Genomic DNA, 54,998 nt, shown 5'->3' with positions numbered 1-54,998 from the left:
AAACTAAGCTGACCCATTGCCATATAGAACTTGGCTGGCTAGCAACTACTGGTTGGTTAGTTTCGTTCGTGCTGCTTTCTGTTTGGCTAGGGCGACTAGTCGATGCTGTTATAGTGATGTTACGGCTCGGTAAGGTCGCGTATTCGAGCTGGTCGGTTTCTATGTTCCACCAAGGTATGCTTACTTTTGGTAGGGTTAGAGTAGGGCCAGCGTTAGTTTTAGCCGATAAGGCGGTTATATCTTTTCGTGTGCCTTCATTTTCAACGTTTTTGAAAATTGGGTTGTCACGATAAAGTTGAAAAGTAGCGTTGTTTTCAATAGCAGCTAGTGGGTCGGGTAATAGGTTGGCGCTTAAACCAGTGACGGTTTGAGTAATACTCCAGCTGAGGTGTTCGTTTTCTTCCAACGAAATTTTTTGACTTAAGTTATCTTCAACTTCTAAATTCTCAGCCGGCAACCAGTAAGCGCCTGCAGGGTATTCTGCGGGAATCGGTTTTACAGTTATTTTAGGTGGCTTTGCATTTAGATTAATACGCTGTGCAGGCCGAGCGCTGGATACTTGATATTGCCCCAAAAACGCAATGTCAGGTAAGCTAAATTCACCAGCTTGCCTCGGCGTGAGCGTGATGGTTCTTTTATAAACGTTGTAGCTTTTTCCTTGGCGAGTCTCAACAGATTGTTGCTCGGTGTCGGTGCCTTTTTCAAAGCCAGGGAAGCTGTAGTTTGAGAACTGGCCAGTCAAGGCAATGCGATAGGCAATTTCGATCGTTAGGCTAATAGTCTGATCAACGTAGGGGCTTTTATTACTAACGTCGATGCTGTATCGAATGGCATCTGGGTCTAAATTATTGGTACGACTCTTTGAATCTTTTACATTGATAAAAAAGGCATCGCTTTGTTCGTTGTTTACTGTAAATACGGGTAAGCCGAGCAAGCCAAATTCTTTAGGTGCGAGCCTAAATTGATATTCTGTAACGGAAGTACGTTGACCATTCACGGATGAAGATTGTGATGATTGACCGCGTGAGATAATCGTAAAAATACTTTCCAGTGCGGAAATGTCGGCACGACTTAATTGAGTTGAAGGTGAAACCGAGACGGTAAGTATGAAGGTTTCGTCATCGTAAATTTCAAGCCGGTCCGCGCGCGCCGTTACTTGGGCAAAACCTAATGAAGCCGTAAATATGAGCAGTATCAATAAAAGCGCTTGTTTACCCATTACCATAATGTGCCTTCTTCTTGCGTTGGGTTTTGTTGGAACTGATATTTAAATTTGTGCTGGGTTACATAACCCGGTGTTGACTCTAATTGATTCAATAGAGATTCAATTTGTTGCTGTTGACGTAATTCTTCAGGGCTCAGTGCTGATTCGTTTGTTTCCTGGCCTTGGTTTGCGTTTTGTTGGTCGCTTTCTTCAGGCTCTTCGTTCGACTCTTCGCTAGCTTCTGCCTCCGACTGTTGTTCTGACTCGGTTGGTTCAGCGGCCTCTGAAGGAGAATTTTGACTCTGTTCAGGTTCGCCTTGCTCTGACTGATTAGATTCTGACTCGGAAGACTGAGGATCACCGGCTTCTTTGTTGTCTGGTTGCTGCTCCGTAGATGAATCTTGTGATTGCTGTTGCTCTTGTTGCTTTAAGAACGCTTCAATGGCTAGTTTGTTGTTGCGAGCATTCGTATGATCCGCCAAGGTTAGAGCTTGATCATAGGCGCTAATAGCTTCTGGGAGCTTGCCTTGTTGTGCCAAGCTATTGCCATAGTTATAAAAGCCTGTCGCCGTGTTTAAGTTTTCAAACTCATCAGCCGCTAGTTCATAATCACCCAAACCAAAAGCCGCATGGCCTTTTAACTCAGCTGACTTAGCAGTTTCTAGTGCCTGTTGATATTCTTGCTGATCAAGAAATTGTTTCGCTTTTTGATCGGCGTTTAAAAATAAGTCACTGATCTCGTTTGCGTAACTGTCGCTCGGATAAGAAACAAACGCAATGACCGCAACGGTAAACAACAAATGCGCTTGGCTTCTCATCAATAAAATAAAGAGCGCAATAATCGGGATAACCAACCAATAACCCACTTCTTGGCTATTGGGTACCAATGTCTTCTGGTTGATGTTTTTACTGAGCAGGTCAGGTGTCGGTTGGTCACCTAAATTGATCGAGTTAAAGCCAATTTTTTGCCCGATATTATGAAGCTGCGAACGATCTACTTTAACAATGACCATGTTATCGCCATCGGTTAAAAAACCGTTGTCGTTAGGTAAGGGGATCGCGCTGCCTTGCTCGGTGCCTATTATAGCTAAGTATTTATTGGCTTTTTCAGGAAGCATGCGTTCAATTTTATCCGCTTGCTTAAGCGTAATGTCATCCGTTAACCAAAGTATATTTAACTGTGATTCAGGTAAGGTATTTAGACGTTCATTGAGCAATGCAAAAGCATACTCAGGATGACTGCCAAGTGCAGGCATTATAAATGGGTCAATAGGGGCAAGCTGAACATCTAAGGTTTTAGCATCTCCGGTAAAGGGTGTTAACCAGTGCGCAGAGCCAGAATAAACGATGACGGCAGATTGTGAGAATAGCCCGTTTTGCGTCCAATCCGTGATCATGCGCTTTGCCCGCGTAATTCTATTCGGCGTTACATCGGTAGCTTCCATTGATAAGCTGTTATCCAAAATCACTACAAGGTTCCCCTGCGTGGCTGTTTGCACATTACCAAGCTTGAGTGCGGGCCCAGCGATAGCAATGATAGCGAGCGCGAACATAAGCGGTAACAACCAGCTTTGTTTGCGATGCGATTGTTTAAGGTTTCCGGCAATGGCTTGGTATAAGTCAGCTTCTATAACCTGCTGCCAATTTGTTTTAGGTTGGGCATGCTTTAACCACAGATACGTGATGGGAATTAAAACAATAAAGAGCCATAACCACTCGGGTCTAACAAATGTCATTGTATTGTTTGCCTCCTAAACCAAAGGTGCGAAGTTGTTAGGAGCATGGTTAACAGCATGGCAAGAGACAGCGGCCAATAAAACCATTCACTAACCACTCGATATTCCTGCCCAGCGTCTTCGCTCGGTTCTAAGGTATCGATCGCAGCAAAAACACTTTGTAATTCGGCACTACTGGTGGCACGGAAAAACTGGCCGCCGGTTAAGTTAGCAATTTCACTGAGTGTTTTTGCATCAACAGCGTCGCCAAAAAAAGCAGACCCTTTGCGACCAAAGCCAATGGTGTGTACTCGAATATCACTTTGTTTTGCAATCTCGGCGGCATCTAATGGCGTTATACTGCCAGCATGGTTTTCACCATCAGACAACAAAATAATTACTTTCTCAGGTGTATCAATTTCACGTAGGCGTTGCACGGCCAAAGCTAACCCGTCACCAATGGCGGTACTGTCACCGGCCATGCCGGGCAGTAAATCAATTAGAATGTTTTTTACTGCATCAACATCGGGAGTCAAGGGGGCTTGAATGTCTGCAAATGAGCCAAAGACCACCAAGCCTAAAAAATCACCACGGCGCTCTATGGCAAAATCACCGACTATCGCTTGCACCGCCTGATAACGAGCCACTCGCTGATTGTTCCAAACCATATCGGTTTCACCCATGCTGCCAGAAATATCAACACTGAGCATTACACTGCGACCAATATTAGGTTGTGCGGTGGGCTCGCCGAGCCATTGCGGACGAGCAAGCGCGACAATGAGAAGAGACCAAGTTAACCAGACTAAGAAAAAGCGGCCAGAGACCCACTTTCTTTTTTGTGATTTTTGCGACTGAGATCCTATGGTCGCTAAATATGGGTGTGCAATTGCTTCTTGGCTATAAGTGCTCATCGGTTTTTTTATCAGTAGCCCAAGTGGGGCTAGGATGAGTAACAGCAACCAAGGCCAGGCGAAGGTCATTGCGGTGCCTCCTTAGTCCAGAGCTTAACAAGTTGTTTGATTTCCGACCAAGGTAGTGTTGGTTGCTGGTTATCGCGATAGTGAGCGTTTACCCAAGCAGGCAATTCAGTCGTTTGCAGCGTTGATAATATGTACTGAGAAAATTGTTTGTCATTACAGCTGGCCAACGTAACAGAGTGATTCTGTAATACTTTGCGCAGCAAAAGGTGTACATCACTGCACTGCGTGAGTGACTTAGATCGACGAATTGTTTTAAGTTGTTTTAAGTAAGTACGTAATTTTTGAGTTCTGCGCCAATAAAAAATAAACGCGGTAAATAATGCCAAAGCTATAATTAAGACAATCCAATAACCGATGGCCAATGGCCAGGGGCTAACAACCGTTATTGGATCATTCGGTGCTAGTTGCTCTAACAGCTCCGGCGGTACCGATATTTGGTTTGCTAGAAATATCAGACTGGCCATTTAGATACATCCTGCCAATCAAAGGACTGATTCGAAGCGCTTATAAGCAAGCCACCAAAGTAGTGCGCAAGTTGCGCTAAAGACTGCTGCTTTAACAGGAACTGGTCAGCATGTTCGGTTCGGGCTGAGTGACGCTCAGTATCAATGACGGTTTGGGTCGAGCGATGTTTGACGGGTAAGCGGCCAGAGCGCGGCAGTTCCTGCTCGAAGTGATCTACAACCTGTAGTAAGGTAATCTTATTGATTCGAGAAACAGGAATGGCTTGTCTTATCATACTTAAATTAGTTTGTTGAAAATCGGACAGTAACCACAAGTTGGGTTTGCCTCGCCAATGACTCGGCCAGTTAATGTCAGTTGAGTCGGGAATTGTTTGATACGTATTGGCTAAATTTTCATGGCTTGCTGCTAATGCATGACATGCTTGGGCCGCTTGTTGTTTGTTGCTGATTTTAAACTCATCAAACTTATCGCCTACTTGTATCATGAGGCGAAGAGGATGTTTTAAATGTAAAAAACGCCAAACAAGAAATGCCGCCCAATGCACTAACATGACTGACTTTAAACAGCGTGACGTGCCAAAGTAGCAACTCGGCGTTAAGTTTATCCAAATGGCTTGTTCAGCATGGCGGTCTTCTTCCATCACACGTACAAAAGGTAATTGTTTTCGTGCGGTTATTTTCCAGTCAATACGACGAATGTCATCACCGTTTTGGTAATGCTTCATTTCAATAAACTCTCGACCTTGCCCTCTAAAAAACGAGCGTTGATCGCCCGCTTTACGTGACTTGGTTCGGTCATTCTTTAAGCGGCTGGTGTCTTGCGCAAGCAACTGAGTATTGAGTAATGCCTCGATACTGACCGTTGCCCCCTTTATGGCAAATGGATCGTATGCAGATAGCGCGTTCATTAGGCAATAGCGACCGATTGTAATAATTCGTAGATAATCGCGTAGGCATCTCTACCTGAGGCTTGGGCATTGAGTGAAATAACAATGCGATGTGCGAGTACCCGAGACGCAACCCGTTGTACATGATCAGGGGTTACAAACTCGGAACCTTCTAACCAGGCTAAACCACGCGCAAGGCGCTCTAAGGCAATCGTCGCACGAGGCGAAGCACCATAATCAATTGTGCTTGCAAGGGCAGGGCTATAAAGCTCAGGCTCTCTAGTGGCGTGAACCAAATGCAAAATGTATTGCTCTACCGCATCACTGACGTGTATGTCATTTAATGCTTCTCTGGCCTGCAATAGTAAATCTAAGTCTAAAGAGGTCAGTTCAGGTAATTGATGGGCTTGCTCGGCGCGAGCTAAACGTAATATTTTTTGTTCATTTTCAATGCTGGGGTAATCTAAATTTACCTTCATAATGAAGCGATCGAGCTGAGCTTCGGGTAGCGGATAAGTACCTTCGTTTTCTACCGGGTTTTGAGTCGCCATGACTAAAAACGGGTTTGGCAAAGGATGTGTCGTACCGTTAACCGAAACTTGCTTCTCAGACATGGCTTCTAAGAGTGCTGACTGAACTTTAGCCGGTGCCCGGTTGATTTCATCGGCTAAAACGAGGTTGGCGAAAATAGGCCCAGCTTGGAATTCAAAGCGATGCTCTTCAACGCGATAAATATCTGAGCCGGTAACATCAGATGGCATTAAGTCAGGTGTGAACTGGATGCGCTGGAAATCACCATGAATGGAGTCGGCTAGCGTCTTAATCGCGGTTGTTTTTGCTAAACCGGGCGCACCTTCGACGAGTAGATGCCCATCGGCCAGCAAACATAGGATCAGAGACTCAACCAATTCTTCTTGACCAATAATGCGGGTGACGAGGGATTGTTTTAACTGATTAATCGCGTTTTGGGCGTCCATAAATGTAATCTTAAAATAAATTGACCAAATGAAACCCTAAGTTATGAGCGTTAGACGCGGGTTTCAAGCTTGTTTACTGGTTAATTTCATTTTATTTATAAAATTGATGATTTCAACCAATTAAGGGTGGTCTTGGTGCAGTATTTAGAATACACCTATTCTATATAGGTGCTGCGGCTTTGCGGTTTTCAATGATAAGATCTTTCTTTTGGCAATTGTTCCAACACTCACTAATCTAGGACTTACTTTGTGATACGCGGTTATATAGATGTACTTCGTGCTTATTGGCCGATGCTGATATTCGGCTTGTTAACAGTTTTTTTCGGTAATTTTGGACAGTCGTTCTTTATTAGCTGGTTTGCAGCGCCTATTCAGGCTGAACTTGCACTGTCTTCTTCTTCCTATGGTTTGGCCTACTCTGTGGCGACACTGTGCAGTGGATTGATTATCATGGTGGTTGGCGGATCTATTGATAAAGTGCCATTGAGTCTTTTTGTTTCGGTTATTTCACTTGGACTATTTTCTGCCAGCTTGGTTATGTGGCAAATGGACTCAGTGGTCAGCTTGGTGATAGCCTTATTTATGCTGCGGTTTTTTGGTCAAGGGCTATTACCTCATACCGCAATGACCTCGATGGGACGATACTTTTCAGCTAGTCGAGGAAGAAGTATTAGTGTTGCTGGTAGTGGAGTGCCTATTGGGGAAATGCTATTACCTTCACTTCTGGTGTTAGTGATCGCTCTTGTAGGTTGGCAGAACAGTTGGTTAATCGTCGCGTTGTCGATAATCTGTATTTACTTGCCGGTCACTCATTGGTTACTGCATAAAGCAGGACCAAGTGAAGTAGACCAGCTAGGCATCGTGACGAAACAACAGGCTCATAATGTCCCCGATGGTTCGCGAAGAACAGTACTGCGCGATAAACGTTTTTGGTTGGCACTACCATTGATACTAGCGCCTGGATTTATTGTGACCGGTATTTTTGTTCAGCAACCGTATTTTCTGAGTGAAAAAGGCTGGAGTACTGCTCTGTTTGCGACCAGTTTTGTCATTTACGGGGGTGTTCATTGGTTAACCTCTCTTGTCACCGGTACGCTAGTTGATCGTTATTCTGCCGCGAGTCTGTTAATTTTTTTAGGCGCACCACTTTTCTTAGGGCTCGCTACAGCCGCGACTTTTAATGGCGTCTGGGTTGTCTTTGTGATGATGGCAATGCTTGCGGGAGGTATTGGCATGGCGGGCACTATTACCAATGCACTATGGGCCGAGGTTTATGGCACCACCCATCTAGGCTCGATTAGGTCATTGAATACGGCGCTAGGTGTTATGAGCACGGCAGCATCACCGTTTTTGTTAGGGATAATGATCGATGCGGGCGTCAGTGTCTCGGCGATACTCTGGTCAATGGCCGTTTTTGTATTAGTTAGTTTAGTATTGGCTCGCCAATCATTTCGGGTTTGAGCTAATATTAAGGTTATCAGACCTCGCCATGAGGCCTGATTCCGCAGTCAGACAACCCTTTTCAATCCTAAAGGTCTAATTTTGAGTCCACTAACAAAAAATTATGTTTATTTTTGTGCCGCAACATAGGTGAGTATTTTTCATCTGTATGCCGATAGTGTGTCGATTAAAATTGACTCAATTGCTTGAAAGAGTGCGCTGAGCTGCAATATTCCAGTTTATAGTTGAGTTTAATTTGACCAATCCAAGCAAGGCTAAAGGGTGGAGCTAGGTAGGGGCTATACCTCGGTCATTTTCATACTTCACCTTTAACTCTGACTGCGTATGATTCTCTTCAACATCAGTTTTGCCATGATCTATAACTTATAGATTATGTTCACTTCACAACCATACGGGTGGTATTCCTATGCCGAGTAAAAAGTCAGTGGCACCAAAGCCAGCACTTACCGCAAAGCAATTTAAAGAATCTGTCGTCAAGCATTTGCGATCTACATTAGGTACATATGAAGAGAAGGCTTCTAACCAAGCCTGGGGCCAAGCGGTTGCCGCTGCGGTCAATGAGTTCGTATACGATGGTGTCAGTCGTACACGTAAGACGCACGCCGGTAAAAATGCTCGAGCAGTGCATTACCTATCGTTAGAGTTTTTGATGGGTCGCTTGATGTCTAACAACCTACAAAACTTGGGGTTGTATGAAGTTGCTGAACAAGCATTAAAAGATTTGAACCTTGAAATTGCCGACATTTTAGAAGAAGAGCCCGATATGGCTCTTGGCAACGGTGGTTTAGGCCGCCTAGCCGCATGCTTTATTGATTCAATGGCAACCTTAAATATTCCTGCTGTTGGTTATGGTATTCACTATGAACATGGTTTGTTTCGCCAAGAGTTTCATAAAGGTCGTCAGGTAGAGCGTCCGGATCAGTGGCGTGAATTTGGAAGTCCATGGGAGATTTGCCGCCCAGAATCACAGCAAATCGTCAAACTATACGGTTATGTAGAAACCGTTTATGACCAAGGGAAAATCAGCAAAGTTTGGCATCCAGCTCGTACTTTAAGAGCCATACCTTGGGATATTCCAATTGTCGGTTACGGTGGTCAAAACGTTAACGTTTTACGTTTATGGGAGTCGCGAGCTGACAAATTCTTTGATTGGGATGTGTTTAATTCTGGCGGTTACGTTGATGCTTATGCTGAATCTGTGCAAGCAGAGACCGTATCAAAAGTTTTATACCCAAATGATGAAACGGAGGCGGGCAAAGAGCTTCGTTTAATTCAGCAATACTTCTTCAGTGCCGCCTCTATTGCCGATGTTATGCGTCGATATAAAGCTGCGCATGGCGATGACTTAGGCAACTTTGCTAAGTTAAACGCGATGCAGTTAAACGATACACACCCTGCTATTGCGATTCCTGAATTAATGCGCGTATTGGTCGATGAAGAAGATTTTGCTTGGAATGATGCTTGGGCAATGACTCGCGAAACTTTTTCTTACACCAACCACACTCTATTGCCAGAGGCATTAGAAAAATGGCCACTTAAGTTGATCGAAAAAGTACTTCCGCGTCACATGGAAATTATTTTAGAAATCAACAGCCGTTTTCTGACACAAGAAGTAGAACCAAAATGGCCTGGCAACGATGACATAAAGCGTAAACTTTCTATCGTTGAAGAAGGCGAAGCCCAGATGATTCGTATGGGTCACCTATCTGCAGTTGGTTCACACACGGTCAACGGTGTGGCGCAAATTCACTCTGAATTAGTTAAGAAAGATTTGTTCCCAGAACTTGATGCATTGTGGCCAGAAAAGTTTGTCAACGTGACCAATGGCATTACGCCACGGCGCTGGATGAAAGCATGTAACCCGCGCTTATCAACGCTTATAGAAAAGCATGTCGATACAGATTGGCCGCGTTATTTGGAAAAACTAGAAGGTCTAAAGCAATTTGCTGATGACACTGATTTCCAAAAAGAATACATGGCTGTTAAGCGTGCAAACAAAGAAGACTTTGTTAAAGTCATTAAAGAGCTGACTGATGTAGATGTCAGTGCAGACGCTATTTTTGATGTGCAAATTAAACGCTTACACGAATATAAACGTCAGCATCTAAACTTGTTGCATATTATGGCGCTGTACCGTCGAATCTTGATCGACCCAAGTTACGACATGCACCCACGTGTGTTTATATTTGGCGCTAAGGCGGCACCGGGCTATAAGTTGGCAAAAGATATTATTTTTGCGATCAATAAAGTGGCAGAGAAAATCAATAGCGATACTCGTATAAACGATAAGATCAAAGTTGTATTCTTACCTAACTACCGTGTGTCTTTAGCTGAAAAATTGATTCCAGCATCTGACGTATCAGAGCAAATCTCTTTAGCCGGTAAAGAAGCTTCTGGTACTGGTAACATGAAGTTGGCGTTAAATGGTGCCATTACTATTGGCACGATGGATGGCGCAAACATTGAAATTGCCGAAGAAGCAGGCAAAGACAATGTAGTTATTTTTGGAATGGAAGTAGACGATGTTGTTGCCTTGCAAAACAAAGGTTACAACCCGGCAGAATACTACAGAAATAACGAAGAGCTTAAAGCGGTTCTTGACTGGTTAGAAGGTGACTTCTTTACTCCGGGCGAACCCGGCTTGTTAGCCTCGGTTAAGCATAACTTAGTTGAAAGCGATCCATTTATGGTCTTACCAGACTATGAAGCTTACTCTGAAGCGCATAAAAAGATTGATGCTTTGTATCGCAACCCTAAAGCATGGGCACGCGCTGCTATCATCAATACAGCGAGTTTAGCGAAGTTCAACTCAGACCGTTCGATCCAAGATTATGCCGATTACATTTGGCATATCGATGGCGTACCAGCGGCTAAGAAATAAGCTGTAGTTGGGTAAACACAAAGGCGCTTCGGCGCCTTTTTTGTTTTCTGAAGGTGGCAGTCTGTAGCGGAGGTCGGCGTTGAGGTACTGTAAAAACAGGAACGCCGTAAACCCGTCCATGGGGGCTCGTCATTGGCATCCATGCCAATGAACGTCCTGTTTTTACAGTACCCCAACGCCTTAAAGTGTGGGGTTAGATAGATTTTATGGTTAGCTTTTTGAAAGTGATTAGCTTTAATGTTAATGCGGTGCCGAGCAGTGTGACTACCATGCCGGCTAATAATCTTAGGCTGAGCGATTCATCCAAGAGAAAGACACCCCAACTCACCGCGAACAGCGGTACTAACAAGGTTACATTCGAAGCCATAAAGGCACCTGCTTCTTTCATGATTTTGAAATAGATAATAAAAGCGATGCCCGTAGAAGCTACGGCGAGTAACAGCGCGCTAACCCATGCTTGCGAACTTGGATTTGCCTCAGGCCAAAAATAGATTCCTGGAATTATTAATATAAGGGTCGAGGCAAGCATACTGCCGACGGTTATTTCAATGGCGCTTAGGTGGTTTAACGCATGTTTGGTGTAGTTACCTGCGAAACCGTAGGATGTTGCTGCCAATAACCCAGCCGCGATCGCCCAGCCAGTGCCTAAACTGCCAAAGTTCATTTTGTCAGACGATAAAATAGCCACACCAATAACCGCAACCACTAAGCCCGCACTCTGACTTGGCTTGATCGTTGACGCAAAGAAAAGTGCCGCGATTAGGGCGGTAAAAATGGGTGTTGTTGAGTTTATCAGTGAAGTAAAGCCTGAATCTAATGACAAAGCGGCATAAGAAAGGGCGGTAAAAGGTATAACGTGATTTATTAACCCCAGTAACAGCAGTGGCTTTGCATTGTTTTTAACCGTGTTGAGCAATTTACGGCTGGCGAAAAAAGGTAATATAGCAATAACTCCTACGCTCATGCGGATAAATATTAGGCTTACAGGCCCAAACTCTGGTGCGCCAATGCGCATGAAAAGAAAAGAGGCTCCCCATAAGGCCGATAATACAATCAATAAACTAAAAGACTTGGCAGACATTAAATTGGTTCCATTGGGGCGTAAGGGATTCACGCAGAATGCATGGCTATGCTAGGCTAAGTGCAATGCAAAAAGACTAGGATAAACGAGAAATGAAACAATCGCTATTTGATATTCGTTGCGAGTGGGGCGAACAGGGCATAGTTAACCTACGTGACGCTTGCGACGTCATCATTGTGGTCGACATCTTGTCTTTCTCGACCTGTACAAGTCTCGCAGCAGATCGTGGCGCCATTGTTTATCCCACCACAATAGATCCACAAAAGGCGATTGACTATGCCGATGAGCTTCAAGCTCAATGCGCTTCTAAGCGCGGTGAGAGCAATGAAACCGATACAATCAGCCTATCCCCTGCTAGCTTTCTAGATATGAGTCTTGGACAGCGAATCGTATTGCCTTCTCCGAATGGCGCAACATTAAGTTTAATGGGTGGTGATACGCCAATTTTGTCGGGTAGTTTGAGAAATGCGCGAGCAACGGCTACTGCCGCGATGCAACTCGGTGCAACCATAGGTATTGTACCCGCAGGTGAGCGCTGGCAAGACAACTCATTGCGCCCAGCATGGGAAGACCTCATTGGCGCCGGTGCCATTATAAACGAGCTTGATGGTCATCGCTCACCAGAAGCAGCCGTCGCTGAAATGGCCTATTTAAGCGTCACAGGAGAGCTTGAAGAGCGAATGGCTTCAGCGGTCTCCGGTCGAGCCTTAATTGAACTTGGCTACGAACAAGATGTAGCGCTGGCTTGTGAAGAAAATGCCGATGCCTACGCTGCACGGCTAGTCAATGGAGCTTTTGTTCAGTTCTAATTCCGTGTGGGACTAGTTTACTTGCATAACAAATTGACGATACGCTTTGACGGCGATCAGTACTAAGGGTGCGGTATGCCAAAGTAAGTCGAATATGTCGAGTGGCTTAACCAGGGTGCCTTGACTGAGCATTCTCAGTTTTTCAACTAAATGGGGTTCAGGTTGAATCGGGGAGACGGCTAAAAATGCACCCGCAATTAACAGCATTGGCCAAGCCAAAGAATCAAGCCATGTCATATCGATATTTACCTTTGATGTGAATGGCTTGTATATTAGCAATTACTAAATTAAAAGCAATGTTTTATTTTGGAGTCATCTCAGTTAAAAAGCTCGTGCCGTAATCCATAGCTTCCAAGCCAAAGTAGTCGGCGAGTGTCTGGCCAATATCGGCAAAGGTTTCGCGTTTGCCAAGGTTAACTGGCTCGCGATTTTTGCAATAGACGATAACCGGGATGTGCTCACGGGTATGATCAGAGCCTGGCCAAGTTGGATCACAACCGTGGTCCGCTGTAAAGATCACTAAATCGCCATCGGCAACGGTTTCTAATAATTCAGGGATGCGAGTATCAAAGTATTCTAGTGCGGCTGCGTAACCGGCAACATCTCGACGATGTCCATAACTAGAGTCAAAATCAACAAAGTTAGTAAACACGATGCTGTTGTCTTTTGCGGTTGTAATTTTATCTAAGGTCTTATCGAACAAATCAGCCAAACCCGTTGCTTTGTGAGTTTCACTAATGCCGGTATGAGCATATATATCAGCAATTTTACCAATAGATATGACAGTGCCATTGGCGTCTGTGAGTTTTTCTAAAACTGTTTTTGATGGCGGTTGTACAGCAAGATCTTTACGGTTGCCTGTACGCTCAAAGCTGCCTGCATCGGCACCAACAAACGGTCTTGCGATGACACGACCAATATTATATTCGTTCACTAATTCACGAGCGATCGCGCATAGCTCATATAAACGCTCTAAGCCGAAAGTTTCTTCATGGCAAGCAATTTGAAAAACACTGTCTGCACTGGTGTAAACAATTGGCTTACCAGTGGCCATGTGCTCTTCACCGAGTTGCTTTAAGATTTCAGTGCCTGAGGAGTGACAATTACCTAAGATACCCGGAACCTTAGCGCGCTTAATAAACTCTTCAAGTAAGGACTCAGGGAATGAATTTTCTTTTTCAGAGAAATAACCCCATTCAAATAAAACAGGTACACCGGCTATTTCCCAATGGCCACTTGGGGTGTCTTTACCACTGGACATTTCTGCAGCATAGCCATAGCTGGCAATAGGCCCAGACGATAGCTCTAAGCCGGCAGGCACTTCACCTTTACTGCTTTCAGTCGCTGCGTTCACTAAACCCAGCTGAGTTAAATTCGGAAGTTTGAGCGGACCTTCTCGGTTAACATCGGCACGACCTTCAGCGCATTCTTGAGCAATATGACCGAACGTATTTGCGCCAACATCGCCAAATGTGTCTGCATCGTCTGTTTCGCCTAAGCCGAAGCTATCTAATACTAAAATATGTGCTCGTTTCATAATAATTACCTCTTTTAAATGCTGAGAAGGTGTACCGTTCTCGAGTGCGCTACTATCCTACGTAGGTGTCTGCGCTGAGGTACTGTAAAACTAGGGACGCCGTAAACCCATCCATGGGGGCTTGTCATTGGCATCCATGCCAATGAACACCCTATTTTTACAGCACCTCAGCTATAAGTGTCGAATAGCCTGGGCGCTTCCTTTATTAACACTAGCCCGTCACAGTTTCATAAACTGATTTAATCGCTTCAGGCTTTTGCTCTGAGAACGAAAATGATGACAAGACTGCGTCTTTTACGCTGTCATACTGAGCCTGATCTCTTACGTGAATCTCAAGCAAAGGTTCACCTTTTTCAAGGTACTCGCCTGGTTTAACGATTTTGTCTAAACCAACAGCGTGGTCGACTTTTTGATCTGCTCGCGAACGCCCACCACCTAGTTGTACAACGGCTAAGCCAAGGTCTCGCGTTTTAACCGAAGCAATGTAGCCTGCTTGAGGTGCATTGAGTGTCAACTTTAATGGTGCTTGTGGCAAATAGCTTTCCATTTTCTCGACAAAGTCGTTCGGGCCGCCTAATGCACCGACCATTTTTGAGAAAACTTCGAGTGCTTTTCCGTTATCTAGAACGGCCTGTAGCTTTTCATGGGCTTGTTCTAAGTTAGCGGCAAGTTTTGCACTGACTAGCATTTCGGCACATAGGGCCATAGTGACTTCATGTACCGCGGCATCGCGATACTCACCTGATAAATACTTAACCGCTTCACGCATTTCAACGGCATTACCCGCAGAACGCGCTAAGACTTGATTCATATCGGTCAGCAATGCAGTGGTTTTAGTGCCAGCACCGTTTGCAACGTTTACGATACTCTGCGCTAGCGCTTTACTGGCTTCGTAGTTTGGCATGAAAGCACCATGGCCAACCTTTACGTCCATCACTAAAGCGTCCAAGCCTGCAGCGAGCTTTTTAGACAAAATAGATGCCGTGATTAGGTCAATGCTTTCGACCGTTGCCGTAACGTCACGAATACCATAAAAACGCTTGTCGGCAGGGGCTAAATCACCTGTTTGACCGATAATTGCAACACCCACATCCTTAACGATTCTGCGGAAGTTATCATTATTTGGGAAAGGGTCGTAACCTGGAATACTTTCGAATTTATCCAGCGTACCGCCAGTATGGCCTAAGCCACGACCGGAGATCATGGGAACATAGCCACCACAGGCAGCGACCATAGGGCCAAGCATTAGGCTGACGACATCACCTACGCCGCCTGTGCTGTGCTTATCAACAATCGGACCATTTAGATCTGACCAGTCTAAGATGCGCCCAGAATCACGCATAGCAAGGGTTAGTGCTATGCGTTCGTCGATAGTCATGCCTTTAAAATAAACGGCCATTGCAAAAGCGCCAATTTGACCTTCGGTGACACTTTCATCATAAATGCCACGGACAAACCACTGTATTTCTTCAGTGGTTAAAATTTCATTGTTACGCTTTCTACGAATAATCTCTTGTGGTAAATACATACTGTGCCTCATTTTCTAATTGTTAATAGCCGCTTTTAGTTGAATTCGCTTGATGCCCAAGTGTCGTTAACAAACTGCCTAGTAGACTGCTAGCGCCGAACCGGAAGGTTGAGGCTGAGACCCAGTCTGGTCCCATGATTTGAGCCGCTAATTCTAGGTATTCAGAAGCATCATCGGCGCTACGTACGCCACCTGCCGCTTTAAAACCAACAGGTTTTTGGCTGCTTTTTATCGCTTCAATCATAATTTTAGCGGCGGCTAAAGTGGCGTTCACCTCTACTTTACCTGTACTGGTTTTAATAAAGTCAGCACCGGCATCAATTGAAACTTCAGAGGCAGATTTAATCAGCGCTTCAGATTCTAAAACACCAGACTCAATAATCACTTTTAACTGCACAGTGTCGCCACAGGCAGCTTTACATTGTTTGACTAAGTTGAAGCCTGTTTGAGAGTCGCCGGCCATGAGCGTTCGATAAGGAAAAACTACGTCGACCTCATCTGCGCCGTCAGCAACGGCTTGCTTTGTTTCCGATACGGCTCTTTCAATATCCGGGCTGCCATCTGGGAAGTTAGTCACTGTGGCTATTTTTACAGACTCCAAACCCAATTTTGAAAGGGCTGAGCGTGCGGTTTTAATGAATTGAGGATAAACACAGACGGCTGCTGGGCTGCCTTCGGGTGTTTTAGCCTGCTGGCACAGCGATTCAATAATCGCATCGGTGTCATTTTCGTTTAACGAGGTGAGGTCCATTAAAGAGAGGGCTTTGCGAGCTGAGTCTTGAAGCTGTGTCATAATTGTTGTCCGTATGGTCAAATTGTGTTTATTCTAGGTGGAAATGAACACGAACTCAACGATTCAGACAGACTTCAATGTAAATTTCACCCATTTCATAACGGAAAGGGAGTAAGACCACTGGTTGGTTGTCTAAATGATTTAATTCATGACCATCACCTTTAATGACATCGGGTGTTGCGAGGTCAAAATCAAGGCCTTGTTCACTGAATCTTCTTTTAGCACCACCGCAGACCATGTTTGTCAGTTCGCCGACTAGGTCGTAAGCTGAATCATCAAGTTGTTTTAAAGGCTCACCTAGCATTCGTTCGTAAATAGCTAATAAGGCCGCTTCTGAGAAGCTTATTGAAAGCGAACCATTGGTGTTTGGACTATGAAGGCGAATATAACCACTCACAATACCATGCGACTTATTACCGACCTTTAATTGCGCTTTACCAATGTGCCCTGACAGTTGGGCCATAGTTTCTGTCACTTCAAGGAGTGACTCTACAAAAGGGTTGATTAATTTGACGTCCATAAAGCCTTCGTTTTACGTAACTACTGCTAAAGTTAGTAGATATCTGGCAGAATGCAGCTTTCTATCAACGATTGAATTGATTTTGGTCTACTTTTTACACGTTATTGGAGATTTATCGAGTGAGTAAAGCATCTCGTTTACGACAGTACTTAGTTTTATCGTTTGTAACATGGTTATCCCTCGGTTTATTGATGTTTTGGATGTTATTTAACCAAATCGAATTGTGGAAATTAGCCCTATTGCTGGTGGTTAATGTACTCGCTGTTATATTTAGTTTGTCGACAGTCAATCACTCACAGGACGAGCTAGCATCAGCAAATAAGGCCCACAGTGGCACTAAACGACAAGTCCAAGAAGCGCAGCTGAAGATTGACCGCTACGAATATGATGCCAAAAAAGCTGGTGAATTACGGCGTATAGTCTTGAATTCCACGCAAGAGAAAGACCACGCTTTACAGAATATGGCGAATGCACTAGATCATGCAATGGATGAATTGATTGAGGTAACGGCGCAAACTGAAAGCGATTTAAGCCAGCAAGTTCAGTTTCGCGCTAAAAGCATGAAACAATATGCCTACGATTTAAAATCGCTAGCGAAATTGGAATTGAAATCTGAGATACCACAACTTCAAGAGATGAACTTTGTTGACCAGATAGGTCCGCTAGTCGATGACTGGGCTGAGTTTGGCAAAGGACATAACGTAACGGTTAAGTTAGATAATCCTGAAGACCATATGCCTATCATGGCAGATGATCAGTGGTTAGAGAGCCTGCTCTCACGAATAGCACGTGCATTAATTCGAATGAATACTGACACGAAATTGCATGTTCATTTAATTGGTTATTTAGACGCCGACATTGGCGATGCTTTGCGCATAACGTTTAATATAAATGGGCGAGTTTTGACTGAAGAGCAGCTCAAACGAGTGCTAACAGAATATATAGGTATTGTAGAAGATGGCCAAGATATTGGACCAGGCTTAACGTTTGTTGTTTCTAGGCGTATGGCTCAATTGCTCAATGGGCTCTTGGAGGTGAACGCGACCGATAAGGGAACAGAAGTATTGTTGGTTATCCCAAGAAACCCGTTTGAACAAAAACTAGAATTGTAATATCGGATGTTCTTGCATAGGAACTGTGACAACTAGAGAATCCTATGCAAGATTAACTTCTAAGAAGCCAGCGGCGCAAAACACCGCGGCTATTACTAGTTATTATTGAATGTTGGAGATACCCATTCAATATCATTTGGCCATTGCTTAGGCGAATCTAAAGGGTACAGCCCGACAATACTTTCCATGTGATCTTTATAATCCGATTTCATATTTTTACCAATCTGATGTAGCGAAAGGCTACGTACATTGTCGGCTAAAACTCGATTCTCATAAAAACGACGAAAGCCATCTAAGCTAATTAAATCAACCTCATGTGCTATACGGGTTAAGCTGTTAAAGTTTTTATTGCCAACTTGAATATCGCCCCAGTAACGTCCACTCAATTGATAGAGATTTTTATCTTCCTCTAATAAATTAGTTTTAAGACCCTGTTTAAAGTCATCAAAATTAGCATCAGAAAGCACCTGTAAACGTTGACGATACTGACTCAGGAAACGATCAGAGTAGAGCTGTAAAAGCGCCGGATCGGTAGAAGGAGATTGAATATAAAGTATTAAACCAGGTAGATCATCAATGGGATAAGGTCGGGCCATGACAATATAGCCAAGCTGCTCTTTAGTTCTTAGTTCAGTAAAGTATGGCGCACTTAACATATCAGCCAGAAGCGCGTATAAAGCGCGTTCACGTAGTGAGCTAGATTCGCCTTGATAATATTGCAAAAATGCCGAATCAGAATGATCAATGTAAATTGAATTTAGAAAGGTACGAGTCGGAATTTTAGCAACTGTACGATTTATCTTCGGTGCACCTTCTTGCGGGATTATTGCATCAATTCTAGTTGCCCATTCTAATGCTTGTACTTGCGTTAAGTTGCCGTGAATAAAGGTAGTTAAGTGGTTTGCAGTTAGCCAGGTCTCACGAGCTTCAATTAAGTCTTCTAAAGTTAATTGAGTTACGGCTTCCATTTGTTCGTCAACCGAAACACTATTGCTTACCAACCATTCATTCGCTCGTCGAAGAACCTGTCGAATAACTGGCTCTTCATCACTATTGCGTAAGTTGCGCATATACTCTTCGCGTTTAATTGCAAAGCGATCGGCGTCTATTGAGTGATCGGCTAGTTCAATGGTCAGAGTATCTAGTAGCAGTTGTAACTTATCTTGATAACCATACAAACGAATTAAAATGCCGTTATCGGCTAAGCTAATGCCATAACCTGACCCAGCTAGGCTGGCTTCATAGCGAACTTCGTTCAAGGCGTCATTCACAAGCGTCAAGTAAAGCGAAGTTGCTGCTCGATTCGCAGCTGATTGATTTGCAAAATCAGTCTCTAGCAGTAAATGAATATCAACCTTTGGTGTTTGGAACTGATCGTCTTGCTCAAACCATACCGTCGTAGTTTCACTTGTTGCAATACGTTGAGGGTTAGCAAAGAACAATGCTGATGCTTCATTCACCAAAGGTAATACATCTAGTTGAGATGGAATAAAGGGGTTTTCGGTCGGCAATGCCAAAGTCACACTTGGTTTAGGATTACGCCAAGTGGCTAACAAGTTTCCGGATAAGTCACCAACAGAATAGGGAGTTTGATAGTATTTGCTGCTCAGGTTGGTTTCCGCATTAGGGTGAGTAAGAATTACTAATGCGTTATCTGGCTGGAGTTGCTTGAGTACCTGGTTTATTTGCTCAGGTGAATAGCCTTCCATTCGGTAAGGGCCCGAAAGAATTTGCTCTGCTGGATAAAAGCGTAAACGCTCAGCGAGAACAACAGCTGTTTGACTAGCGGAGACTTTTTCTGCGAACTGGAAGCCAATTTCATTAATTCTTTGTTGCTCGTCGAATATCCATTGTTGAACACCTTGTTCAGAGATTAATTGAATTTGAGCAAACAATAGAGCACCGACTTCTTGCCAGTTTTGAACGCCTTCTGGCGTAAGCTCAATGGTGACATTAAAGGTGGTCATTGATTCCGTGAGACCACCAGAGCCAGCATATAAGCTCTCAGCCCAGCCTTTTTCTTTAAGAATTGAAAGTAAAGAACCCGTAGATTCGTGTCCCAATAAGTGAGCGACGTAGTTTTCTGGCCGATTGGTAATATTGGCCACCGTATTAGTTGTTGGGAATCGGAAGCTTAGTTGTCTTAATTCACTACGAGGTTCCACTTCAACCAGCAAGGGTAGTCGTTCAGCGGCAATGATGGGTTCTCCATAGATAGGCGCTGCAGATTCAATATTTCTAATCCCCTTGAAGTACTCTTCGACCAGCTTTTCGAGTTGATCAATAGGCTGTGGGCCATATACGGTTAACGCCATGCGAGTCGAGACATAGTGAGCTTTGTAAAACTGGTTAAGTGTCTCACTCATGTTATCCGAAGCTAAGGTTTCTAAATTGCCAACAGCAAGTTTTGATGCAGGGTGAGTTTTATCGACAATCTCTCGGATAGCATCTTCAATGCGGCGACCATCATTTTGTAAGCTAGCACTGTATTCGGAGTGAACGGCATTACGTTCGCGATCGGAATAAATAGGGTCAAATAGGGGTGCGATGAAAAACTGTGCAAATCGGTCAAGGGCTTCAGGTAGCGCGGGAGCATTGATATCGAAGTGATATAGAGTGTTTTCTGAACTAGTGTAAGCATTGTCGCGGCCACCGTTTCTTTCTATAAACTGCTGGTAACCATCCGCTTCTGGGTATTTTTCGGTCCCTAAAAATAGCATATGCTCCAAAAAGTGAGCCAAACCTTGCAGATTTGTTGGGTTTTCCCATGAGCCGACAAAAACATTCATAGCCGCGGCTGCTTTGTCAGAGCCAGGATCGGATACCAAAGCGACTTTCAGGCCGTTCTTCAACGTTAATGTTTTAAAATGGCGTGATTCAGTGTCACTCACGACAATATTTGATGGGTTGAGGCCCGCTGCCGTGTTTTGGGGCAATAAGTAAATACCTACTACTGCAACAACAGCAACAAGACAAACCCCAATGGCGATTCCGACGCCTTTTTTCATTTGATACCCCTTTGAGTGGCTAAGCCTGACAAATCAGATTGATCTGGCATTTTAACGGGGCTAAGGAGCGAGTGCTAGTGAGAATGATTGGAGATTTTCGTTATTGGCTTCATAATGGCATTTTTTGAACTAATTAAGGGCACAGCCGTATGCAAGTTAACGTTGTCGACGTCACGGAAGAGAACTTTCAGCAGATAATGTTTGAAGAGTCTAAACAAAGACTGGTCTTAATCGACTTTTGGGCTCCAACGTGTGCGCCTTGCAAAATGTTAGGTCCAATTTTAGAGAAATTAGCGAACGAATATGCAGGTCAATTGCTTTTAGCTAAAGTAAATGCCGATGAACAGCAGACGATAGCCGCTAATTTTGGTGTGCAAAGCTTGCCAACCGTGGCATTTGTGAAAGATGGCCAACCAATTGATGCATTTCAAGGTGCAGAGCCAGAAAGCGTTATTCGTGAGAAGTTAAACCAATATTTGCCGAGCGCATGGCAACTAATGGCTCAAGATGCGCAAGCTCTCATGGTTGATAAAAATTATCAAGAAGCCTTGCCGCTTCTTACCGAGGCTTATCAACTCAGTGATAAAAATTTTGAGGTTGGCTTGTTAATGGCGGATTGCTATTTAAGCACGAAGCGCATCAGCGATGCCGAAGGCTTGTTAGCCAAAGCTACCATGGAACAGCAATTGCACCCTTTATATGCCCAGTTAACGGCGCGGATGGAATTAATGCAAGAAGCGGCCGAAACGCCAGAGCTAAAGGAACTACAACGCAAATTAGCAAATGACCCGAATAATCTCGGTCTAAAATACGAATTAGGTATACAATTTAGTCAGGCTGATCGATTTGAAGAGTCATTGGAATTGTTATTATCGGTACTAAAAGCCGATATCCACTACCTTGATGGGGGTGTTAAAAAGGCATTCCTAGATGTCTTGAGTGGCTTGCCGGCAGGCGACCCTTTAGCTGCAAGGTATCAGCGAAAGTTATTCACGTTGATGTATTAAATGCTCAAACTAAACGTTAGATTTTACAGAAGGAAGTGAGGTTTGGTTCAATGAAGCACCTGCAATATTATGATGTTCCTATTTCAGTAGGTGATTTGGAAATAGGTATGAACGTTGTTAGTCTGGATCGTCCGTGGGAAGAGACTAATTTTTTAATGCAGGGTTTCATCATTAAATCTCAAGATGAAATTTATCAGTTGCAAGCACAATGCGAGCAAGTGTTTGTGCAAGTTAAAATTGAAGACATAGATGCGTTTAAACGCAAACTAGAAGCGAAACCTAAGAAACCTGACGGTAAAACACATCGCCCCGGTGTTGATGGACCAGTTACTGAAACGCCTGTTCACTATACCGATACTATAGTTTTTGAAGATGCGGTTGAGGCTTCACGGGTTACTTTTGATGACGCGCGGTCTATGGCAAATAACGTCCTCGATGGCTTGCGTTTTAGCCGTAATATTAAGATGGATGACTGTCGTGGCGCGGTTGAAGAAATTGTCGACAGTGTTTTAGCCAATAAAGATGCGCTTCGTTTCTTGAGCCAAATAAAAAATAAAGACAATTATACTGCTGAACACAGTATGAATGTATGTATTCTCAGTGCAACCTTTGCACGGCATTTGGGGTTGTTAGATTTTGAAATAAAAACTATCGCGCTTTGTGGTTTATTGCATGATGTCGGCAAAGCCAATATTCCCTTAGATATTTTAAACAAGCCCGGCAGATTCAACTCCGGAGAAGCTCGAATGATGGCACAACACACCACCTTTGGTCGCAATATCCTCATGTCGATGGAAGGCAGTCACCGGCATGCCGTTGATGTTGCGCATTCGCATCACGAGCGTATCGACGGCAAAGGATACCCTAGAGCCTTGAGTGAAGATGCGATTCCGTATTATGCCAAACTGGTGTCTGTCGTTGATGCTTACGATGCTATGACCAGTGACCGCGTTTATGGAACGCCTAAATCATCTGAGTTTGCGCTAGACATTTTACTGAAAAACGCCGGTACACAGTTCGATGAAGCATTGGTCAAAGAGTTTGTTAAGTGCATTGGTGTGTATCCAGTCGGTTGCTTAGTCGAGCTGAAGTCAGGTGAAATTGCCGTCGTCGTTGGGTCAAATGATCTTGACCCTGCAAGTAGTAAAATTTTAATTGTCAGTGATGATAAGAAGCAACCAAACCCGTTTGAACGAATAGTAAACTTAGCAACCGAAAATGTAGAAGGCAAGAGCATTGTCAAAGAGTTAGCCAATGGCTCATTCGGGTTTGATGTTAAAAAGTACATCCAAAAGGATTTGAGTCTGTATCAATCGTAGGCATCCTTGCCTACGATAATTTAGGCTTTATCTAGTAACGGTTTTAAGTATTTACCAGTAGCCGACTTTTTATCTTTAGCAACATGCTCAGGTGTTCCCGCGGTGACAATGTTACCACCTTTAACACCGCCCTCTGGTCCAAGATCAATAACCCAATCAGCAGTCTTTACGACATCAAGATTATGCTCAATAACCACAACGGTGTTACCGTTATCACGTAATCGGTGTAGTACATCGAGTAATAATTTAATATCTTGGAAATGCAAACCTGTAGTGGGTTCATCTAAAATATAAAGCGTACTGCCGGTATCTCGTTTTGACAGCTCACGAGCTAATTTGACACGCTGCGCTTCACCTCCTGAAAGCGTCGTCGCACTTTGACCTAACTTTACGTAAGACAAGCCCACATCCATAAGTGTTTGCAGCTTGCGAGACAGTGCCGGAATGGCCTCGAAAAACTCAGCCGCATCTTCAATGGTCATATCGAGTACTTCGTGAATATTTTTGCCTTTGTAGCGAACTTCTAGAGTCTCTCGGTTGTAGCGTTTGCTTTGGCAAACATCACAAGCCACATATATATCGGCCAAGAAGTGCATTTCAACTTTGATCAGACCATCACCTTGGCAGGCCTCACAACGGCCACCTTTAACGTTAAAGCTGAAACGTCCCGGCGCATAACCTCGCGAGCGAGCTTCTTGTGTTGCCGCAAACAAATCACGCACAGCGGTAAAAATACCTGTGTAAGTCGCTGGGTTTGATCTGGGTGTACGTCCAATTGGGCTTTGATCGATATCAACTACTTTGTCAAAGTGCTCTAAGCCTTCAATTATCTTATAAGGTGCGGCCGTTAAGGTGGTGGCATTGTTTAGAGCGGTTGCTGCAAGCGGGTAAAGCGTTCGGTTAATTAATGTTGACTTACCCGAACCCGAAACACCCGTGATACAAGTGAATAAGCCAACTGGAACTTCAAGCGTGACATTGTTTAGGTTGTTGCCTGTGGCCCCTTTAATGACTAATTGCTTATCTTTATCAATAGGCAGTCGCTTTGACGGTATTTCAATTTTTTTCTTACCGCTAAGGTACTGGCCCGTGATTGAGTTTTTATTCTTCATGATTTGAGCCGGAGTACCCTTGGCAATTATTTCACCGCCATGAACACCCGCCCCTGGGCCAATATCTAAAACATAATCGGCACTTAAAATCGCTTCTTCATCATGCTCGACGACGATGACAGTGTTGCCCATGTCGCGCAAGTCGGTCAGGGTTTTAAGTAATCGGTCGTTATCACGCTGATGTAAGCCAATTGAAGGTTCATCTAAAATGTACATGACGCCAACAAGACCCGCACCAATTTGGCTGGCCAAACGAATACGCTGTGTCTCACCACCAGATAATGTATCGGCACTGCGATCAAGCGATAAGTATTCAAGGCCGACGTTTTCTAAAAACTCCAAGCGTTGAATAATTTCTCGTAAAATTTTGTCAGCAATTTTTGCTCTTGAACCGGATAGCTTTAACTTGTTGTAATAACGCACGGCATCGGCAATCGACATGTGGGTTATTTCAGGTAAGGTGACACCATCAATAAAGACATTGCGTGAACTTTCTTTTAGTCGACTTCCATGACAGCTCGGACATGATTGCTCTGCCATTAGCTTTAAAAACTCTTCTCGAACTGAGTTACTGTCGGTTTCACGAAAGCGTCTTTCGATATTGGGAATAATGCCTTCAAATGCATGGCTGCGATTGTAAACAGAGCCACGGCTGTTAACGTAGTTGAATTCAATTTCAATATCGCCGCTACCTTCAAGCACTGCTTTTTGAAATTTCTTAGGCAGTTTGCCAAATGGTTTCTCAATATCGACTTTATAGTGTTCAGCTAAAGACGTTAACTGACTAAAATAATAAACAGAGCGTCGATCCCAACCGGTAATGGCTCCTTCAGCTAGGGTTAGCTTAGGATCACGGACAACTTTGTCGAGATCAAAAAATTGCTTAAGCCCTAAACCATCGCATTCGCCACAAGCTCCAGCAGGGTTATTAAACGAGAACATTCGTGGTTCTAATTCGGTAATAGCATAGCCACATTGAGGGCAGGCAAATTTACTGGAAAATAGGAGGTCTTCGCCATCGCCGTCCATCCACGCTACTTGAGATATGCCGCCGGTTAGCGCTAAACAAGTCTCGAAAGATTCAGCAAGGCGAAGGTTTAAGTCATCACGTACTTTAAAGCGGTCTACGACGGCCTCAATGGTGTGTTTTTTGCGTTTATCGAGTTCAGGCACTTCGTCTAAGTCCATCACGGTGCCATCAACACGGACACGGACAAACCCTTGTGCTTTTAGCTCATTGAAGACATGTAAGTGCTCACCTTTGCGATCACGAATTAAAGGGGCAAGCATCATTAGCTTACTACCTTCAGGTAGCGCGACAACTTGGTCAACCATTTGGCTAACAGTTTGGGCTTCTAAGGGCTCACCATGTTCTGGGCAACGTGGCTCACCGACACGGGCAAAGAGTAATCTTAAGTAATCATAAATTTCGGTTGTTGTGCCCACGGTTGAGCGTGGGTTATGGCTGGTGGTTTTTTGCTCAATTGAAATGGCGGGAGATAAACCTTCGATGTGATCGACATCGGGCTTTTCCATCATCGATAAAAATTGCCGCGCGTAAGTTGACAATGACTCTACATAGCGTCGCTGACCCTCGGCGTATAAGGTGTCGAAGGCGAGTGAGGACTTACCAGAGCCCGATAAACCGGTAATAACGACAAGCTTGTCGCGTGGAATATCAACCGTAATGTCTTTTAAGTTGTGTGTACGTGCGCCTTGGACGGAAATATAGTCCATTAAAACCTCGATAATGATTAATGCAAGGGAGCAAAGAAAACATAAATTTCAAAGAAGATCCAGCGGAGGTTTCACCCTCCGCATCAGAATGAGTCTATACGGCTGGGGAGGCGTATTGGATTCATCTGCTGGATCTGCATTTCGAGTGCGTGTTATTCGAAAAGCGTCACAAATATACTGTACAAACAACCAGTTTTCTAGTGTTTTTATTACATTATTGTCAGTCTCTGTTAGAATCCGCGACCGAAATGAATTGCTTTTATGGTGTGATCAAAATTATATGGCACTGAATCGTTTAGAGCGTAAAGCCTTATCTGGGCTGACTTTGTTGTATGCCTCGCGAATGTTGGGGTTGTTCATGGTGTTACCGGTGCTTACTTTGTACGGTCAAGACCTAACATCGGCGACGCCCATGCTACTGGGTTTGGCTCTGGGTATTTATGGAATTTCACAAGCACTATTGCAAATACCCTTTGGTGCCTTGTCTGATCGATACGGTCGCAAGCCACTGATCTATTTTGGTTTGGTCTTATTTTTAGCTGGAAGTGTCTTATGTGCGCTCAGTGATAATGTGTATTTATTGATCGTCGGTCGAGCGTTGCAAGGCTCGGGTGCTATTTCGAGTGTTGTGTTGGCTTTGTTAGCCGATTACACCCGTGAAGAGGAGCGAGCCAAGTCAATGGCGATAGTGGGTATCGTTATCGGCTCATCGTTCGTCATCGCCGTCATTATTGGACCCATAATCGTTGGGTTTTCAGGGCTCTCAGGTCTGTTTTGGTTTACAGCAGGCTTGGCGCTTTTAAGTATGCTTATAGTGGCCACTTTGCCCCCGGTGCCCGATTTACGTATTCATGCCGAGCGGCAAGTAAGGCGAGATTTATTGGCGCCAGTGCTTAAAAACCCATTTGTTGCTGTTTTGAGTGTTGGGATATTTTTACTGCACGTTACGATGACGTCAATATTTGTCGGCTTGCCGTTAATATTAGTCGAACGAGGCTTGATGTCTGAACAGCTTGGCTGGGTTTATGGCCCCGTCATGGTGCTCGCCTTTCTAGGTATGGCTCCGATGATGATGTTTGCTGAAAAGCGCCAAGCACAAATCCCTTATTTAAAACTCTCAGCAGCCTTTATGGTCGTGGCACTCGGATCCCTGGCCAGTTTTGATTGGCTATGGCTCAGTGCATTGGCATTATGGTTGTTTTTTGTCGGCTTTAATTTTGTTGAAGCGACATTACCTTCATTGCTCAGTCGCAGAGTTGACGCCTCAGTCCGTGGTACAGCGATGGGCGTGTTTGCAACAGCTCAATTTTTAGGCGCGGCTTTAGGCGGCGTTGCAGGCGGTTATGTTTTCACACAGGCAGGTTTTTTGGGCATCGCGATCCTCGGTGTAGTAGCGAATATCTTATGGAGTGTTATGCTAATGACCCTTAAGAGTTCGCCCGTTACGAAATCGGCTTAACACTCATTATATTGCAAAGACAGACATCGATAGGAATCCGTTATGGCGAAAGGTACCGTAAATAAAGTCATTATTCTTGGCCGTTTAGGACAAGACCCAGAAGTACGCTCAACTGCATCAGGCACGCAAATTGTTAACTTGAACGTTGCCACCAATGAAATTGGTCGTGCCGATGACCAAGGTAATCGTACCGACGTAACCGAATGGCACCGCATTGTGTTATTTGGCCGTACAGCAGAAATAGCAGCGCAGTATTTAAATAAAGGCTCTCAAGTTTATATTGAAGGACGCTTACAAACCCGTAAATGGCAAGACCAGAACGGTCAAGATCGTTATTCAACTGAAATTGTGGGTAATGAAATGCAGTTCATTGGTGGTCGAAGTGACAACCAGCAGCAAGGTGGCGGCTTTGGTCAGGCAGCACCACAGCAAGGCGGCTATCAGCAACCACAGCAGCAGGGCGGCTATAACCAGTCTAAGCCACAAGCGGCGCCTCAACAGCAGCAAGGCGGATTTTCACAGCCAGCACCACAGCAAGGCGGCTACCAGCAGCCACAACAGGCTCCAGCATCGGCACCGTCTCAACCAGCGCCACCAGCAGGTGGTTTTGACGATTTTGATGATGACATACCCTTCTAGCGTTAGGTTTTTAGTCATCAACTAGAATGTATTTAGCGTAATGATTGTAATAAGCCCCATTTTTATGGGGTTTTTTAGTTGTACTATTGTAGAGGTGTTTGATGCTTGATCCTAATAACGCGAAAACAGAATATATTTCAGAAACTTTCATTGATCAGCAGCTCGCTGACGAGCGTTTAGAGTATATCGAATTTGATAGTTGTGTTTTCAAAGAGTGCGATTTTAGTGGTACCTTGTTTGACCATTGTAAGTTCATAGAATGTGAATTTATACGCTGTAATTTAAGTGTTATGCGCTTAAATGCGAGTCGCTTTATGGATGTAGAGTTTCGTGAGAGTAAAGTTATTGGGGTTGATTGGACGGTGGCCGCATGGTCAAACTTGAAGCTGTCTGCGCCAGTTTCGTTTCATCAGTGTGTCTTGAATGATTCCTCATTTTTCGGTCTATATATGACGGAAATGAATCTCGAAGAATGCAAAGCCAATGATGTTGATTTCCGAGAAGGTGATTTTAGCGATGCCAATTTTAATGGTGCAGACTTAGCGAACAGCCTGTTTGACGGTGCAAACCTAAATGGCGCCAATTTCGAAAATGCAGAAAACTACTATATTGATGTAAATAACACGACCATTAAGAAAGCGACTTTTAGTCGGCTAGAAGCGGTAAGTTTGCTAGAAAGCCTCGATATTGTTTTAGTTGATTAAATCAAAAAGGAAAGACGATGTATATAATGATTAAAAATCTGCACATGTTATCTGCTGTGCTGAGTATTTGTTTTTTTATGCTCCGTGCCTTTTGGTCGGTTCGCGAATCTGTGTTACTACAGCAAAAATGGGTAAAAATTAGTCCGCATGTAATTGATACGGTTCTTTTAGCGTGCGCGATATATTTGGCAAGCTATTGGCCGCTCAGTTCCATGTGGATATGGGCGAAAGTGGTTGCGTTAATGGCTTACATTGTACTTGGAACTATAGCGATAAAACGCGGTAAAACGGCGACGATTCGTGCGTTGTTTGCGATATTATCGATACTGGTGTTTGGTTACATTTTAGGTGTCGCGATTGCGCATAACCCTATGTCTTGGCTGGCGATAGGTTAATTATGAGGAGTCGCGCGTGATAAAGCATTCACCGAGTTTGTGCTTTTGTGTTTTAGGTTCCAACACTCAAATAGGTCACGCATTATGTGATTATTTACTTGAGCGCGAGATTCCTTTTACGGCTTTAGATCTTGATGATCAAGGTGATGTCGCTCTGTGCAGTGAGCAGATTAAAGAAGCATATATCGTCAACACGTTGCCAGAAGAGCTCCCTTCAGGGTTGGTGATGAACGAAGATCAGCTGCTCAAAGTGACAGAAAAATTGGCGGCTTTTTGCCAAAGCAACGAAAAAGTCTTATTTCAAATATCGAGCGCCAGTGTCTTTGATGGGCAGAAAAAGACCTCCTACAAAGAAGCAGACGCCACCCATCCAATAACCGAAAGTGGCCAGCTATTGCTTAAATGTGAGCATAAGGCGCAGCAACGGTGCGTTTCAACGGTAATTTTACGCACCAGTTGGTTGTTTAGTGATGAAGGTGATAATTATTTAACTCGTTTATGTAATGCTGCGGTTAGTGAGCAGCAAATGCGTTTTTCAGGGTCGATGAAAGCCTGTCCTACCAATACGTTGAGTATTGCGAAAGCCTTTGTTGCTATGGCTGAGCAAATAGATTGTCGTACCGAGCCTGCGTTATGGGGTGTTTATCACTATGTCGACAGTGATGCTTGTTCAATGTTTACTTTTGCTAAAACGGCGATCACGGTTATTAAATCGATGGCAGACGTAAAGATTGAGACCATTGAAGAACTGACCGCTGAAGAAGGCGGTATTAATGAGTCTTATGAGTTGAGTTGTCGTAAAATTTTATCCGCTTTTGGTATTAAACGGCATCCTTGGCGTCGAGGTTTGCACGATACCCTCAAGCAAAAGTACGCTTCTTCAGGCTCTGTCGAAGTGAATGAAATGGACAAAGACTAAAGAAATTTGCATTCAGACCGATCTATAGAGTAGAAACCACCGTTTTAAAATGGGAAATCCGACTGAATGCCGATCCATGATTTATCGAAACTGCGCTTAACCGCTGGTTTAAGTATCAATATAGAGCTGCCGGAGGCAGGCGCAAAGCGCTACCAGGGTACGCTTATCGGCTTTGTGCCCAATCGTTCGGTTTTAGTGACAACGCCTATGCTTGGTGAAAACAGGCCGTTGTTGCTACGCAAAGAACAAACTATTATCTGTCGTTTTTTTTCGCATAAAGTAGCGTGTGCATTCAGTGCGCAAGTGGTTCACCTCTGCACAACACCCATCCATTATTTCCACTTAGGGTGGCCTAGGCAAGTCGAAGTGGGTACTGTGCGTAAGTCGGAGCGAGTGGTTGCTAACTTAAAAGTATCGGTAGTGAATCAAACCGATTCATCTTGGCAGCGTGGTTCAGGGGCGGTCGTTGATTTGTCCACAACCGGCGCGCGTCTAGAGTGCATGGAGCCTATTGGTGCTATTGGTGATATTATTTTGATCAGTGGCAAGGTCGTGGTTGGGCATGTGACTCGTTTGATATCCATCGAGGCCAGTATTCGAGCAGAGCTGAACCGCTTTGAAGTCGCAAATTCAACAGCGGCTTACGGCATTGAGTTTAAATATGTGTCTGATATTGATTTTTTAGCCCTACAAGCCTTCGTGAATGGCCAAGTGGCCAAAGGTGCAGGGCGTTAAGAAGGGCTTGCTAAGAATCTCGCTGTACAGATAGGCCTGCCAATGCCGCCATGGCTTCTTTGAAAACTGAATCAGGAAAAATATTGAGCGCCTGCTGGGCTTTCTTAGCGTGGGCTTCTGCTTGGGCAATGGTGTACTCGAGTGAGCCGTAACTGTTCATAATTTGAATAACGTCATCAAGCTGATCGAGACTGCCTTTGCGAATGCATGAGCGAATGAGTTTGCGTTCAGCTTCATTGCAATTCTCCATGGCATGGATAATAGGTAATGTAGGTTTACCTTCAGCAAGATCGTCACCGACATTTTTACCCAGCTTCTCAGCTTCGCCAGAATAATCAAGCACATCATCAATGAGTTGGAATGCCAAGCCTAGATGTAAGCCATAATCAGCTAACGCATTACATTGCTCGACAGAAGTACCAGCAATTAACCCCGCACATTCGCCACAGGCTTGGAACAAAATTGCAGTTTTGCCCATGATGACTTCTAGGTACTTTTCTTCACTGGTATCAGGGTTGCGAACATTGGTCAACTGTAATACTTCACCTTCAGCAATTTTGCGAGTAGTTGCAGCAAGCGCATCCATTACCCCCAAATGACCAATTTTGACTAATAACTCGAAGGATCGGGCATATAAGAAATCGCCCACCAAGACACTGGCCGCGTTGCCCCATTGAGCGTTAGCAGTAGGTTTGCCGCGTCTTAGTTCAGACGTATCGACAACATCGTCGTGCAATAGCGTCGCAGTATGTAAAAACTCAATAACCGTGGCTAATTGATGCTGTTTTTCATGCTGGCTATTGGTTAGCCCTGCCGCTAAAAGCACGATAGTTGGGCGTAAGCGCTTACCACCACTGGTTATAATATGTTCTGCAATTTTCTCGACCATGGGGACATTAGAAACAAGCTGCTGATGTATGGTGTCGTTTACTGCACTGAAATCGTCCGCTATAACCGCGTGAATTGCTTTATGATCCATGTGAATTTAAAGTCTATTAACTGTTAATTAGGCGCGATGCTAGGGAGGCGAGCGGCCCCTGTCAAGTCTACTAAAAAACGGCTTGCAACTAGCGCTATATCTCCGTACTATACGCCGCCCGATCAGTTTGACTCATTCCCTGCCATAGGGTGCCCAACAGCGTGGCGTCGCCTTTAGAAACAGGTAGTAATGACAGAGTAAGATCAGGGGCTTAAACGAAAATCTTTGGAGAATAAAGATGTACGCTGTAATAATATCTGGCGGTAAGCAATACCGCGTAGCAGAAGGCCAAACGGTCAAGCTAGAAAAAATTGAAGCGGAAACGGGCTCAACGTTCGATTTCGAAAAAGTGCTATTGGTTGTTGATGGCGACAAGGTGAGCTTAGGCCAACCTGTTGTTAAAGGCGCTAAAGTGACTGCTGAAATTATCGCTCAAGGTCGTCACAAGAAAGTGAAGATCATGAAGTTCAAGCGTCGTAAGCACCACATGAAGCAAATGGGCCACCGTCAGTGGTTCACTGAAGTTAAAATTACTGGTATCAAGGCATAACGGAGATTTCTCATGGCTCATAAGAAAGCTGGTGGTAGTACTAGAAACGGTCGTGACTCGGTCAGTAAACGACTTGGTGTCAAGGCCTTCGGTGGCGAAACTGTAAGCGCTGGTTCTATCATAGTTCGTCAACGTGGCACTCGTTTCCACGCTGGTGATAACGTTGGTCTTGGAAAAGATCATACGTTGTTTGCGAAAGCAGACGGTAAGGTAGAATTTGTTGTTAAAGGTGCAGGCAACCGTAAGTTTGTAAACATCGTCGCTTAATTAGCGAAACAACGATCAAAGCCTCGCCGCGTGCGGGGCTTTTTGCGTTTTAACCCTGGTTTTTTCTGTGGTTAAAGACAAAGCACAATAACTTATAAATATAGAGGCGCCGTGAACCCATCCATGGGGGCTCAACTGCTTCATCCATGCAGCAGATGCTCTATATTTATAAGTTATCGTGCTTTTCATACGGTAGTCTCAACTAAACTGTATAGAAAGCACTGATGTATTAAGAGTGCTGTGTGATTCATTGTTAAGGTGTATGCGACATGGATGTCGCATCCAAGCCCCCATGGATGGGTTTACGGCGTCCTTAACAATGAATTACACAGGGCTCGAGTCAGCCGCAAAACGCTGTCAAACCAAACCGTAAAAGAGATATAGATCATGAAATTTGTAGATGAAGCCACCATTGCAGTCGAAGCCGGTCACGGTGGTAAAGGCTGTGTTAGTTTCCGTCGCGAAAAGTTTATCGCGAAAGGTGGCCCCGATGGCGGTGATGGTGGATTTGGTGGTAACGTTTGGGTGCGAGCCGATGAAAACGTTAACACATTAATCGACTATCGTTTTGTGCGTCGCTACCAAGCCGAAAAGGGTCAGCAGGGCATGGGTTCGGATATGACGGGCCGTAAAGGCGAAGATGTCACCTTAGTAGTCCCTGTTGGCACAACTGTCATTGATGTTGATACTGATGAAGTCTTAGTCGACCTGAAAAAAGCCGGTGAAAAATTCATGGTCGCCGAAGGCGGCGCTCGTGGCATTGGTAATACCCGATTCAAGTCGAGCACCAACCGAGCGCCGCGCCAATCTACGCCGGGCAAAGAAGGTGAAAGCCGTAACATTAAGTTCGAACTTAAAGTGTTAGCCGATGTTGGTTTGTTGGGGTTACCGAACGCAGGTAAATCAACTCTTATACGCAGCGTGAGTTCAGCTAAACCTAAGGTTGCCGATTATCCGTTTACTACCATGATTCCTAATTTAGGTGTTGTTCGAGTGGATGCCATGCGTTCGTTCGTTATGGCCGACATTCCAGGGCTAATTGAAGGTGCCTCTGAAGGAGCCGGTTTAGGTATCCGCTTCCTAAAGCACTTGGTTCGAACGCGCGTGTTATTGCATGTTGTTGATATGTACCCATTCGATGAATCTACACCCGCGAATAACGCCCTAGCCATTGCTAATGAACTTGCCGTGTTTAGTCCTACACTGGCCATGCGTGAACGTTGGTTAGTGTTGAATAAAATGGATATGGTGCCCAAAGATGAACAGCAAGCACGCGTAGACTCAGTTGTTGAAGCCCTAGGCTGGGAAGGCCCGGTTTATCAAATCTCTGCAATTTCAGGTGAAGGCACGAAACAACTTGCCAGTGATTTAATGGTTTGGTTAGAAGAGCGCCGTGATCGTTTAGCAGAAGATCCTGAGCTTGCCGAAGAAGACGACGAATTACGTGCGCAGGTGGAAGAAGAAGCGCGTGAACGCATCGAAATGTTATCTAACAAACGTCGTAAAGATCGTTTAGGTAAAACTGACGAAGACGATGATGATGAAGATGACGACGACCATGATGTTGAGTTAGTCTACTCCCCTTAAATATTCAAAAGGAACTACAGTGGTGGTGGCAAATTCTAAAGCCAGACTGACCGCAGGTAAGCGCTGGGTGGTAAAAATTGGCTCCGCGCTGTTAACCAATGACGGTAAAGGGCTCGATCTTGCCCGAATCCAGCAATGGACAGAACAGATCGCTGCATTAAAGCAACAGGGTGTTGAAATTGTATTGGTTTCATCTGGCGCTGTAGCCGCTGGTATGTCGCGTTTAGGTTGGCAAGAACGACCTAACTCAATGGAGCTATTACAAGCCGCTGCCGCTGTTGGTCAAACCAAGTTGGTGCAAACGTATGAAAACTCATTTGCACGTCATGACATACATACCGCGCAAATATTATTAACGCATGAAGATTTATCAGATCGTAAACGTTACTTAAACGCACGAAACACGTTAAGCGCATTGCTCGAATTACCCGTTATTCCTATTGTTAACGAAAACGACACCGTTGCCACCGATGAAATTCGCTTTGGTGATAACGATACATTAGGCGCATTAGTTACCAACCTGGTCGAAGCAGATGCTTTGATATTGTTGACCGATCAAGATGGGTTGTACGATGCAGACCCACGTAGTAATCCAGATGCTGAATTGATAACCCAAGCCATCGCCACTGACCCAGAATTAGTCGCCGTCGCAGGTGATGGTGGAAAACTAGGTCGAGGCGGAATGGCCACCAAAGTTCGTGCGGCACAATTGGCAGCACGCTCTGGCGCCATTACTGTTATTGTCGGTGGACGTATCGACAATGTATTAGGTAGGTTGCGCGCTGGCGAACAAGTAGGCACTCACTTATCACCAGAGCTCGAACCCATTGCTGCGCGTAAACAGTGGTTAGCAGGCCAACTGCAAACCAAAGGTGAAATTACTCTCGATGACGGTGCCGTCAACGCTTTAGTGAAGCAAGGCAAAAGCTTGCTGGCGGTCGGTGTAAAAAATATAGCTGGGCGATTCCAGCGTGGCGAATGTGTCGCGGTATTAGATCAGCAAGGTAAAATATTAGCTCGAGGGCTAGTGAATTACGATGTCGACGATGCGTTTAAAATTATGGGTAAGCCCACGGCTGAAATCGATACAATTTTAGGTTACTTGAATGAGCCAGAACTTATTCATCGAGATAATTTAGTACTAATTTAAGGATAAACTATGAAACGGTGTGACTGGTGTGGAGAAGACGAACAGTATCAGCATTACCATGACACCGTTTGGGGGCGCCCTGAATATAATAACCAGCAATTATTTGAAAAGCTTTGCTTAGATGGTCAGCAAGCCGGGCTAAGCTGGATTACCATCTTACGCAAACAAAGAAACTATCAAGAAGCCTTCTTTGATTTCGATCCAGTTAAAATGGCCGCGATGACCGACAATGACTGTCTTAAACAGATGGAAAATACCGGAATTGTTCGAAATAAACTTAAAATTGAATCACTGCGCCGAAACGCGCGCGCCTATATTGCGCTGGAGGAATCCGGTCAAAGCTTTAGTGATTTTATTTGGAGTTTTACTGACGGTAAAACGATCGTGAATCAATGCGCTACAATGGCTGATATTCCTACTGAAACTGAAAATAGCCGTGCAATGTCGAAAGCCTTAAAAAAATTAGGCTTTAATTTTGTCGGACCAACAATTTGTTATGCTTTTATGCAAGCTGTCGGGATCATTAATGATCATCTAGTTGGCTGTCATGTATATGAAGAAACGAAAGCCTTGGCGAATAAGCGTTGAGAGCTAAGTTTCACTATACCGTGCCACATAAATTTTCAGGTATCACTGTTCAGCAAAGTATTCTTGCCTGTTTCCCTTTTCGAGAGCCTGAGAGTCTTTTAGCATTGCTTGATCCGTCAACCTTATTGGTCAATGCTCAAAACGTCTCCTTAAAAAGTATACTTAATGCGGGTGATGAACTTCAATACAGTTTAAATAACTACCATGAGCCAGAGGTGAATACTCAATGGCATCTACTTTGGCAGAATGACGAAATTATAGCGGTGCATAAACCTGCAAACTTACCTGTTAGTCGTACTACTCGGAATATTTACAATACCTTAGTGCAGCTTGTACGGCGAGAAAGTCAATGGCCGGATGCGCACCTTTTACATCGGCTTGATCTAGAAACCTCAGGGATTGTATTGCTTGCTAAGAATAAACAGTTGGCCTCTAAATGGCAGCCTAAGATTAGTCAGTTAATGCAACGGAAAATATATCACGCGGTGGTTTATGGCGTGCCGACTTGGCAAACTAAGTCCCTCGAATGCACATTGGCTCAAATACCAGAAAGTCCAATACGATGCCAGATGCATATAGCGGAACCTGGTGTGCCCGGTAAACACAGTCATACTCAATTTAAGGTATTGAGAAAAATGGCAAGCTACTCAGTGATTGAGTGTGAGCTCTTTACTGGGCGTAAGCATCAGATACGAGCGCATCTATCACATTTAGGCCATCCTATTGTGGGCGATAAAGTATATGCACATGAAGGCAGCTACTTTTTGAAGCGAATTAATAATGTTTTAACCTTAGAAGACGAAGAGATGATTGCGACCACGCATCATTTGCTTTGTGCTTATCAACTAACCTTACAACTGGATGCCAATAGTGGTACTGAAATTGTTGTCGATAACAACTATCCAGATGCGTGGCAGAATTTTATCAATCTTCACCGTTAAGAGGCTCGGTGAGCCTATATAGTTTGACGAATCTAAACGTTTCTTTGTTTGACTATAATGTGATTTTTTAACAGAGAGTTTCAAATGTATCCATACAGTGAAAAAACAAAAAGTTTTATTAATCAAATAGGCAGCGGTGATGTGGGCTACATCGCTCAAGCCATTAGCTGCGCTATTAAAGCATTAGATGACATTGCAGCTAATGAGAGCCTTCCAGAGGACGTTCGAAGCAACGCAGCCTTTGCTGCAGCAAACTTGGTGCTCAGTGATCATAAAGATGAATAGCCACTACCCATTATGTTATAGCGGGCCAGCAAAGAAACGTAACATTTAATAACGTCGATAGTAAACCGCTAGTTAACAATAGATACACCTAAGCGATACAAGACTATGACGATACTGATTTTTTAGAGGTATGACTAATGAACGCTGTTTCCTTTTTATCGAAACCGATTTACCCCAGCAAAATTGTTTGTATCGGTCGAAATTACGTTGAGCACATTCAGGAGCTAGGTAACGAAATTCCAGATGAGATGGTGGTTTTCGTAAAGCCGAACTCTGCGATTGGCGATCAGCCTAAAACACAAAAAAAATCGATTCACTACGAGGCTGAATTGAGTTTTTTAGTCAAAAATGGGCGGTTTGTCGGTGTGGGTATTGGTTTAGATTTAACCAAACGAGACTTGCAAACTAAGTTACGCAATAAAGGCCTACCATGGGAGCGCGCTAAAAGCTTTGATGACTCGGCTGTTTTCAGTAGCTTTGTTGCATTACCAGAACAGATTGGAGCTTTGAGTTTCGAGCTCACTATCAATGGTGGGTCAATTCAGCAAGGTGATATTAGCTTAATGATGTATAAGCCTGATGTAATCTTGCATGAAGTTCAGCAGTTCATGACCCTAACCGATGGAGACATCGTGATGACAGGAACACCCAAGGGCGTTGGTGAGTTAAAGCGTGGAGATCTTTATCAAGCTGAAGTTCGCTACCAAGGGCAGGTTATCGTGAGCAAAGAGTGGCAGGTTGCATAAAATCTAAGGCCGTAGAAGATGAAACTAATTCCCTTCGAACCAAAAGATGCCGCTGGCTTAAATAATTGGTTTAAAACTAAGGATGAGTCTCTAACATGGGGTGGTCGCATATTTGGTTGGCCTTTGAGCCTCAAGGCCATTATTAGTCGCTCGAATTGTTCGGAAGCTGAGTTTTATGTTTTAACCGACCAAAATCAAATGGTTGGCTTTTTCGAGATCCAACAGATTTCTAAAACAGAGCAAAGACTCTGTCGCGTGGTCATTGCGCCATATGCTCAGGGCAGAGGGTTCGGCAAACGCCTTATTGAGCTAGCAATTGCGCAAGCTAAAGAAAAATCAAACGCACAATCGATCTCGCTGGCTGTGTTTCAAGCAAACCAAGTCGCATTTAATTGCTATCAGTCACTTGGCTTTCGCGTTGTAGAGCGTGAACCTGCTTTTAAGGTATTTGAAGGCGTTCAATGGCCATTGTATCAAATGGAGCTAACTCTCATTTGAAGTTAAAGGCCATACTTTAAGCATCATTACTTAATATTCCACCACGGGTTTTCTAGCTTTGTTTGTATCTCATTGCGACCGACGCCCATATCTTTGAGCATATAATCAGGAAGTTGAGCCATATTTTGATAAGCACGTTTATCTTCTAAATTTTTCTTTAGCAGACTCAGTGTGCGCTTAAATGACGCAAAGAAACTCAAATCCAAGGATATAGGTTCGCTTTTGGTGTTAGTAAATCTAACTTGATCTTGAGTGGTCATGATTTTCTCCTTGCAGAATTTGTTTATGTCCTGATAATCTAAGGGTTCTAGGCTATTTTGACAAACGATATAAAATGCCACTCAGTTAAGAGAAACTTAAGTGAACCATTTACCCTTGCAAGGTTTATTCTATTTTTATGTGGCGGCGGAAGCAGGCAGCTTTAAGCTGGCTGCAGAACGCTTGTTTATTACGCCTGCGGCTATGAGCCAGCAAATAAGGCAGCTCGAAGAAAAACTCGACATTAAGCTCTTTGAACGCCATCACCGTGAGGTACGGCTTACAGAAGCCGGGCGACAGCTTTTACCTTATGTTCAAACCAGTTTTAATGCGTTGCAAGACGGGGTTAACTTGCTTGGACAAGACCCAGACCCAACTAAGTTGGCGATTTCGACTCTGCCGTCATTTGCACAGCAGTGGTTGGTGCCTAGGCTCGGTAACTTTTCTAAAGTGGCTCCTGATTTAACAATATTAACCATGCCATTAGATCGCTTAGTTGATTTTCGAGTTGATCCAATCGACCTTTGTATTCGCTTTGGGCTTGGCAACTACCAAGGGCTGCAAAGTGAACTGTTGATGAAAGATCGCCTTTACCCTGTGTGTCACCCCTTGTATTTAGAGTCACACCCAATTAGTACACTAAGCGATGTTACTCAATATGATTTGATCGAAGACGCACGGCCCGATATGAACTGGCATTACTGGCTAGATTTGGCGGGCGTTAAAAAAAGCGCAATCAAACCTTCGTTATCATACACAGGAGTTCATTTAGTTCTGGAAGGCGCATTAGCGGTGCAAGGTATTGCCTTGGTACGTCATAGTGTCGCGGCAAAATACATTAAACAAGGGCTGTTAGTGCAGATAGGGAATGTAGAAGTAGAATCAACTTTTCACTATTTTTTATGCGCCCCAGAACCATTTTACAAGCGCGATAAAGTGCAACGCTTTGTACGGTGGATTAAAGCAGAAGCCGAACAGTTTCTAAATGATCATCCAATGCCAGAAGGTAACCGGCTGGTTTATTCAGAAATCAAGCCGACTAAAGGCTGTTAGGCACTCGTTGATCCTAAGTGCTAAAGACATCAAATTGTTTTACGATACAGGTTCCATTTTGTAAACCGTGATAGCGGTTGCTTTGATAATAATAAATAAATTCGGGAGTATTGCCATGATGGAATTAATAGGTTGGATGGAAAGCACCTTTGGTGCCCATATCGACTGGAAGCAGGTTATTCTTATTGGCTTATCGCCTATTTTTGCGCTCTCTTTTCTGCTTGAGTGGCAATATATGCGTCGTCGTAAGTCGGGTGATTATATGAAACGACAATTCGCTTGGATGGATACCTTTACCAACTTGTCATTAGGCGGTGCCTACCAAGTATTTGAACTCATTGTTCATGTCTTGTTTGTGGGTACTGCGATATTTTGGTTTTGGGATCAACGTTTTTTTACCATTCCAATTAACCTTTGGACAATTTTACCGATCTTTATCGCTGTAGAGTTTTGCTACTACTGGTTTCACCGAACCAGTCACCGAGTTCGTTGGTTCTGGACGGCTCATGTCGTGCACCACACCGGTGAGCAGATGAACATGTCGACCGCCTTTCGTCAGTCTATGTTGTACCCCATCACTGGCTGGTGGTTGTTCTTTATGCCGTTAGTTTTATTGGGCGTTCACCCGGGTGTTGTATTTATTTTATATGCTGTAGATTTGGGCTATCAATTTTTCATCCACACGGAGTCGGTTGGTAAGTTACACCCTTGGCTAGAGTATATTTTTGATACACCAAGTAACCACCGGGCACATCATGGTCGCAACCCGCAATACATTGATAAAAATTATGGCGGCGTGATTATTGTCTTCGATCGTTGGTTTGGCACCTATGAAGAAGAGCAGGAGCAAGTAGATTACGGCATTGCCACCCGACAAATTAAATCACATAACCCGATTAAACTGAACTTTCAAGAATTTGTCGATATGTGGAAAGACGTACTTCGACCTGGTCCTCTAGGTCAGCGGTTAAAACATTTATGGGCTCCACCAGAGTATGTTCGGCCAACCATTGAGGCTGAAGAGGTAGAGCTGCCAAATAAATCTACTTAATTAGTGGATTAAGGTTGTTCCTTGCCTTTTGAGATCTCAATATTCTTAATTTGATTCAAAAGCCATGACTTTCGACGCCTGTATCTGGGCGTTTTATCCATTATTATGTTGTTAATTCACTTTTTGTCGAGCTGTTATGTCTGCCAAGCCACCTATTTTGCCTCCAAGCATTGGCATGTTAGCGATGCTAGCCGTGTTTGTACTGCACTTTGTCAAACCCGTTACACTGTTGTTCCCTTATCCGCTAAATTATATCGGTTTAGCATTTATTGCTTTGGGTGCGATTATTAACATTATTTCAGAGCGAGATTTACAACGATTTGGTGCGCCATTTGATGCTAATGGCCAGCCTTCTCGCATTGTTGATAAAGGGCTTTATAAATTCAGTAGAAACCCCGGTTATTTAGGTATTATATTTATTGCTGCTGGCATAACTATTTGGGTAGGTAGTTTGTCACCTTGGTTGGTGGTTGCAGTATTGCCAATAATCCTTGGTAGGCTTTATGTTTGCCATGAAGAGGATGCGCTTATGACTCGATTTGGTATAGATTACCAGCAGTATTGTCAAAAAGTACCCCGCTGGATAAGGATTTCTAAAGCCGAGTCTTAAAAATCAGTTACACTGTTAGACTTAGTTAAATGCAAATAAGGGTCTTCAGGGATGTTTCAACGAGCTCAGGCTTACTATGAACGGCTGGTGCAAGAAAAGTCGCATTGGCTTCTGTTTTGGGTATTTATTGGTCTTACATTTTTGGCTGTTCAGGCTAGGCATTTTACCTTAGATGCCTCCGCCGAAAGCTTACTGCTTGAAGATGATCAGTCACTTGAGTATTTCAGGGAAATATCAGAGCGCTATGGAGCTGGTGAGTTCCTAGTATTAACTTTTACGCCCGAAGTACCTCTATTTAGCGCATCGTCTTTAGAAATATTAACGCAATTACGTGATGAAATACGCTTGATTGGTCGTGTTGAGTCTGTTGTCAGTGTGATGGATGTCCCTCTGCTGTCAAATCCACCTGTACCCATGTCCCAGTTAGTTTCCAACATAAAAACCTTGGAGGACCCAACTGCCGATTTAGAACAAGCACAATACGAGCTCGCCAATAGCCCACTTTACGTTAACTTACTGCTTAACTTAGAAGAAAACACCACCGCACTGCAAATTAACTTCCCTTTTGATGAAACCAAGAACAATTTACTTAACATGCGCAAAAATCTGCGCGAGCAATATCAAGTTGCCCCGACTAGTCTTGATAAGCAGCAATTGAACTTAGTTGATGAACTTATTTATGAGCATAACTCTAAACAAGGTAAGTTGCTGCACAATGATATTGAAGCCATACGAGAGATAATTGAAGGGTATGAACAATACGGTGAAATCCACTTAGGCGGCGTACCAATGATCGCCGATGATATTATCCGCTTTGTAAAAAATGATTTAACCACCTTTGGTGTCGGTGTTTTCCTACTCATTATCATTACTTTAATCGTTATATTTCGCCAACCACGCTGGGTGATACTGCCGTTAGTCTGTGCCAGTGCGGTTGTCTTAGCGATGATTGGCTTACTTGGCTGGTGGCGTTGGCCGATCACAGTGATATCCAGCAATTTCATTTCGCTTCTGCTTATTTTAACTCTATCGATGAATATTCATTTGGTGGTGCGCTATCGAGAGTTATTACGTAAACATTTAGATTGGGATCAGCGCGACTTAGTAGTTATGACAATTCGCCGCATTGCGATTCCTTGTGTTTATATGGCACTGACAACCGGCGTTGCATTCGTTTCATTGATATCCAGTGGTATTCGGCCGGTGATAAATTTTGGTTGGATGATGACCGTGGGAATTACCGTCGCGTTTTTGATGACCTTTATTTTATTTCCCGCCATGCTCATGTTGATAGGCAAAGATAAAACGACAGGGGAGGGTAAGCAAAGTAATGCCTTAACTCGAACCATCGCGAAAATAACCTTGCGCAGAGGCCGACTCATCATCACCGGCACTGTGATACTGATTGCCTTTACGATTGTCGGAGCTTCTCGGCTTATTGTGGAAAATAGTTTTATTGATTATTTCGGAAAAGGAACTGAAATTTATCAAGGCATGACGGTTATTGATCAGCGCTTAGGTGGTACAACGCCTTTAGATATAATAATTGATTTTAATGGTGATCAACCGCAAGTAACTATTGAATCTGTAGCTCAGATTCCCGAATCAGCGGTAATCGATGAAACTGATGATCCGTTTTTAGACGATTTATCCGAGGACTTTCTAGACGAAGGTACTAGTGATTTTATTGACGAAGATTTTTTCTCAATGGGCAGTGAAGATATTGGCTCCTTTGAAGATGATTTTGTTGGCGATGATGATCCAGATAAATATTGGTTTACCTCAGATAAAATGAGCGCGATCAAAAAAATCCATGAATACTTAGATGCGCGTCCTGAAACAGGAAAGGTACTCAGCTTAGCCACCATGATGGATATTGCCGAAGACTTTAACGACGGTAAGCCGCTTTCGAATATCCAGTTAGCACTGCTATACGGGGTTATTCCTGAAGAGTTTCGCGCCATTGTGGTATCGCCTTATGTGTCGGTCGCGAATAATCAAGCACGTATAAACGTGCGTATTGTTGATTCGTTAGAAGGGCTAAAGCGTGACATCTTACTCAAAGAAATAGAGCGGGATATAGTTGAAGAGCTTGGCTTTAGACCAGGGCAAGTAACTTTAACAGGCATGATGGTACTGTATAACAATATGCTGCAGAGTTTGTTTTCTTCGCAAATAATGACCTTAAGTGCGGTGTTTGCCGGCATTATGCTGATGTTTCTAATTTTATTCCGAAACCTGAAATTGTCGCTCATTGCAATGGTGCCAAATTTAATTGCGGCAACAATGGTGCTAGGTGTCATGGGTTGGCTAGGCATTCCACTTGATATGATGACCATTACCATTGCCAGTATCACCATTGGTATTGCTGTTGATAACACCATTCATTACATCGTTCGATATAAACGAGAACTTTCTCGTGATGGCAGTTACGTGAATGCCTTACGCCGCAGTCATCAATCAATTGGTAAAGCAATTTTCTATACGTCCATCACAATCATAATGGGCTTTTCGATTTTAGTACTATCGAATTTCAAACCAACGATATACTTTGGCTTACTCACTGCTTTGGCCATGGCGGTTGCTTTATTAGGTTCTTTGACATTACTACCAAGGCTTATATTAATGGTGCGACCGTTTGATGTTGAAAAGCTCAAATTGGAAAGAGCCAATGAAAGCTCTGGGTCAGAGGATTAACGTAAATGCCAGAAAAGGATCTTGGGTTTGAGTATCAAATAACTAAAGAGGGTTGTGTTTTTTTTACGCACAATGGTCGAAAAGCAGGTTCAATAAGCGGAAAGGCCGGAGCGAAATTTATTGTCAAATTAGAATCGAGTGGTTTTGTTGAGCAGCAGCTGATGATGGCAAAAGCAACAGGGCATTATAAACACGGCAATGAACGGTAAGCTAAACGGTTAGAGTAATAAAAAAGGCGAGTAATTCTCGCCTTTTTTATTCGCAGAGGCTCCGAATTAATCGGATGATTCGGTTTTGATCTCGAATGCTTTCACCCGACGGTTGTCTGCCGTAGTGACGCGAATTTTTAAGTCATCTAGTTCAATGGTGTCATCACGTTTTGGAACACAACCAAAGTTATGCATAATGACGCCACCGATGGTGTCAAATTCTTCATCGCTGAATGAGGTATCGAAGTGGTCATTGAAGTCATCGATTGGCGTTAATGCTTGAACAATGTAGCCGCCATTTCCATCTTGCTCGATGTTCGCTATCGCTTCATCATCATGTTCGTCTTCGATTTCCCCGACAATCTCTTCTAGTACATCTTCGATGGTGACTAGGCCAGAAATACCACGGTATTCATCGACAACAATCGCCATATGGCTGCGATTTCGTCGGAAGTCCCTTAAGAGAACATTGACGCGTTTTGCTTCTGGAACAAAGGTTACACTACGAACGATAGATTTGAGCGCTTTTTGCATTTCCTCTTCATTGAAGTCGGCATTGAGGCCAAGGGAAAGCAAATCTTTTGCGAGCAATACGCCAATCACTTCATCATTGCTTTCCCCTAGCACAGGGAAGCGTGAGTGTCCTGAACTGACTACTTTTGCCGTCCATTCTTTAATAGTTTCATCATGCTCTAAGCTGACCATTTGGGAACGAGGAATCATGATATCTCGCACATGCAAATCAGAAACATTCATTGCACCTTGCATAATACGGAGTGAATCATCATCGAGAATCTCGTTTTGATGCGCCTCCTGTACGATGGCGAGTAGTTCTTCTCGATCTTTCGGTTCCCCGGTAAAGGCACCGCCTAAGCGTTCTAAGAACGATTTCTTTCCGGGGTTTCGACTCGTGGGTCGGTCGTCACTCATGACTTTGTTAATCCTCTTGAAGTATCTAAGTAAGGATCGGGCACACCCAATGTTGCGAGTATGTCGCGTTCCATTTGTTCCATTGTTTCGGCTTCTTCATCCTTAATATGGTCAAAACCTAAAAGATGCAAGGTGCCGTGGACCAACAAATGACACCAATGGTGCCTAATTTCTTTATTTTGTGTCTGCGCTTCTTCAATGACGATGGGTGCGCATACCACTAAATCACCTAACATATAGTCGAACGCCTCTTCAGGGACGCCCGGAGGGGCATCAAAAGGAAAGGACAGTACATTGGTTGGTTTGTCTTTGCCGCGATAGTCTCGGTTAAGCTGTTGGCTTTCAGTGCTGTCGACTATGCGAATAGAGACCGTTGCTTGGTCTTTATGGCCAGCAAGTGCCGACTGCACCCAAGTTAAGCAGTCTTGCTCATTCGGTGCGTCGAAATTTGAAGCATTTTCGAAATCAATTTCGATGGGCATTAAGATTCATCCGCCTCATAAGCATCAACTATTCGCTGCACCAAAGGGTGCCGCACAACATCGCCAGAAGCAAAGTGCGTAAAACTAATACCAGGAACGCCAGCTAGAACATCAATGGCGTGTTTAAGGCCTGATTTTTGACCTTTTTGTAAGTCAATTTGCGTTGGGTCACCGGTAATTACTGCAGTAGAACCAAAACCAATGCGCGTAAGGAACATTTTCATCTGCTCGCGCGTGGTATTTTGGCTTTCATCGAGAATAATAAAGGAGTGGCTCAAAGTACGGCCGCGCATGTAAGCCAATGGAGCTACTTCAATAATATTGCGCTCTATAAGCCGATCAACTTTTTCAAAGCCAAGCATGTCATAGAGAGCGTCATAAAGCGGACGTAAGTAAGGGTCTACTTTTTGGCTTAAATCGCCCGGTAAAAATCCAAGCTTCTCTCCGGCTTCAACAGCAGGGCGGACTAACAAAATTCGTCGCACTTCGTCTTTTAGCAGAGCTTGGACCGCGCAGGCGACGGCGATATAGGTTTTACCCGTACCCGCAGGACCGACACCAAAATTGATATCGTGATTAAGTACTGAATGCACATAGCGTTTTTGGTTGCCGCCGCGAGGGCGAACAACGAGCTTGGGCGTATGCACCACATAGAGCTTTTCTTCGTGCAAACTGCCTTCGGCTTGTTTTTGCGCCAGTAGGGCAACTTCATTAGGCTGCAAAAATAAATGAATGGTATCGGGCTCTAAGTCTTTACCGCCTTTTGTTTCGCGGTATAGGCGACGCAAAATATCAATAGAGGTCGTGAGCCGAGTTTCTTCCCCGGTGAGTTCGAATAGGTTACCACGATTGCGAATACGGACATCTAAACGGTCTTCAATTTGTTTTAAATTGTCATTCGCTAGGCCGCATAGCGACGCAAGGCGCTGTGGATTGTCTGGTTCGAGTGTAATTTGGCGTGTGATAACGCTATCGCTAGATAGCTCTTCTGTCGAAGTACTCAAAGTAGGGTGATTCCTCAAAATGGTCGAATTATTTAAGAATACCCAGCTAGGTTGTTTTGTCAAAAAGACTTTGTTGTAACCGGCTGGGCTCTAAGACGATTTGGTTATAGTCGCGCTTAAATTTCTCTTAATAGGCAGATTCAGGATTGACCAACTCGCCTTTTAGGCTGCTGGTGAAGGCTTCAGTGATTTTGACTTGGACGAACTTACCAATCAATGATATATCATCACATTTAAAGAAGGTGTTGCGGTTGTTTTCACTGCGACCATAAAGCTCGCTGCTATCTCGATCTGAAACCCCGGTCACTAGAATAACTTGCGTAGTGCCGACCATACGGCGGCCAATTTGCACGGCTTGCGAAGTAATTCGGTCTTGTAGAATTTTTAGCCGCTGTTTTTTAACGAGTTCTTCCGTGGTGTCTATTAAGTCTGCCGCAGGGGTACCTGGACGAGAGCTATAAACAAAACTAAATGAATGATCAAACCCAATGGTTTGGATTAAATTCATGGTATCTAAGAAGTTTTCTTCTGTTTCACCTGGGAAACCAATGATGAAATCAGATGAGAAGCTGATATCTGGACGGTTGGCGCGAATACGTTCCATCTTTTCAACGTATTCTGCCGCCGTATGGCCGCGTTTCATGGCGGATAATATTGGGTCAGAACCGCTTTGAACCGGCAGGTGCAAATGGCTGACTAATTCAGGGACGTCATTAAAGACATCAATGAGGCTGTCTGTGAACTCAACAGGGTGGCTGGTGGTAAACCGAATTCGATCTATGCCTTCAACTTGAGCTGTTAAAGTGATCAGTTCCGCTAAATCTGCTTCGCCGCCATCATGGCGTGGGCCACGGTAAGCATTAACGTTTTGCCCCAAAAAGTTGATTTCACGTACGCCTTGGTCTGCTAAGTGAGCAACTTCGGCAATGACGTCATCGTATGGGCGGCTCACTTCTTCGCCGCGCGTATAGGGCACGACGCAGAATGTACAGTATTTAGAGCAGCCTTCCATAATAGATACAAACGCACTCACACCGTCACTTTTAGGGGCGGGTAAATGGTCGAACTTCTCAATTTCAGGGAAAGTGATGTCGACCATAGCAATATGGTTACCGTCGGGCTTTTTCGCTGCCGCGTCGGTTGCGTCTATCATTGCCGGTAAGCGGTGTAAGGTTTGCGGACCAAAAATCATATCCACATGCGGCGCACGTTTGGCTATATTGTCGCCTTCTTGAGAAGCTACGCAGCCACCCACTCCAATTTTTAAATCAGGGTTAGCTTCTTTTAGGTGTTTCCAACGACCAAGCTGATGAAATACACGTTCTTGCGCTTTTTCACGAATCGAACAGGTGTTAAGCAAAATAACGTCTGCTTGGGTTTCGTCGTTGGTCAGCGTATAGCCGTGGCTCTCGCCCAATAGATCTACCATACGATCAGAATCGTATTCGTTCATTTGGCAGCCATGGGTTTTAATAAACAGTTTTTTGGTCATTTGCTCTTATCAGGTATTGAAAATTCAAGGCGGCGAATTATACCTGTGGTAAAGACAAATCCCAACAAGAGTCTATAAAAAACTGGTGTAAAGTGTAGACTTGCCGGTTTTTCAAAGTGAAATAAGGTTTATGAGCATTCAGAAGTCAATTTATCGAGTGGTATTCCTTAATCAAGATAAGGTTTATGAAGTTTACTGCGAATCTGTCTATCAAAGTGAGATGTATGGCTTTATTGAAATAGAAGAGCTGATCTTCGGTGAGCGCAGCCAATTGTTGGTTGACCCTAGTGAAGAAAAGCTACAGAACGAGTTTGCCGGCGTAAAACGCAGTTTCGTTCCCATGCACGCCATTATTCGCATAGACGAAGTCGAAAAAGGTGGAGTGCCGAAGATAAGCGACTCAAAAGTTAGCTCAATTACCTCGTTTCCAATGTCTCCACCTAAGAAGTCTTAAGAAAAGAAAGTGCCTAGGTTATGCCCTTAGCTTTGACAGCTCACTGCTTAGAAGGTTGCAATTGTTGAATGCGCCCTAATATTAAATTGAGTAGCATTTTAGTTTTTAATGTTAAAAATGCACTGACACGGCCGAAATCTCTCGCTGATTGAAGAACTAGTAAAGAGACTGGTGATTTAATTCCCCTAGGCTATACTGAAGTTACAAGTTATCAAGTGACAGGAGAGGTAATATGGCAGCTCTGTTAATGTTTGTAGTGTTAGCGGCCTGGATGATTGCACAATCTAAGTCAAAAGATGCATCGTTGATTCCTATTCGTATTGAAAAAGACGAAGATCAACGCCCGCGCTAAAATGGTTGATTATTGATCAATCAGCTTTATAATCCTGCGCCTAACATCAATGAGGTGCGGGTTTGTTCACTAGATTCTATGTAGTACATCTTTTAGGCCTTGCAGGCCTACTCAGTTCCTTATCTTATGCGGAAGACTCTAACTCTAGCTCTGAGTCTTTCTCGGGCCTGCCCAATATGGCAGCTATTCAAGACGTCCGTGAAAAAAAATCTACCTTTTTTAATTATCTCGAACCTATGGTCGCGCAAGTTAATCAGCGTATTGAGGGGGAGCGTGCTTGGTTGCATGTGGTCGCTCGCCAGATAGATCTTGGTTTTACACTAGAATATTGGCAAAACGCATACCTTGAAGAGCTCGGTAGTTACTACAAGGTTGATGAAGATATCGGCTCTCAAGCTTATTTCTATCAGATGTTTCAACGTGTCGATGTATTGCCTGCTTCTTTGGTGTTAGCGCAAGCCGCGAACGAAAGCGCGTGGGGAACGAGTCGTTTTGCAGTTGAAGGGCAAAATTTGTTTGGCCAATGGTGCTTTACCAAGGGCTGTGGGCTTATTCCGCAAGGCAGGGATGATTCAGAACGTCACGAAGTTAGAGTGTTTGATACTGTTTTTGACTCAATTAATGCCTATTTCCGCAATATTAATACACATCGACAGTATGTAGATTTACGAGCAATTCGCGAAGAATTACGGCATCTTAATTTAAATCTCGACAGCCAATATTTAGCTTGGGGCCTAGAGGGCTATAGTATTCGTGGTGTTCATTATATTCGTGAGTTAATCGATATGATGCAATACAACAATCTTGCTGCTTTTGATCAGTCTGCCTTTTATGCGCAATTAAATATCCGTGTGAACGATGATGCTTTAAAATAGCTTTTTTAGGTGTATTCGGCATAACATTGTCATCAATGAACCACAATTGCCGAATACGAAATAACGGAGCCCTTGATGTTTTCTGGAATAGTTCAAAATAAGACGCCACTATGCGTCGAACAAGAAAAAACTCTGCTTAAAACCTTTTCTATAGAATTAACCCCAAAGCAAGAAGACGGCTTAGTGATTGGCGCGAGTATCGCGCTTAACGGTGTGTGTCTGACTGTCACGAAAGTCGTGCAGAATCGCGCTTACTTTGATGTCATGATGGAAACGCTTCGTGCGACCAACTTAGGTCAAATAGCCTCTGGTGATTTTGTGAATACTGAGCGCGCGGCTAAGTTTGGTGATGATATCGGTGGCCATGCTATGTCGGGACATGTCGCAGCCGCGGTTGAAATAGTCGAAATAGAACAGCCTGAAAATAATTGCATTATTTGGCTCAAATTAAAGCCAGAGCAACGTAAGTATATTTTCACTAAAGGCTTTGTCGGTTTGAATGGCTGTAGTTTAACCATTGGAGAGGTACTGGAAGATCGTTTTAATGTGTATTTGATACCAGAAACACTAGCTGTTACTAATTTTGGCGAAGCCAAGGTAGGTGACTTGGTCAATATTGAATACGACGCACAAACCCAAACCATTGTTGAAACACTCGAGCGCATGCGCGACGCAGGCCAGTTATGATTGAATTTCATGCCCCAAGCCAAGACATTATTTGGCAATGCGTACCGTTCTCAGTCTTGTCAGCACAAACAGTCTATGACTTACTCGCTTTACGTATAAAAATATTCAGCGTTGAACAAAACTGCCCCTACCAAGACCCTGATGGCAAAGATAACCAGTGCTGGCATGTACTAGCGCACTTTAACGGCGAACTTGTCGCCACCGCACGAATATTGCCACCAGAGCTGTCGTATTCTGATGCTTGTTCTATTGGACGAGTAGCCTGTAGTGACACCATGCGTGGCCAAAAAGTAGGCCAACAGCTAATGCAGCGTGCAGTCGATGCCTGCGTAGAATATTTTCCAAACTACCCCATTCGAATCGGTGCCCAGCGATACTTAGAGCGCTTTTACGGTCAATTTGGCTTCGAAACACAAGGTAAACCCTACCTAGAAGACGGCATAGTCCATGTCACCATGGAAAAACCTGCTATCTCTGGCAGTTAAAGTTTCAAGTAGCCAAAGAACTAGATTTAGACAGGGGATGGTAATATTGGACATCGAAGACATGGATGTCTTCGCTGAGCTTACATGGATGTACTCGCAGCGGCCAATATTACCATCCCCTGTCTAAATCGTAGGTATGCCGTAAACGTTAGGTTGGTAAGTCATCAACCCTTTAGCGGGTTTTTTCCTGAGCATTCTCGTTAAGAATTCGGTCAACAAAATCCATGTGTTCTTGGGCAATTTGTCGCGCTTTTTCAGGTTTGTGATTGTAGATAGCTTCGAATAATGCCGTGTGTTGGCGCATGAGTCGTAAGCGGGTTTCGGGGCGTTTTTCCATGGTACCAATATTTGCGGCAACGTTCGCACGTAATAATGAAAAAAGGCTTTGCAGGCTGTGCGCTAAAATGCGGTTACCGCTGGCCTCGGCTATGGCAAGGTGAAAGCGCGCGTCGGCCAAGCCCTCCGCGGTTAAATCTTTGCGTTGATGAGCTATGCGTAATCGCTGATGCGCCTTTTCAAGAGTTCTAAGTTGTTCTTTTGTGGCTCGACTCGCCGCTAAAAATGCACTTTGTGCCTCTATGGCATAGCGGTATTCACGTAAGTCTTGATGCGCGATATCAGATTGTGCATCAAACAACATAGGCACCCTTATTGGCTCCTGTTGTTGATTGACGCAATGGCCGCTGCCTTGTTTACTGCGAATTATATTTTGAGATTTAAGCGTAGAAAGCGCTTCACGTACAGTTGCGCGGCTCACGTTTAGTTGCTCACTCAGTTGACGTTCAGACGGCAAAGCCGCATCGGCTGACCACTTATCCGTGTCGATTTGCAGTAGAATGTAATCGAGTACATACTGAGTTTTAGTCATAATTGGTCAGGCCAGTTACATAAAGTAGTCTAGTTAACGTGCTGTAGAGTGAGACTGCAAGCGGACATCGCAAAAATGACACTAAAGTATGAAGTGTAAGGCACGAAAATTTATTTCAATTTGCCGTTACACTGTTAACAACTAAAAAATAAGAGCGTTGCATGTCAATTTCTAAGTTTATCGCCGATCTCAAAAAACAGTTGCCAAGTGAGCGCTTGGTAACCGATCCAATGCGTTTATTTGCACTCGGAACTGACGCGAGCTTTTACCGATTGGTCCCCGAGCTGATCGTATACGCGAATGATGAAAAAGACATTAAAACCTTGCTGCGACTTTCTGCACAACATAAGGTTCCATTAACCTTTCGAGCGGCGGGAACTTCCTTGTCTGGGCAAGCGGTTACCGATTCAGTATTGGTCATGCTGACCGATGCTTGGGTATCTCATCGGGTAGAACCGTTAGGCGATGTTGTCCATATTCAACCCGGTGTTATTGGCGCGAACGCGAACCGTGCACTCAAACCTTATGGGCGTAAAATTGGACCAGACCCTGCTTCTATCAATGCTTGTAAAATAGGTGGCATTGTTGCGAATAATGCCAGCGGAATGTGTTGCGGAACCGCACATAACTCTTACCATACCTTGCACGGATTACGTTTGATTTTAGCCGATGGCACCTTGTTAGATACGCGTGAAGATACCAATATAGAGCGTTTTAGAATCAAGCAAAAAAAGCTGTTGTCACAGCTATCGCAACTCAGGCAGCAATTATTAAATCAACCTAAATTGGCTGAAAAAGTTCGCCATAAGTACAGATTAAAAAACACCACAGGTTATGGGCTAAATGCCTTGCTCGACTTTGAAGACCCCGTTGATATTCTGACGCACTTAATGGTGGGCTCGGAAGGTACACTCGGCTTTATCTCGGAGGTTGCTTTTAAAACCGTACCCGATTTAAAACACCGAGCTTCAACCATGATAGGCTTTGATGATTTAGGTTTGTGTGCACAAACAGTAGCGGAACTAAAAAAACTCTCCGTCGATGCTGTCGAACTGCTCGATACGCGCGCCATTCAATCAGTTAAACACATGCCAGGGTTGCCGTCTTTTACTTTGCAACTGCCTGCCGAGGGCGGTGTATTGCTGGTGGATGTGCGCGGCGAAGACGCCACAGATTTGGCCAATAATATAAGTGCGGTAGATGCGTTACTTGCATCGATACCGACTATAAAAACCACTGGGTTTACCGAAAGCGTCCATGAGATTGATCAATACTGGAAGATACGCAAAGGGACATTCCCCGCGGTAGGTGCAATGCGAGAAGTAGGTACTACCGTAATCATTGAAGACGTAGCCTTCCCTATTGAATATTTAGCGGAAGGTGTGAGCCGGTTACAAAGTTTATTCGATAAATATAATTATGACGAAGCCATTATTTTTGGTCACGCTTTAGAAGGTAATTTACATTTTGTGTTTACTCAATCATTTAAATCGCAAAGTGAAGTAGATCGCTACGACCAATTTATGAATGAAGTTGCACAAATGGTTGCCATGGAATTTGGTGGCTCATTAAAAGCTGAGCATGGTACTGGTCGCAATATGGCGCCCTTTGTTGCTTTAGAGTGGGGTGATGATGCCTACGGGTTGATGAAAAAAATTAAGACAATACTCGACCCTAATAATTTGCTTAACCCCGGCGTGATTATTAACGATGACAAAGCCGTTCACCTAAAAAATCTTAAGGCTATGCCCGCAGCTGATGAAACGGTAGATAAATGCATTGAGTGTGGTTTTTGTGAGCCTATTTGCCCAAGTAAAAATTTCACCTTAACACCGAGGCAGCGCATTACCGCTTACCGTGAACTTAAACGCATGCAAGCGAATCAAGAGCCAATATCAGCTCAGTGGCGGAAGTCATTTGATCTTCAAGCGATCGACAGTTGCGCCGCGACAGGCTTATGCGCGACCAGTTGTCCTGTTGATATCAACACCGGTGAATTGGTTTTAAAACTACGAGCGCATAACAATCATAAGTATGGCGCCTTAGCGACCACCTTATCTCGACATTATGCGGCAATCGCCAGTTTAGTTCGTGGTGGTTTATGGCTACAAAGCATTGCTCAGAGACTCGTAGGGGCACAAAGATTAGAAAGCTGGACCTCTACTCTACGCAAGTGGACTAAGCAGCGTACACCGCTTTGGTTATCGACTACGCCGAAACGAGCAGCGCCTATTTATGCGCGCAACATTGCTGCAGAACCAACCGATTTAAATACAGTGGTCTATTGGGCATCTTGTGTAACTCAATCGATGGCAGGCTCGGTAATGGACGACCGCGGAGCAATACCCGATGCCGTTAAAAGTGTCTTAGCAAAAGCTGATTTAAAAGTAGTATACCCACAACCAACTAGGGGTTTATGTTGCGGTCAGCCGTTCTTCTCAAAAGGGCATAACCAGCAAGGCAACCAAATGATGAACGAAGTGCTCGATGCACTGTGGGATGTCTCAAGTGGCGGCCGCTATCCTGTGTTGTCTGACACCAGTCCATGTTCATTGCAGTTGAAAGATGAAGCTCAAAAAAGAGGCATTCAACTGTACGACAGCACCGCTTTTATTGACCGCTTCCTTTTAAACCGCCTAAAGCTCACACCAGAAACTAAAGCCGTTGCCGTACATCTAACCTGTAGTGCGCAAAAACAAGGGCTAGAACAAAGCTTCAAACGAGTCCTGGATGCACTCGCTCCTAATTGGCTGCAACCTGAAGACATTGCATGTTGTGGCTTCGCAGGTGATAAAGGTTTTCAACTGCCAGAGCTCAATGCTTCAGCGTTAAAAACCTTAGGGGTTCAAACAAGGTCGTGCACATATGGCGTATCAACCAGCCGCACTTGTGAGATTGGTTTAAGTAAGCACAGTGG

Annotated in this window: 52 protein-coding genes; 31 read left to right on the top strand and 21 right to left on the bottom strand. The window is 44.1% G+C overall.

From position 1 onward, the window contains the following. The 6 genes from ACI882_RS14785 to ACI882_RS14760 form a co-directional block, all read right to left on the bottom strand. Window positions 1–1,219: BatD family protein (locus ACI882_RS14785; protein ID WP_411748521.1), on the bottom strand; the 1,219-nt coding region annotated here is incomplete at its 3' end. Beyond that, window positions 1,219–2,940, bottom strand: coding sequence for a VWA domain-containing protein (locus ACI882_RS14780; RefSeq protein WP_411743500.1), 1,722 nt, complete (start codon window positions 2,938–2,940; stop codon window positions 1,219–1,221). The genes ACI882_RS14785 and ACI882_RS14780, both read right to left, overlap by 1 nt. Beyond that, window positions 2,937–3,899, bottom strand: coding sequence for a VWA domain-containing protein (locus ACI882_RS14775; RefSeq protein WP_411743499.1), 963 nt, complete (start codon window positions 3,897–3,899; stop codon window positions 2,937–2,939). Before ACI882_RS14775 ends, ACI882_RS14780 begins: the two co-directional genes overlap by 4 nt. Further along, entirely contained in the window at window positions 3,896–4,363 is a 468-nt protein-coding gene (locus ACI882_RS14770; RefSeq protein ID WP_411743498.1) for a DUF4381 domain-containing protein, read from the bottom strand. Before ACI882_RS14770 ends, ACI882_RS14775 begins: the two co-directional genes overlap by 4 nt. Further along, the gene (locus tag ACI882_RS14765) at window positions 4,351–5,271 is read right to left on the bottom strand and encodes a DUF58 domain-containing protein (protein ID WP_411743497.1); all 921 of its coding nucleotides are present in this window, start codon (window positions 5,269–5,271) and stop codon (window positions 4,351–4,353) included. Before ACI882_RS14765 ends, ACI882_RS14770 begins: the two co-directional genes overlap by 13 nt. Beyond that, window positions 5,271–6,227, bottom strand: a complete 957-nt coding sequence (locus ACI882_RS14760; protein ID WP_411743496.1) for an AAA family ATPase — start codon at window positions 6,225–6,227, stop codon at window positions 5,271–5,273. The genes ACI882_RS14765 and ACI882_RS14760 overlap by 1 nt, the downstream gene beginning before the upstream one ends. Window positions 6,228–6,476: 249 nt before the next feature. Between ACI882_RS14760 and ACI882_RS14755 the strand changes: the two genes are divergently transcribed. Both ACI882_RS14755 and ACI882_RS14750 read left to right on the top strand, forming a co-directional pair. Continuing rightward, a complete protein-coding gene (locus ACI882_RS14755; protein ID WP_411743495.1) occupies window positions 6,477–7,688 on the top strand; it encodes an MFS transporter in 1,212 nt (403 codons plus the stop codon). Between the two features lie 406 nt (window positions 7,689–8,094). After that, window positions 8,095–10,569 carry a glycogen/starch/alpha-glucan phosphorylase gene (locus tag ACI882_RS14750; RefSeq protein ID WP_411743494.1) on the top strand — a complete coding sequence of 825 codons (2,475 nt, stop codon included), beginning with the start codon at window positions 8,095–8,097 and terminating at the stop codon, window positions 10,567–10,569. Window positions 10,570–10,762: 193 nt separating this feature from the next. On the opposite strand, the gene ACI882_RS14745 is transcribed toward ACI882_RS14750, so the two are convergent. Further along, window positions 10,763–11,650, bottom strand: a complete 888-nt coding sequence (locus ACI882_RS14745) for a DMT family transporter (protein ID WP_411743493.1) — start codon at window positions 11,648–11,650, stop codon at window positions 10,763–10,765. Window positions 11,651–11,742: 92 nt separating this feature from the next. On the opposite strand from ACI882_RS14745, the gene ACI882_RS14740 reads away from it, so the two are divergent. Then, complete coding sequence (locus ACI882_RS14740; RefSeq protein WP_411743492.1) at window positions 11,743–12,459, top strand: 2-phosphosulfolactate phosphatase; 717 nt, start codon at window positions 11,743–11,745, stop codon at window positions 12,457–12,459. A gap of 12 nt (window positions 12,460–12,471) precedes the next feature. Here ACI882_RS14740 and ACI882_RS14735 read toward each other — a convergent pair whose 3' ends face one another. The 5 genes from ACI882_RS14735 to ACI882_RS14715 all read right to left on the bottom strand — a co-directional run bounded on the left by ACI882_RS14735 (window position 12,472) and on the right by ACI882_RS14715 (window position 16,837). Then, on the bottom strand, window positions 12,472–12,696 hold the full coding sequence (locus ACI882_RS14735; protein ID WP_411743491.1) for a hypothetical protein: 225 nt from the start codon (window positions 12,694–12,696) through the stop codon (window positions 12,472–12,474). A gap of 64 nt (window positions 12,697–12,760) precedes the next feature. Further along, window positions 12,761–13,996 carry a phosphopentomutase gene (locus tag ACI882_RS14730; protein WP_411743490.1) on the bottom strand — a complete coding sequence of 412 codons (1,236 nt, stop codon included), beginning with the start codon at window positions 13,994–13,996 and terminating at the stop codon, window positions 12,761–12,763. Window positions 13,997–14,207: 211 nt separating this feature from the next. After that, window positions 14,208–15,524 (bottom strand): thymidine phosphorylase, encoded by a 1,317-nt coding sequence (gene deoA / locus ACI882_RS14725; RefSeq protein WP_411743489.1) that lies wholly within the window; start codon window positions 15,522–15,524, stop codon window positions 14,208–14,210. Window positions 15,525–15,546: 22 nt separating this feature from the next. After that, window positions 15,547–16,317: a deoxyribose-phosphate aldolase gene (gene deoC, locus ACI882_RS14720; RefSeq protein ID WP_411743488.1), complete on the bottom strand. Its 771-nt coding sequence runs from the start codon at window positions 16,315–16,317 to the stop codon at window positions 15,547–15,549. A gap of 55 nt (window positions 16,318–16,372) precedes the next feature. Further along, on the bottom strand, window positions 16,373–16,837 hold the full coding sequence (locus ACI882_RS14715) for a chemotaxis protein CheX (RefSeq protein ID WP_411743487.1): 465 nt from the start codon (window positions 16,835–16,837) through the stop codon (window positions 16,373–16,375). A gap of 119 nt (window positions 16,838–16,956) precedes the next feature. On the opposite strand from ACI882_RS14715, the gene ACI882_RS14710 reads away from it, so the two are divergent. After that, window positions 16,957–17,949, top strand: coding sequence for a sensor histidine kinase (locus ACI882_RS14710; protein ID WP_411743486.1), 993 nt, complete (start codon window positions 16,957–16,959; stop codon window positions 17,947–17,949). 95 nt (window positions 17,950–18,044) lie between these two features. Here the strand turns inward: ACI882_RS14710 and ACI882_RS14705 are convergent, their stop codons facing one another. Further along, entirely contained in the window at window positions 18,045–20,957 is a 2,913-nt protein-coding gene (locus tag ACI882_RS14705; RefSeq protein WP_411743485.1) for an insulinase family protein, read from the bottom strand. A gap of 149 nt (window positions 20,958–21,106) precedes the next feature. Here ACI882_RS14705 and trxA point away from each other — a divergent pair, with 149 nt between their 5' ends. Then, a complete protein-coding gene (gene trxA, locus ACI882_RS14700) occupies window positions 21,107–21,964 on the top strand; it encodes a thioredoxin (protein WP_411743484.1) in 858 nt (285 codons plus the stop codon). 50 nt (window positions 21,965–22,014) lie between these two features. Continuing rightward, on the top strand, window positions 22,015–23,283 hold the full coding sequence (locus ACI882_RS14695; protein ID WP_411743483.1) for an HD-GYP domain-containing protein: 1,269 nt from the start codon (window positions 22,015–22,017) through the stop codon (window positions 23,281–23,283). A 20-nt stretch (window positions 23,284–23,303) separates the two neighbouring features. Here the strand turns inward: ACI882_RS14695 and uvrA are convergent, their stop codons facing one another. Beyond that, complete coding sequence (gene uvrA, locus ACI882_RS14690) at window positions 23,304–26,132, bottom strand: excinuclease ABC subunit UvrA (RefSeq protein WP_411743482.1); 2,829 nt, start codon at window positions 26,130–26,132, stop codon at window positions 23,304–23,306. 115 nt (window positions 26,133–26,247) lie between these two features. On the opposite strand from uvrA, the gene ACI882_RS14685 reads away from it, so the two are divergent. From ACI882_RS14685 to ACI882_RS14660, 6 genes are all read left to right on the top strand, one after another. After that, complete coding sequence (locus tag ACI882_RS14685; protein ID WP_411743481.1) at window positions 26,248–27,591, top strand: MFS transporter; 1,344 nt, start codon at window positions 26,248–26,250, stop codon at window positions 27,589–27,591. Window positions 27,592–27,633: 42 nt separating this feature from the next. After that, window positions 27,634–28,230 (top strand): single-stranded DNA-binding protein, encoded by a 597-nt coding sequence (locus ACI882_RS14680; protein WP_411743480.1) that lies wholly within the window; start codon window positions 27,634–27,636, stop codon window positions 28,228–28,230. 101 nt (window positions 28,231–28,331) lie between these two features. Next, window positions 28,332–28,934 (top strand): pentapeptide repeat-containing protein, encoded by a 603-nt coding sequence (locus ACI882_RS14675; protein WP_411746295.1) that lies wholly within the window; start codon window positions 28,332–28,334, stop codon window positions 28,932–28,934. A gap of 17 nt (window positions 28,935–28,951) precedes the next feature. Further along, the gene (locus ACI882_RS14670; protein WP_411745098.1) at window positions 28,952–29,329 is read left to right on the top strand and encodes a SirB2 family protein; all 378 of its coding nucleotides are present in this window, start codon (window positions 28,952–28,954) and stop codon (window positions 29,327–29,329) included. Window positions 29,330–29,345: 16 nt separating this feature from the next. Further along, window positions 29,346–30,248, top strand: a complete 903-nt coding sequence (locus ACI882_RS14665; RefSeq protein WP_411745099.1) for an SDR family oxidoreductase — start codon at window positions 29,346–29,348, stop codon at window positions 30,246–30,248. A 66-nt stretch (window positions 30,249–30,314) separates the two neighbouring features. Further along, the gene (locus ACI882_RS14660; RefSeq protein WP_411745100.1) at window positions 30,315–30,983 is read left to right on the top strand and encodes a flagellar brake protein; all 669 of its coding nucleotides are present in this window, start codon (window positions 30,315–30,317) and stop codon (window positions 30,981–30,983) included. A 10-nt stretch (window positions 30,984–30,993) separates the two neighbouring features. Here ACI882_RS14660 and ACI882_RS14655 read toward each other — a convergent pair whose 3' ends face one another. Continuing rightward, window positions 30,994–31,962, bottom strand: a complete 969-nt coding sequence (locus ACI882_RS14655) for a polyprenyl synthetase family protein (RefSeq protein WP_411745101.1) — start codon at window positions 31,960–31,962, stop codon at window positions 30,994–30,996. Between the two features lie 238 nt (window positions 31,963–32,200). Between ACI882_RS14655 and rplU the strand changes: the two genes are divergently transcribed. From rplU to ACI882_RS14610, 9 genes are all read left to right on the top strand, one after another. Then, the gene (gene rplU, locus ACI882_RS14650; RefSeq protein WP_411745102.1) at window positions 32,201–32,512 is read left to right on the top strand and encodes a 50S ribosomal protein L21; all 312 of its coding nucleotides are present in this window, start codon (window positions 32,201–32,203) and stop codon (window positions 32,510–32,512) included. Between the two features lie 12 nt (window positions 32,513–32,524). Then, window positions 32,525–32,779 carry a 50S ribosomal protein L27 gene (rpmA, locus tag ACI882_RS14645; protein ID WP_411745103.1) on the top strand — a complete coding sequence of 85 codons (255 nt, stop codon included), beginning with the start codon at window positions 32,525–32,527 and terminating at the stop codon, window positions 32,777–32,779. 387 nt (window positions 32,780–33,166) lie between these two features. Continuing rightward, window positions 33,167–34,366 (top strand): Obg family GTPase CgtA, encoded by a 1,200-nt coding sequence (gene cgtA / locus ACI882_RS14640; protein WP_411745104.1) that lies wholly within the window; start codon window positions 33,167–33,169, stop codon window positions 34,364–34,366. 25 nt (window positions 34,367–34,391) lie between these two features. Continuing rightward, a complete protein-coding gene (gene proB / locus ACI882_RS14635) occupies window positions 34,392–35,516 on the top strand; it encodes a glutamate 5-kinase (RefSeq protein ID WP_411745105.1) in 1,125 nt (374 codons plus the stop codon). Between the two features lie 9 nt (window positions 35,517–35,525). Beyond that, a complete protein-coding gene (locus ACI882_RS14630) occupies window positions 35,526–36,104 on the top strand; it encodes a DNA-3-methyladenine glycosylase I (protein ID WP_411745106.1) in 579 nt (192 codons plus the stop codon). A 20-nt stretch (window positions 36,105–36,124) separates the two neighbouring features. Further along, entirely contained in the window at window positions 36,125–37,045 is a 921-nt protein-coding gene (locus ACI882_RS14625) for an RluA family pseudouridine synthase (RefSeq protein ID WP_411746294.1), read from the top strand. 84 nt (window positions 37,046–37,129) lie between these two features. Continuing rightward, the gene (locus tag ACI882_RS14620) at window positions 37,130–37,330 is read left to right on the top strand and encodes a YaeP family protein (RefSeq protein ID WP_411745108.1); all 201 of its coding nucleotides are present in this window, start codon (window positions 37,130–37,132) and stop codon (window positions 37,328–37,330) included. Window positions 37,331–37,467: 137 nt separating this feature from the next. After that, complete coding sequence (locus ACI882_RS14615; RefSeq protein WP_411745109.1) at window positions 37,468–38,076, top strand: fumarylacetoacetate hydrolase family protein; 609 nt, start codon at window positions 37,468–37,470, stop codon at window positions 38,074–38,076. 18 nt (window positions 38,077–38,094) lie between these two features. Beyond that, the gene (locus ACI882_RS14610) at window positions 38,095–38,574 is read left to right on the top strand and encodes a GNAT family N-acetyltransferase (protein ID WP_411745110.1); all 480 of its coding nucleotides are present in this window, start codon (window positions 38,095–38,097) and stop codon (window positions 38,572–38,574) included. A 26-nt stretch (window positions 38,575–38,600) separates the two neighbouring features. Here the strand turns inward: ACI882_RS14610 and ACI882_RS14605 are convergent, their stop codons facing one another. Then, window positions 38,601–38,834 carry a hypothetical protein gene (locus ACI882_RS14605; RefSeq protein ID WP_411745111.1) on the bottom strand — a complete coding sequence of 78 codons (234 nt, stop codon included), beginning with the start codon at window positions 38,832–38,834 and terminating at the stop codon, window positions 38,601–38,603. 100 nt (window positions 38,835–38,934) lie between these two features. Between ACI882_RS14605 and ACI882_RS14600 the strand changes: the two genes are divergently transcribed. The 5 genes from ACI882_RS14600 (at window position 38,935) to ACI882_RS14580 (ending at window position 44,452) form a co-directional block, all read left to right on the top strand. Continuing rightward, window positions 38,935–39,885 carry a LysR substrate-binding domain-containing protein gene (locus tag ACI882_RS14600; RefSeq protein WP_411746293.1) on the top strand — a complete coding sequence of 317 codons (951 nt, stop codon included), beginning with the start codon at window positions 38,935–38,937 and terminating at the stop codon, window positions 39,883–39,885. A gap of 115 nt (window positions 39,886–40,000) precedes the next feature. Continuing rightward, complete coding sequence (locus tag ACI882_RS14595) at window positions 40,001–40,936, top strand: sterol desaturase family protein (RefSeq protein WP_411745774.1); 936 nt, start codon at window positions 40,001–40,003, stop codon at window positions 40,934–40,936. A gap of 136 nt (window positions 40,937–41,072) precedes the next feature. Then, window positions 41,073–41,546, top strand: a complete 474-nt coding sequence (locus tag ACI882_RS14590) for a methyltransferase family protein (protein WP_411745773.1) — start codon at window positions 41,073–41,075, stop codon at window positions 41,544–41,546. A 51-nt stretch (window positions 41,547–41,597) separates the two neighbouring features. After that, window positions 41,598–44,243: an efflux RND transporter permease subunit gene (locus ACI882_RS14585; RefSeq protein ID WP_411745772.1), complete on the top strand. Its 2,646-nt coding sequence runs from the start codon at window positions 41,598–41,600 to the stop codon at window positions 44,241–44,243. Between the two features lie 5 nt (window positions 44,244–44,248). Beyond that, window positions 44,249–44,452 carry a hypothetical protein gene (locus ACI882_RS14580; protein WP_411745771.1) on the top strand — a complete coding sequence of 68 codons (204 nt, stop codon included), beginning with the start codon at window positions 44,249–44,251 and terminating at the stop codon, window positions 44,450–44,452. Window positions 44,453–44,518: 66 nt separating this feature from the next. Here the strand turns inward: ACI882_RS14580 and ACI882_RS14575 are convergent, their stop codons facing one another. From ACI882_RS14575 to miaB, 4 genes are all read right to left on the bottom strand, one after another. Next, a complete protein-coding gene (locus ACI882_RS14575) occupies window positions 44,519–45,382 on the bottom strand; it encodes an HlyC/CorC family transporter (RefSeq protein WP_411745770.1) in 864 nt (287 codons plus the stop codon). Continuing rightward, window positions 45,379–45,864 carry an rRNA maturation RNase YbeY gene (ybeY, locus tag ACI882_RS14570; RefSeq protein ID WP_411746292.1) on the bottom strand — a complete coding sequence of 162 codons (486 nt, stop codon included), beginning with the start codon at window positions 45,862–45,864 and terminating at the stop codon, window positions 45,379–45,381. The genes ACI882_RS14575 and ybeY overlap by 4 nt, the downstream gene beginning before the upstream one ends. Beyond that, complete coding sequence (locus ACI882_RS14565) at window positions 45,864–46,868, bottom strand: PhoH family protein (RefSeq protein WP_411744042.1); 1,005 nt, start codon at window positions 46,866–46,868, stop codon at window positions 45,864–45,866. Before ACI882_RS14565 ends, ybeY begins: the two co-directional genes overlap by 1 nt. 127 nt (window positions 46,869–46,995) lie before the next feature. Continuing rightward, a complete protein-coding gene (gene miaB / locus ACI882_RS14560; RefSeq protein ID WP_411744043.1) occupies window positions 46,996–48,360 on the bottom strand; it encodes a tRNA (N6-isopentenyl adenosine(37)-C2)-methylthiotransferase MiaB in 1,365 nt (454 codons plus the stop codon). Between the two features lie 130 nt (window positions 48,361–48,490). On the opposite strand from miaB, the gene ACI882_RS14555 reads away from it, so the two are divergent. From ACI882_RS14555 to ACI882_RS14540, 4 genes are all read left to right on the top strand, one after another. Further along, complete coding sequence (locus ACI882_RS14555; RefSeq protein WP_411744044.1) at window positions 48,491–48,814, top strand: DUF1820 family protein; 324 nt, start codon at window positions 48,491–48,493, stop codon at window positions 48,812–48,814. Between the two features lie 414 nt (window positions 48,815–49,228). Beyond that, window positions 49,229–50,041: a glucosaminidase domain-containing protein gene (locus ACI882_RS14550; protein WP_411744045.1), complete on the top strand. Its 813-nt coding sequence runs from the start codon at window positions 49,229–49,231 to the stop codon at window positions 50,039–50,041. A gap of 75 nt (window positions 50,042–50,116) precedes the next feature. Continuing rightward, window positions 50,117–50,728 carry a riboflavin synthase subunit alpha gene (locus tag ACI882_RS14545; RefSeq protein ID WP_411744046.1) on the top strand — a complete coding sequence of 204 codons (612 nt, stop codon included), beginning with the start codon at window positions 50,117–50,119 and terminating at the stop codon, window positions 50,726–50,728. After that, window positions 50,725–51,213, top strand: coding sequence for a GNAT family N-acetyltransferase (locus tag ACI882_RS14540; protein ID WP_411744047.1), 489 nt, complete (start codon window positions 50,725–50,727; stop codon window positions 51,211–51,213). The genes ACI882_RS14545 and ACI882_RS14540 overlap by 4 nt, the downstream gene beginning before the upstream one ends. A 172-nt stretch (window positions 51,214–51,385) precedes the next feature. Here ACI882_RS14540 and ACI882_RS14535 read toward each other — a convergent pair whose 3' ends face one another. Beyond that, entirely contained in the window at window positions 51,386–52,081 is a 696-nt protein-coding gene (locus tag ACI882_RS14535; protein WP_411744048.1) for a FadR/GntR family transcriptional regulator, read from the bottom strand. Window positions 52,082–52,242: 161 nt separating this feature from the next. Here ACI882_RS14535 and ACI882_RS14530 point away from each other — a divergent pair. Next, window positions 52,243–54,998: FAD-binding and (Fe-S)-binding domain-containing protein (locus tag ACI882_RS14530; protein ID WP_411748520.1), on the top strand; the 2,756-nt coding region annotated here is incomplete at its 3' end.

Origin of the sequence: Reinekea sp., from assembly GCF_046710285.1 — a bacterium.
Taxonomy (GTDB): domain Bacteria; phylum Pseudomonadota; class Gammaproteobacteria; order Pseudomonadales; family Natronospirillaceae; genus Reinekea.
This window is presented reverse-complemented; position numbering and strand designations above follow the sequence as displayed.

What these genes read in the sequence shown, in the direction of transcription:
- ACI882_RS14670 (WP_411745098.1), top strand. Translation starts at nt 28,952, where the DNA reads ATGTATATAATGATTAAAAATCTGCACATGTTATCTGCTGTGCTGAGT.
- deoA (WP_411743489.1), bottom strand. Translation starts at nt 15,524, where the DNA reads ATGTATTTACCACAAGAGATTATTCGTAGAAAGCGTAACAATGAAATT.
- trxA (WP_411743484.1), top strand. Translation starts at nt 21,107, where the DNA reads ATGCAAGTTAACGTTGTCGACGTCACGGAAGAGAACTTTCAGCAGATA.
- ACI882_RS14605 (WP_411745111.1), bottom strand. Translation starts at nt 38,834, where the DNA reads ATGACCACTCAAGATCAAGTTAGATTTACTAACACCAAAAGCGAACCT.
- ACI882_RS14730 (WP_411743490.1), bottom strand. Translation starts at nt 13,996, where the DNA reads ATGAAACGAGCACATATTTTAGTATTAGATAGCTTCGGCTTAGGCGAA.
- ACI882_RS14595 (WP_411745774.1), top strand. Translation starts at nt 40,001, where the DNA reads ATGATGGAATTAATAGGTTGGATGGAAAGCACCTTTGGTGCCCATATC.
- ACI882_RS14760 (WP_411743496.1), bottom strand. Translation starts at nt 6,227, where the DNA reads ATGGACGCCCAAAACGCGATTAATCAGTTAAAACAATCCCTCGTCACC.
- ACI882_RS14620 (WP_411745108.1), top strand. Translation starts at nt 37,130, where the DNA reads ATGTATCCATACAGTGAAAAAACAAAAAGTTTTATTAATCAAATAGGC.
- ACI882_RS14745 (WP_411743493.1), bottom strand. Translation starts at nt 11,650, where the DNA reads ATGTCTGCCAAGTCTTTTAGTTTATTGATTGTATTATCGGCCTTATGG.
- rpmA (WP_411745103.1), top strand. Translation starts at nt 32,525, where the DNA reads ATGGCTCATAAGAAAGCTGGTGGTAGTACTAGAAACGGTCGTGACTCG.
- ACI882_RS14780 (WP_411743500.1), bottom strand. Translation starts at nt 2,940, where the DNA reads ATGACATTTGTTAGACCCGAGTGGTTATGGCTCTTTATTGTTTTAATT.
- ACI882_RS14735 (WP_411743491.1), bottom strand. Translation starts at nt 12,696, where the DNA reads ATGACATGGCTTGATTCTTTGGCTTGGCCAATGCTGTTAATTGCGGGT.
- ACI882_RS14630 (WP_411745106.1), top strand. Translation starts at nt 35,526, where the DNA reads ATGAAACGGTGTGACTGGTGTGGAGAAGACGAACAGTATCAGCATTAC.
- miaB (WP_411744043.1), bottom strand. Translation starts at nt 48,360, where the DNA reads ATGACCAAAAAACTGTTTATTAAAACCCATGGCTGCCAAATGAACGAA.
- ACI882_RS14660 (WP_411745100.1), top strand. Translation starts at nt 30,315, where the DNA reads ATGCCGATCCATGATTTATCGAAACTGCGCTTAACCGCTGGTTTAAGT.
- ACI882_RS14770 (WP_411743498.1), bottom strand. Translation starts at nt 4,363, where the DNA reads ATGGCCAGTCTGATATTTCTAGCAAACCAAATATCGGTACCGCCGGAG.
- uvrA (WP_411743482.1), bottom strand. Translation starts at nt 26,132, where the DNA reads ATGGACTATATTTCCGTCCAAGGCGCACGTACACACAACTTAAAAGAC.
- ACI882_RS14715 (WP_411743487.1), bottom strand. Translation starts at nt 16,837, where the DNA reads ATGGACGTCAAATTAATCAACCCTTTTGTAGAGTCACTCCTTGAAGTG.
- ACI882_RS14680 (WP_411743480.1), top strand. Translation starts at nt 27,634, where the DNA reads ATGGCGAAAGGTACCGTAAATAAAGTCATTATTCTTGGCCGTTTAGGA.
- ACI882_RS14545 (WP_411744046.1), top strand. Translation starts at nt 50,117, where the DNA reads ATGTTTTCTGGAATAGTTCAAAATAAGACGCCACTATGCGTCGAACAA.
- ACI882_RS14585 (WP_411745772.1), top strand. Translation starts at nt 41,598, where the DNA reads ATGTTTCAACGAGCTCAGGCTTACTATGAACGGCTGGTGCAAGAAAAG.
- ACI882_RS14580 (WP_411745771.1), top strand. Translation starts at nt 44,249, where the DNA reads ATGCCAGAAAAGGATCTTGGGTTTGAGTATCAAATAACTAAAGAGGGT.
- rplU (WP_411745102.1), top strand. Translation starts at nt 32,201, where the DNA reads ATGTACGCTGTAATAATATCTGGCGGTAAGCAATACCGCGTAGCAGAA.
- ACI882_RS14695 (WP_411743483.1), top strand. Translation starts at nt 22,015, where the DNA reads ATGAAGCACCTGCAATATTATGATGTTCCTATTTCAGTAGGTGATTTG.
- cgtA (WP_411745104.1), top strand. Translation starts at nt 33,167, where the DNA reads ATGAAATTTGTAGATGAAGCCACCATTGCAGTCGAAGCCGGTCACGGT.
- ACI882_RS14610 (WP_411745110.1), top strand. Translation starts at nt 38,095, where the DNA reads ATGAAACTAATTCCCTTCGAACCAAAAGATGCCGCTGGCTTAAATAAT.
- ACI882_RS14740 (WP_411743492.1), top strand. Translation starts at nt 11,743, where the DNA reads ATGAAACAATCGCTATTTGATATTCGTTGCGAGTGGGGCGAACAGGGC.
- ACI882_RS14750 (WP_411743494.1), top strand. Translation starts at nt 8,095, where the DNA reads ATGCCGAGTAAAAAGTCAGTGGCACCAAAGCCAGCACTTACCGCAAAG.
- ACI882_RS14655 (WP_411745101.1), bottom strand. Translation starts at nt 31,962, where the DNA reads ATGGATCATAAAGCAATTCACGCGGTTATAGCGGACGATTTCAGTGCA.
- ACI882_RS14590 (WP_411745773.1), top strand. Translation starts at nt 41,073, where the DNA reads ATGTCTGCCAAGCCACCTATTTTGCCTCCAAGCATTGGCATGTTAGCG.
- ACI882_RS14535 (WP_411744048.1), bottom strand. Translation starts at nt 52,081, where the DNA reads ATGACTAAAACTCAGTATGTACTCGATTACATTCTACTGCAAATCGAC.
- ybeY (WP_411746292.1), bottom strand. Translation starts at nt 45,864, where the DNA reads ATGCCCATCGAAATTGATTTCGAAAATGCTTCAAATTTCGACGCACCG.
- ACI882_RS14575 (WP_411745770.1), bottom strand. Translation starts at nt 45,382, where the DNA reads ATGAGTGACGACCGACCCACGAGTCGAAACCCCGGAAAGAAATCGTTC.
- deoC (WP_411743488.1), bottom strand. Translation starts at nt 16,317, where the DNA reads ATGACACAGCTTCAAGACTCAGCTCGCAAAGCCCTCTCTTTAATGGAC.
- ACI882_RS14775 (WP_411743499.1), bottom strand. Translation starts at nt 3,899, where the DNA reads ATGACCTTCGCCTGGCCTTGGTTGCTGTTACTCATCCTAGCCCCACTT.
- ACI882_RS14675 (WP_411746295.1), top strand. Translation starts at nt 28,332, where the DNA reads ATGCTTGATCCTAATAACGCGAAAACAGAATATATTTCAGAAACTTTC.
- ACI882_RS14765 (WP_411743497.1), bottom strand. Translation starts at nt 5,271, where the DNA reads ATGAACGCGCTATCTGCATACGATCCATTTGCCATAAAGGGGGCAACG.
- ACI882_RS14615 (WP_411745109.1), top strand. Translation starts at nt 37,468, where the DNA reads ATGAACGCTGTTTCCTTTTTATCGAAACCGATTTACCCCAGCAAAATT.
- ACI882_RS14705 (WP_411743485.1), bottom strand. Translation starts at nt 20,957, where the DNA reads ATGAAAAAAGGCGTCGGAATCGCCATTGGGGTTTGTCTTGTTGCTGTT.
- ACI882_RS14540 (WP_411744047.1), top strand. Translation starts at nt 50,725, where the DNA reads ATGATTGAATTTCATGCCCCAAGCCAAGACATTATTTGGCAATGCGTA.
- ACI882_RS14555 (WP_411744044.1), top strand. Translation starts at nt 48,491, where the DNA reads ATGAGCATTCAGAAGTCAATTTATCGAGTGGTATTCCTTAATCAAGAT.